Annotated in this window: 53 protein-coding genes (2 of these 53 only partly in view); 36 read left to right on the top strand and 17 right to left on the bottom strand. The window is 66.1% G+C overall.

Annotated features, from left to right (window positions below; all coding sequences use genetic code 11):
* Positions 1-429 carry the 5' portion of a DUF2189 domain-containing protein gene (locus DDT93_RS13115; RefSeq protein WP_109466294.1) on the bottom strand. Its footprint begins 429 nt before the window's first position, so only the first 429 of its 858 coding nucleotides appear in the window; its start codon is at positions 427-429; its stop codon lies beyond the left edge, outside the window.
* Positions 430-672: 243 nt separating this feature from the next.
* On the opposite strand from DDT93_RS13115, the gene DDT93_RS13110 reads away from it, so the two are divergent.
* Positions 673-1,656, top strand: coding sequence for a quinone oxidoreductase family protein (locus DDT93_RS13110; RefSeq protein ID WP_109466293.1), 984 nt, complete (start codon positions 673-675; stop codon positions 1,654-1,656).
* A gap of 142 nt (positions 1,657-1,798) precedes the next feature.
* Entirely contained in the window at positions 1,799-2,473 is a 675-nt protein-coding gene (locus DDT93_RS13105) for a VPLPA-CTERM sorting domain-containing protein (RefSeq protein WP_109466292.1), read from the top strand.
* 112 nt (positions 2,474-2,585) lie between these two features.
* Here the strand turns inward: DDT93_RS13105 and DDT93_RS13100 are convergent, their stop codons facing one another.
* A complete protein-coding gene (locus DDT93_RS13100; RefSeq protein WP_109466291.1) occupies positions 2,586-3,242 on the bottom strand; it encodes a ribonuclease T2 family protein in 657 nt (218 codons plus the stop codon).
* A gap of 132 nt (positions 3,243-3,374) precedes the next feature.
* Between DDT93_RS13100 and DDT93_RS13095 the strand changes: the two genes are divergently transcribed.
* The gene (locus DDT93_RS13095; RefSeq protein WP_109466290.1) at positions 3,375-4,151 is read left to right on the top strand and encodes a DUF1013 domain-containing protein; all 777 of its coding nucleotides are present in this window, start codon (positions 3,375-3,377) and stop codon (positions 4,149-4,151) included.
* Between the two features lie 78 nt (positions 4,152-4,229).
* On the opposite strand, the gene DDT93_RS13090 is transcribed toward DDT93_RS13095, so the two are convergent.
* Positions 4,230-5,330 carry a class I SAM-dependent methyltransferase gene (locus tag DDT93_RS13090; RefSeq protein ID WP_109466289.1) on the bottom strand — a complete coding sequence of 367 codons (1,101 nt, stop codon included), beginning with the start codon at positions 5,328-5,330 and terminating at the stop codon, positions 4,230-4,232.
* 451 nt (positions 5,331-5,781) lie between these two features.
* Here DDT93_RS13090 and DDT93_RS13085 point away from each other — a divergent pair, with 451 nt between their 5' ends.
* Together DDT93_RS13085 and DDT93_RS13080 are read left to right on the top strand one after the other, a co-directional pair.
* On the top strand, positions 5,782-6,966 hold the full coding sequence (locus tag DDT93_RS13085; protein WP_198654839.1) for a type III PLP-dependent enzyme: 1,185 nt from the start codon (positions 5,782-5,784) through the stop codon (positions 6,964-6,966).
* A 165-nt stretch (positions 6,967-7,131) separates the two neighbouring features.
* On the top strand, positions 7,132-7,524 hold the full coding sequence (locus DDT93_RS13080; protein WP_109466287.1) for a GFA family protein: 393 nt from the start codon (positions 7,132-7,134) through the stop codon (positions 7,522-7,524).
* A 132-nt stretch (positions 7,525-7,656) separates the two neighbouring features.
* Here DDT93_RS13080 and DDT93_RS13075 read toward each other — a convergent pair whose 3' ends face one another.
* From DDT93_RS13075 to DDT93_RS13065, 3 genes are read right to left on the bottom strand one after another with little or no spacing between them, the layout of a single operon-like run.
* On the bottom strand, positions 7,657-9,039 hold the full coding sequence (locus DDT93_RS13075) for an aspartate aminotransferase family protein (RefSeq protein ID WP_109466286.1): 1,383 nt from the start codon (positions 9,037-9,039) through the stop codon (positions 7,657-7,659).
* A gap of 16 nt (positions 9,040-9,055) precedes the next feature.
* On the bottom strand, positions 9,056-10,114 hold the full coding sequence (locus tag DDT93_RS13070) for a histone deacetylase family protein (protein WP_109466285.1): 1,059 nt from the start codon (positions 10,112-10,114) through the stop codon (positions 9,056-9,058).
* Positions 10,111-10,827 carry a GntR family transcriptional regulator gene (locus DDT93_RS13065; protein ID WP_109466284.1) on the bottom strand — a complete coding sequence of 239 codons (717 nt, stop codon included), beginning with the start codon at positions 10,825-10,827 and terminating at the stop codon, positions 10,111-10,113. The genes DDT93_RS13070 and DDT93_RS13065 overlap by 4 nt, the downstream gene beginning before the upstream one ends.
* A 401-nt stretch (positions 10,828-11,228) precedes the next feature.
* On the opposite strand from DDT93_RS13065, the gene DDT93_RS13060 reads away from it, so the two are divergent.
* The 6 genes from DDT93_RS13060 to DDT93_RS13035 all read left to right on the top strand — a co-directional run bounded on the left by DDT93_RS13060 (position 11,229) and on the right by DDT93_RS13035 (position 16,673).
* Entirely contained in the window at positions 11,229-12,395 is a 1,167-nt protein-coding gene (locus tag DDT93_RS13060; protein ID WP_109466283.1) for an ABC transporter substrate-binding protein, read from the top strand.
* 81 nt (positions 12,396-12,476) lie between these two features.
* Positions 12,477-13,391, top strand: coding sequence for a branched-chain amino acid ABC transporter permease (locus DDT93_RS13055; RefSeq protein ID WP_109466282.1), 915 nt, complete (start codon positions 12,477-12,479; stop codon positions 13,389-13,391).
* Position 13,392: 1 nt separating this feature from the next.
* Positions 13,393-14,361: a branched-chain amino acid ABC transporter permease gene (locus DDT93_RS13050; protein WP_109466281.1), complete on the top strand. Its 969-nt coding sequence runs from the start codon at positions 13,393-13,395 to the stop codon at positions 14,359-14,361.
* Positions 14,358-15,110: an ABC transporter ATP-binding protein gene (locus tag DDT93_RS13045; RefSeq protein ID WP_109466280.1), complete on the top strand. Its 753-nt coding sequence runs from the start codon at positions 14,358-14,360 to the stop codon at positions 15,108-15,110. Before DDT93_RS13050 ends, DDT93_RS13045 begins: the two co-directional genes overlap by 4 nt.
* Positions 15,110-15,811: an ABC transporter ATP-binding protein gene (locus tag DDT93_RS13040; protein ID WP_109466279.1), complete on the top strand. Its 702-nt coding sequence runs from the start codon at positions 15,110-15,112 to the stop codon at positions 15,809-15,811. The genes DDT93_RS13045 and DDT93_RS13040 overlap by 1 nt, the downstream gene beginning before the upstream one ends.
* Positions 15,798-16,673, top strand: a complete 876-nt coding sequence (locus DDT93_RS13035) for an alpha/beta hydrolase (protein ID WP_109466278.1) — start codon at positions 15,798-15,800, stop codon at positions 16,671-16,673. The genes DDT93_RS13040 and DDT93_RS13035 overlap by 14 nt, the downstream gene beginning before the upstream one ends.
* Before the next feature lie 4 nt (positions 16,674-16,677).
* On the opposite strand, the gene DDT93_RS13030 is transcribed toward DDT93_RS13035, so the two are convergent.
* The gene (locus DDT93_RS13030; RefSeq protein ID WP_109466277.1) at positions 16,678-17,622 is read right to left on the bottom strand and encodes a LysR substrate-binding domain-containing protein; all 945 of its coding nucleotides are present in this window, start codon (positions 17,620-17,622) and stop codon (positions 16,678-16,680) included.
* 161 nt (positions 17,623-17,783) lie between these two features.
* Between DDT93_RS13030 and DDT93_RS13025 the strand changes: the two genes are divergently transcribed.
* The 9 genes from DDT93_RS13025 to DDT93_RS12985 all read left to right on the top strand — a co-directional run bounded on the left by DDT93_RS13025 (position 17,784) and on the right by DDT93_RS12985 (position 27,764).
* Positions 17,784-19,904 (top strand): xanthine dehydrogenase family protein molybdopterin-binding subunit, encoded by a 2,121-nt coding sequence (locus tag DDT93_RS13025; RefSeq protein ID WP_109466276.1) that lies wholly within the window; start codon positions 17,784-17,786, stop codon positions 19,902-19,904.
* A complete protein-coding gene (locus DDT93_RS13020; RefSeq protein WP_109466275.1) occupies positions 19,901-20,854 on the top strand; it encodes a dihydrodipicolinate synthase family protein in 954 nt (317 codons plus the stop codon). The genes DDT93_RS13025 and DDT93_RS13020 overlap by 4 nt, the downstream gene beginning before the upstream one ends.
* 10 nt (positions 20,855-20,864) lie before the next feature.
* Entirely contained in the window at positions 20,865-21,743 is an 879-nt protein-coding gene (locus tag DDT93_RS13015) for an EamA family transporter (RefSeq protein WP_109466274.1), read from the top strand.
* 123 nt (positions 21,744-21,866) lie between these two features.
* A complete protein-coding gene (locus tag DDT93_RS13010; protein ID WP_109466273.1) occupies positions 21,867-22,430 on the top strand; it encodes a 3-hydroxyanthranilate 3,4-dioxygenase in 564 nt (187 codons plus the stop codon).
* A gap of 467 nt (positions 22,431-22,897) precedes the next feature.
* On the top strand, positions 22,898-23,605 hold the full coding sequence (locus DDT93_RS13005; protein ID WP_109466272.1) for a 3-oxoacid CoA-transferase subunit A: 708 nt from the start codon (positions 22,898-22,900) through the stop codon (positions 23,603-23,605).
* Complete coding sequence (locus DDT93_RS13000; protein WP_109466271.1) at positions 23,602-24,285, top strand: 3-oxoacid CoA-transferase subunit B; 684 nt, start codon at positions 23,602-23,604, stop codon at positions 24,283-24,285. The genes DDT93_RS13005 and DDT93_RS13000 overlap by 4 nt, the downstream gene beginning before the upstream one ends.
* A gap of 237 nt (positions 24,286-24,522) precedes the next feature.
* Positions 24,523-25,908 carry a bifunctional enoyl-CoA hydratase/phosphate acetyltransferase gene (locus DDT93_RS12995; protein WP_109466270.1) on the top strand — a complete coding sequence of 462 codons (1,386 nt, stop codon included), beginning with the start codon at positions 24,523-24,525 and terminating at the stop codon, positions 25,906-25,908.
* Positions 25,905-27,059 carry an acetate/propionate family kinase gene (locus tag DDT93_RS12990; RefSeq protein WP_109466269.1) on the top strand — a complete coding sequence of 385 codons (1,155 nt, stop codon included), beginning with the start codon at positions 25,905-25,907 and terminating at the stop codon, positions 27,057-27,059. The genes DDT93_RS12995 and DDT93_RS12990 overlap by 4 nt, the downstream gene beginning before the upstream one ends.
* A 75-nt stretch (positions 27,060-27,134) precedes the next feature.
* Positions 27,135-27,764, top strand: a complete 630-nt coding sequence (locus DDT93_RS12985; protein WP_109466268.1) for a glutathione S-transferase family protein — start codon at positions 27,135-27,137, stop codon at positions 27,762-27,764.
* 12 nt (positions 27,765-27,776) lie between these two features.
* On the opposite strand, the gene DDT93_RS12980 is transcribed toward DDT93_RS12985, so the two are convergent.
* Positions 27,777-28,208 (bottom strand): MarR family winged helix-turn-helix transcriptional regulator, encoded by a 432-nt coding sequence (locus DDT93_RS12980; RefSeq protein WP_109466267.1) that lies wholly within the window; start codon positions 28,206-28,208, stop codon positions 27,777-27,779.
* Between the two features lie 71 nt (positions 28,209-28,279).
* On the opposite strand from DDT93_RS12980, the gene hmgA reads away from it, so the two are divergent.
* The 7 genes from hmgA (at position 28,280) to maiA (ending at position 34,761) form a co-directional block, all read left to right on the top strand.
* Positions 28,280-29,641 (top strand): homogentisate 1,2-dioxygenase, encoded by a 1,362-nt coding sequence (hmgA, locus tag DDT93_RS12975; RefSeq protein WP_109466266.1) that lies wholly within the window; start codon positions 28,280-28,282, stop codon positions 29,639-29,641.
* A gap of 92 nt (positions 29,642-29,733) precedes the next feature.
* A complete protein-coding gene (gene fahA / locus DDT93_RS12970; RefSeq protein WP_109466265.1) occupies positions 29,734-30,990 on the top strand; it encodes a fumarylacetoacetase in 1,257 nt (418 codons plus the stop codon).
* An 81-nt stretch (positions 30,991-31,071) separates the two neighbouring features.
* Complete coding sequence (locus DDT93_RS12965) at positions 31,072-32,022, top strand: MBL fold metallo-hydrolase (RefSeq protein WP_109466264.1); 951 nt, start codon at positions 31,072-31,074, stop codon at positions 32,020-32,022.
* Positions 32,019-32,282, top strand: coding sequence for a hypothetical protein (locus DDT93_RS12960; protein ID WP_157960163.1), 264 nt, complete (start codon positions 32,019-32,021; stop codon positions 32,280-32,282). The genes DDT93_RS12965 and DDT93_RS12960 overlap by 4 nt, the downstream gene beginning before the upstream one ends.
* Positions 32,283-32,304: 22 nt before the next feature.
* Complete coding sequence (locus DDT93_RS12955; protein WP_109466262.1) at positions 32,305-33,936, top strand: FAD-dependent oxidoreductase; 1,632 nt, start codon at positions 32,305-32,307, stop codon at positions 33,934-33,936.
* Positions 33,933-34,130: a DUF2783 domain-containing protein gene (locus tag DDT93_RS12950; protein ID WP_109466261.1), complete on the top strand. Its 198-nt coding sequence runs from the start codon at positions 33,933-33,935 to the stop codon at positions 34,128-34,130. Before DDT93_RS12955 ends, DDT93_RS12950 begins: the two co-directional genes overlap by 4 nt.
* Complete coding sequence (maiA, locus tag DDT93_RS12945) at positions 34,123-34,761, top strand: maleylacetoacetate isomerase (RefSeq protein WP_109466260.1); 639 nt, start codon at positions 34,123-34,125, stop codon at positions 34,759-34,761. The genes DDT93_RS12950 and maiA overlap by 8 nt, the downstream gene beginning before the upstream one ends.
* Before the next feature lie 18 nt (positions 34,762-34,779).
* On the opposite strand, the gene DDT93_RS12940 is transcribed toward maiA, so the two are convergent.
* The gene (locus tag DDT93_RS12940; RefSeq protein WP_157960162.1) at positions 34,780-35,955 is read right to left on the bottom strand and encodes an NAD(P)/FAD-dependent oxidoreductase; all 1,176 of its coding nucleotides are present in this window, start codon (positions 35,953-35,955) and stop codon (positions 34,780-34,782) included.
* Positions 35,956-36,217: 262 nt separating this feature from the next.
* Between DDT93_RS12940 and DDT93_RS12935 the strand changes: the two genes are divergently transcribed.
* On the top strand, positions 36,218-36,946 hold the full coding sequence (locus tag DDT93_RS12935) for a hypothetical protein (RefSeq protein ID WP_157960161.1): 729 nt from the start codon (positions 36,218-36,220) through the stop codon (positions 36,944-36,946).
* Between the two features lie 15 nt (positions 36,947-36,961).
* Here DDT93_RS12935 and ychF read toward each other — a convergent pair whose 3' ends face one another.
* Positions 36,962-38,059 (bottom strand): redox-regulated ATPase YchF, encoded by a 1,098-nt coding sequence (gene ychF / locus DDT93_RS12930; protein ID WP_109466257.1) that lies wholly within the window; start codon positions 38,057-38,059, stop codon positions 36,962-36,964.
* A 179-nt stretch (positions 38,060-38,238) separates the two neighbouring features.
* On the opposite strand from ychF, the gene DDT93_RS12925 reads away from it, so the two are divergent.
* The 4 genes from DDT93_RS12925 to cls all read left to right on the top strand — a co-directional run bounded on the left by DDT93_RS12925 (position 38,239) and on the right by cls (position 41,663).
* Positions 38,239-38,724 carry an acyloxyacyl hydrolase gene (locus tag DDT93_RS12925; RefSeq protein WP_109466256.1) on the top strand — a complete coding sequence of 162 codons (486 nt, stop codon included), beginning with the start codon at positions 38,239-38,241 and terminating at the stop codon, positions 38,722-38,724.
* A 75-nt stretch (positions 38,725-38,799) separates the two neighbouring features.
* On the top strand, positions 38,800-39,591 hold the full coding sequence (gene trpA / locus DDT93_RS12920; protein ID WP_109466255.1) for a tryptophan synthase subunit alpha: 792 nt from the start codon (positions 38,800-38,802) through the stop codon (positions 39,589-39,591).
* A gap of 95 nt (positions 39,592-39,686) precedes the next feature.
* On the top strand, positions 39,687-40,046 hold the full coding sequence (locus DDT93_RS12915; RefSeq protein WP_109466254.1) for a hypothetical protein: 360 nt from the start codon (positions 39,687-39,689) through the stop codon (positions 40,044-40,046).
* 159 nt (positions 40,047-40,205) lie between these two features.
* Positions 40,206-41,663, top strand: coding sequence for a cardiolipin synthase (gene cls, locus DDT93_RS12910; RefSeq protein WP_232825447.1), 1,458 nt, complete (start codon positions 40,206-40,208; stop codon positions 41,661-41,663).
* Positions 41,664-41,669: 6 nt separating this feature from the next.
* On the opposite strand, the gene DDT93_RS12905 is transcribed toward cls, so the two are convergent.
* On the bottom strand, positions 41,670-42,377 hold the full coding sequence (locus DDT93_RS12905; protein WP_198654838.1) for an endonuclease/exonuclease/phosphatase family protein: 708 nt from the start codon (positions 42,375-42,377) through the stop codon (positions 41,670-41,672).
* 225 nt (positions 42,378-42,602) lie between these two features.
* Between DDT93_RS12905 and DDT93_RS12900 the strand changes: the two genes are divergently transcribed.
* Both DDT93_RS12900 and DDT93_RS12895 read left to right on the top strand, forming a co-directional pair.
* A complete protein-coding gene (locus DDT93_RS12900; RefSeq protein ID WP_109466253.1) occupies positions 42,603-43,145 on the top strand; it encodes a glutathione peroxidase in 543 nt (180 codons plus the stop codon).
* A gap of 331 nt (positions 43,146-43,476) precedes the next feature.
* A complete protein-coding gene (locus DDT93_RS12895) occupies positions 43,477-46,350 on the top strand; it encodes a LamG-like jellyroll fold domain-containing protein (protein WP_109466252.1) in 2,874 nt (957 codons plus the stop codon).
* 35 nt (positions 46,351-46,385) lie between these two features.
* Here DDT93_RS12895 and DDT93_RS12890 read toward each other — a convergent pair whose 3' ends face one another.
* The 3 genes from DDT93_RS12890 to trpS all read right to left on the bottom strand — a co-directional run bounded on the left by DDT93_RS12890 (position 46,386) and on the right by trpS (position 49,576).
* Positions 46,386-47,249, bottom strand: coding sequence for a branched-chain amino acid aminotransferase (locus tag DDT93_RS12890; RefSeq protein ID WP_109466251.1), 864 nt, complete (start codon positions 47,247-47,249; stop codon positions 46,386-46,388).
* A 144-nt stretch (positions 47,250-47,393) separates the two neighbouring features.
* Positions 47,394-47,960 (bottom strand): VPLPA-CTERM sorting domain-containing protein, encoded by a 567-nt coding sequence (locus tag DDT93_RS12885; protein WP_157960160.1) that lies wholly within the window; start codon positions 47,958-47,960, stop codon positions 47,394-47,396.
* A gap of 596 nt (positions 47,961-48,556) precedes the next feature.
* The gene (gene trpS, locus DDT93_RS12880) at positions 48,557-49,576 is read right to left on the bottom strand and encodes a tryptophan--tRNA ligase (RefSeq protein WP_109466249.1); all 1,020 of its coding nucleotides are present in this window, start codon (positions 49,574-49,576) and stop codon (positions 48,557-48,559) included.
* 91 nt (positions 49,577-49,667) lie between these two features.
* On the opposite strand from trpS, the gene DDT93_RS12875 reads away from it, so the two are divergent.
* Positions 49,668-50,354, top strand: a complete 687-nt coding sequence (locus DDT93_RS12875) for a rhomboid family intramembrane serine protease (RefSeq protein ID WP_109466248.1) — start codon at positions 49,668-49,670, stop codon at positions 50,352-50,354.
* A gap of 4 nt (positions 50,355-50,358) precedes the next feature.
* Here the strand turns inward: DDT93_RS12875 and murJ are convergent, their stop codons facing one another.
* The 3 genes from murJ to DDT93_RS12860 form a co-directional block, all read right to left on the bottom strand.
* Positions 50,359-51,897: a murein biosynthesis integral membrane protein MurJ gene (gene murJ / locus DDT93_RS12870; protein WP_109466247.1), complete on the bottom strand. Its 1,539-nt coding sequence runs from the start codon at positions 51,895-51,897 to the stop codon at positions 50,359-50,361.
* 117 nt (positions 51,898-52,014) lie between these two features.
* Positions 52,015-54,825: a [protein-PII] uridylyltransferase gene (locus DDT93_RS12865; protein WP_109466246.1), complete on the bottom strand. Its 2,811-nt coding sequence runs from the start codon at positions 54,823-54,825 to the stop codon at positions 52,015-52,017.
* Positions 54,785-55,960 (bottom strand): penicillin-binding protein activator, encoded by a 1,176-nt coding sequence (locus DDT93_RS12860; RefSeq protein WP_109466245.1) that lies wholly within the window; start codon positions 55,958-55,960, stop codon positions 54,785-54,787. The genes DDT93_RS12865 and DDT93_RS12860 overlap by 41 nt, the downstream gene beginning before the upstream one ends.
* Positions 55,961-56,048: 88 nt before the next feature.
* Between DDT93_RS12860 and rsmI the strand changes: the two genes are divergently transcribed.
* Positions 56,049-56,312: the start of a 16S rRNA (cytidine(1402)-2'-O)-methyltransferase gene (rsmI, locus tag DDT93_RS12855; protein WP_109466244.1), read on the top strand. 594 nt of this gene lie beyond the right edge of the window; 264 of the gene's 858 nt are visible here — the first part of the coding sequence; the start codon lies at positions 56,049-56,051; the stop codon falls past the right edge of the window.

The raw sequence follows: 56,312 nt of genomic DNA, 5'->3' as shown, positions 1-56,312 counted from the left end.
GATGATCGAGCCAAGGGCAGGAGAGCTGAGCACGCCGAAGGCGTGGCGCCAACTGGCCGGTTCGCCCATTTCCCGGCGGCGGCTCACCTCGTAGAGGCCGATGGCGGCGACAGGCCCCAGCAGCGCGAACCCCGACAGCAGCGGGAACAGCAGCGGCGCCAGTGACAGCTGCATGCCGACGCCGAACAGGATCAGCCCGATGACCGGGTAGAAAACCGCCGCGAACATGGCGTCCGACCGGTTGGCCTGGAAATCCTCCCAACCCGCGCGGAGGGCGGCCCTTATGTCCGTCGTTGAAAGCCGCCTGACATGAGGCGGGTCGGCGGCGACGTCGCTGCCGATCTCCTCGGTGGCAGACGCGATATGGCGGGACGTGGCGCCGATATTGCGCGCGGTCCAGCTCAGCGGGTTTCCGATAGTCGTGGCCATGGCCTGGCTCCTCCCGAGTGCCTGTGCAGCCGGGCGACCGGAGCGTCGCGGTCTTTGCGGGCGTCCGATCCGGTCGCCTCGACAGGGCTATCCTACCACGTCACAGCGGAAATTTCGCGTCACTCTTTTGCGACGCCGGATTGCGTGGCACGGAAACCATGCGACGAGTGAAACGGCACCCGGTGGACAGTCCTCCGCATTCGGCGTTTAGTCGCGCCAAACCCGACGAGGAGAGGAACCGGCATGACCCGTACAGCGCGCACCGTCATCATCGAGGAACACGGCGGACCGGAGGTCCTCAAGCTGGCCGACCGTCCGGTCGGAGAGCCCGGCCCGGGCGAGATCCGTATCGCCCACAAGGTCTGCGGGCTGAACTTCATCGACTGCTATCAGCGCAGCGGGCTCTACCCGATGAAGCTGCCGCAGGCGCTGGGGATGGAGGCCGCCGGCGTGATCGAAGCGGTCGGCGAAGGCGTGACGCACCTCAAGATCGGCGACCGTGCCGCCTATGCCGCCGTGCCGCCGGGCGCCTATTCCGAGGCGCGGGTGATGCCCGCGGCACAGGTCTGCCCGCTGCCCGACGGGATCGACTTCGAGACCGGCGCGGCAATGATGCTCAAGGGTCTGACGGTGAACTACCTGTTCCGCCGCACCACGCCGATCAAGGCCGGCGACACCGTGCTGTTCCACGCGGCCGCGGGCGGCGTCGGACTCATCGCCTGCCAGTGGGCCCGGTCCGAGGGCATCCGCCTGATCGCCACCGCAGGCTCGGACGAGAAATGCCAACTGGCCCTCGACCACGGGGCCGACCACTGCATCAACTACCGGACCGAGGATTTCACCGCCCGGGTGAAGGAACTGACCGGCGGCAAAGGGGTCGACGTGGTCATGGATTCCGTCGGCAAGGACACCTTCATGGGTTCGCTGGATTCGCTGAAACCGCTGGGCATGATGATCTCCTTCGGCAACGCCTCCGGTCCGGTCGAGAACTTCAACCTCGGCATCCTTGGTCAGAAGGGATCGCTCAAGGTCACGCGCCCGACGCTCTTCACCCACATCGCCGACCACGAGGCCTGCCAGACGATGGCGCGGGAACTTTTCGACAAGGTCCTGTCCGGTGACGTGAAGATCCGGATCGACCAGCGCTTTCCGCTGGCCGAGGTCGCAGCGGCCCACATTGCGCTCGAAGCCCGCAAGACTACCGGCAGCACGGTGCTGGAAATCTGAGGAGCCATACGTCCGGAGACGGTCCGTTTCCAATCCGGCAATTGTGAAATGGGGCGGAAATATGGCACAAGCTGTGCGCATGACGGTCTGGCCAGTGGTTGGCCGGGCCGTGACATGTAACGAGTGATTTGAAAGACCAGTAATGAAAAAGCATTTCCTGGGCCTCGCCCTGTCGATCGCCGCATTCACCGGTGCGGCCTCTGCCTCCAGCATCAACCTCACCTATCAGGACAGCGGCCTCTTCGGCGCGTCGGACCTGCAGCAGACCGTCAAGATCACCACCTCCGGTCCCGGCTACGACGGCAACGTCAAGGCAGGCATGTTCCACATGAAGTCGGATGACGCGCTGGGCAATTTCCTGGCGTTCTGCGTGGACCTGACCCAGTACATCGGCAGCCCGATGACCGCCGAGTACAACAGCAACCTGTTCACCGGCACCACCTACGACAACCTGTCCCGCCTGTTCTCGAGCGTTCTCGGCGGCTCGTCGCTGGCAGAGGTGATCGACACCTCGCTCGAAGCGGCCGCGCTGCAGGTGGCGATCTGGGAAGTCATGCTGGATTCGAGCGGCGCGTATGACCTGAACAGCGGTGCGTTCAAGATGGGCAGCAATGTCGCCGTCAAGACGCAGGCGCAGAGCTATCTCACCAACCTCTGGACCGGCAAGGTCGGCGACTACAAGCTGACCTTCCTCGAAAGCGCCCAGAACCAGGACCTGGTCACGGTCACCCCCGTTCCGCTGCCCGCTGGCGGCGTTCTGATCGGGACCGGCCTGATCGCCCTGTTCGCCGCCGGACGCCGCCGCAAGGCCGCCTGAGCGCGACACGACTGACAAACGATCCCCCGTGACCTGCCCGGTCGCGGGGCTTTCTGTCTCTACCTGCCATTTTCTGAGCGTGGTTTGGCGAAGGCCGGGACCGGCCCCAAACTCACCGGATCGGTTCGAACCGCGCGTCCTTCAGCGTGCAGTCCTTCACCACGTCCTGCCCGCAGGGCACCGGTTTCAGCGCGCGCGACAGGCAGACCCGGGCCTCCTGAATGTAGCCGTCCTTGCAGGTGATGGTCACCGTATCCTTGCTCCACTCCGGGTTGGCTTCAAGGAACGCGGCCTCGATCACCGAGGCCGGCAGGCGCAGGGATCGGTCGATCTTGCGCAGCAGTTCGGGCCGGTTCACCCGGTCATAGGCCGTGCGCGACAGCGCATAGTAGTCACTCGCGCTCAGGCCGGAACAGGTGCCGTGTTTCTTCCATTGATGCCATGCAAGGCCGGAGGTGCCCATGACATCGCCCATCTCGGCAGTCATCGCGCGCGAGGGCGCGCGCTGCGAGGTCTGGCAGTAGGAAGGGTACCCCCGATGGTACTGCGGCCAGAGGCCGTGCAGGATCCATCCGTGATCGTGCCGGGGGTCGCATTGCTCCGACCCCTGCGCGTCGCCGGTGGTCGCGCACCAGTTCGGCGACCAGCTGAGCGACAGGACGTAGTAGTCGAAGTCGCCCGGCTTGCCGCCCGCCCACGCCACTGGAGCCGCGAGAATGGCCGCCAGAAGCGCCAGCGCGGGGATCAGCCGGTTTGAAGGTGCCTGCATTCGCCTCTTTCCTTATGCCTCTCGTCTGACTATATAGGCCGTCAGTTCCCCGACAACGGAAACCGCCCCGGAATGCCCGAGGCAGCCTGCAAAGTCAGGCAAGGGGAGAGAATTGCGTTAAGGAGACGAAGGATGTCGAAACTGCTTCACCCCAAGGCCACCGCCGTCTGGCTGGTGGACAACACGACCATTACCTTCAAACAGATCGCGGATTTCGTCGGGATGCACGAGCTGGAGATCCAGGGCATCGCCGATGGCGACGTCGCGGGCGGGGTCAAGGGGTTTGATCCGGTCGCCAACAACCAGCTCCTCCAGACCGAGATCGACGCTGCCGAAAACAACCCGATGCACAGGCTCAAGCTCAAGATCAACGCCGCCGCCGTCGGTGAAGAGAAACGCCGCGGCCCGCGCTACACCCCGCTGTCCAAGCGGCAGGACCGCCCGGCCTCGATCCTGTGGCTGGTCAAGTTCCACCCCGAACTTTCCGATGGCCAGATCTCCAAGCTGGTCGGCACCACCAAGCCGACGATCCAGGCCATCCGCGAGCGGACCCACTGGAACATCGCCAACATCCAGCCGATCGACCCGGTCGCCCTCGGTCTCTGCAAGCAGTCCGAACTCGACGCCGCTGTTCAGAAGGCCGCCGCCAAGCGTGCTGCCGAAGGCGCGGTGATGAGCGACGACGAACGCCGCAAGCTGGTCTCCACCGAACAGTCGCTGGGCATGGCGCCCGAGCCGAAGATCCCGACCGCCATCGAAGGTCTCGAAACCTTTACGCTCTCGGGCGACAACAACGATGACGACGAGGAAGACGAGCGCCGCGACAACGAATTCGCCGACGCCGACAGCTTCTTCAACCTGCCCGGCGGCAGCGATGACGACGACGAGGACGAAGACGACCGCCGCTGATCGCACCGGTCCGTCCGACCTATACAGAAAAGCGCCACGGATCATTCCGTGGCGCTTTTTCGTTTCGGGTCAGTGCCTTCAGGGCAGGTAACGGCTGACCTCCAGCCCGGATCCGACGGGCAGGGGAACGCTCTGCATTCCCGGAATGGCCCGCAGCGCGGCAATATAGGGCGCCGTGCCGGGGTCGCCCGGGCGGATGTTGTCGGCAACCAGAATGGCCCCCGGGTTGAGCTTGGGCGCCAGCGCCGCGAGGCAGGGCTCGTAGAGGTGGTTCCACAGATCCACGAGAACGAAATCCACCCGCTCGGGCATGGTATTGATCAACTCGACCGCGTCCCCGACGCGGAAGTCCACGTGCTCGGCCAGCCCCGCCTTCTCCGACATCTGCCGCGCCTGTTCGGATTTCTCCGGGCTCAGCTCCATGGTGATCAGGCGGCCGCCAGTGGCACGGGCCGCTTCACCCAGCCAGATGGCGGAGTAGCCGAACGAGGTGCCAAGCTCGAGGATCGTCGGGCTCTCAAGGCTGCGGGCGAGGATATTGATGAACCGCCCGGTCTTTGGCCCGACCGCCAGCAGCCGGTTGTCACGGCTGAACTCCTTCCCGGTCTCGCGGGCTGCCTTGCGCTCTTCCTGCTCGCGTTCGATCCGCTCGTGGTAGACGGCCAGAACCTCGAGGATGTTCCGGTCAAGCCCGTCCTCCCCGGCCTGCCGGTGGCGGTCCCGCGCCTGGCTGCGTTCGCGCAGCGAGCCGAGCCGTTCCACCGCCTCCTTCAGCGCGCCCTCGTTGGCGCTCAGAAAGCTCTGCCCGGCCTCGGTCAGGCGATAGCTCTTCTTGCTGCCCTCGGTAGCCGCAACCTCGGCATAGCCGGTGTCCTCGGACCAGTAGAGCGTCGGGTAGATCGCACCCGGGCTGGGGCTGTAGGCGCCACCGGAGAGTGATTCGATGCCGCGCATCAGCTCATAGCCGTGGCGCGGGTCCTCGGAGAGGAGGGAGAGGACGATCAGGCGCAATTCGCCGTGATCGAGCGGCCGTCCGCCGCCGCGATGCCCTCCGCCGCGGGGGCCTTTCCCATGATGTTTGCCGCCGCCCCGGTGGTGGCGATGCCCACGGCCCTCGGCGTCGTCGCGCTCGGGCCGCTGGTGTCTGCGATCCATGTGATCGTGATGTCGATGTCTCATCTTGCTTCCGTTTTCGTTATTTCGATAATTTAGATATAACGAAATAGGTCGCGCGCAAGTCACGCTTTCGTGTCATCGCGAGCGAGATCGCCCGAAGGTCTGGAATAACTTATTAAAAATTAATGAGTTAACGGATGGCGGCGAATGCTCGCTGCGGCCGCATAACCCGCCGATCTCCCGTCTGACGATGTATCGAAACCTCTTCCAAGCGGCCCGATTCCGCCGATCTGAGGTGACAAAAGCACAGCGGACTGCACCTCCCGGGAATTCGTTGGGCGCGCCACATTTTCCATCTTGAACGAATCCGCAGATGGCTTAAATGCGCCGCCATAGACGCCAACGCACGCGCCTCTGGCCGGGCAGGGCTTACCAGCCCCGTGTTTACGTAGCGACGGTAACGTCTCCCTTGGAACTGAGCGGTCATAGATGGCCGGGTCTATTGGAGATGACCATGAACGCTTACGTAACCGACTTCGTCGGAGCCGTCGCTGACGCGCGCGCTCGCAACATCGACGCCTTCATCGCGGCAAACACCTTCGATCGCCCGACCCTCGTCATCGACTCCGCGCTCGTCGCCGAGCAGTACGATGCACTTGCCCGTGGCCTCGGCACCGACAACGGTGGCGCGCGCATCCACTATGCCGTCAAGGCCAACCCGGCGCGCGAGATCATCGAAGTGCTGGTCGGCAAGGGCAGCCGCTTCGACGCCGCATCGCGTGGCGAGATCGAGCTCTGCCTGAGCCAGGGCGCCGCCCCCGAGCACATCTCCTTCGGCAATACCGTGAAGCGCCCGTCGGACATCGCATTCGCCTTCAACGCCGGGATCGACCTCTTCGCCGCCGATGCCGAGGAAGAGCTGGCCAAGATCGCCGAGCACGCCCCGGGCGCCCGCGTCTACATCCGCGTGATCGTCGAGAACTCCGAAGCCGACTGGCCGCTGTCGCGCAAGTTCGGCTGCGCCACCACCCACGTCCTGTCGCTGCTGGGGTACGCCCGCGACCTCGGCCTGCGCCCGGTCGGCCTGTCGTTCCACGTTGGCTCGCAGACCAAGCGCGCCGCCATGTGGACCGGCACGCTGGACCAGGTCGCGGCCATCTGGCACGCCGCACAGGACGCCGGTTTCGGCCTTACCCTGCTGAACATCGGCGGCGGCTTTCCGGCCTTCTACGGCGAGGAAATCGAGCACCCGACCACCTACGCAGCCGCCGTCATGGAACTGATCCGCGCCCGCTTTGGCGAAGTGCCGGAGATCATGGCCGAGCCCGGCCGTGGCATGGTCGCCGAGACCGGCAAGATCGTGGCCGAAGTGCTGCTGGTGTCCAAGAAGTCGCCCAACGATCTGCACCGCTGGGTCTACCTCGACATCGGCAAGTTCTCGGGCCTCGCCGAAACGATGGACGAAGCGATCCGCTACCAGTTCCAGACCGCCCGCGACCACGAGGAAACCGGCGCCTGCATCCTGGCCGGTCCGTCCTGCGACAGCGCCGACGTGCTCTACGAGCACCGCCCGGTGCAGCTGCCGGTCGGGCTGAAGGCCGGGGACCGCATCGTGATCCGCGCCTGCGGCGCCTACACGTCGTCCTACTCGTCGGTCGGTTTCAATGGTTTCCCCCCGCTGGACGTGGTCGTTCTCTGATCTCGAGGGAAGGCGGGGACAGCAGCGCCCCCAAGTGGCGCGGCCCTGCCGATTCCAGTCACTCACGGAGACCCCGGTGCCCCCTCGGCGCCGGGGTTTTCATTTCGCCTTGCGCTGAACCCCGCCCGGCCTAGCTTTGCGCGGAGCAGGGCGAGGAGAGCGGAGATGAAGACATTCACCGGCGGATGCCAGTGTGGTGCGGTGCGCATCGCGGCCAGCGGCGAGCCCTGGCGGGTCGGGATCTGCCATTGCCTCGACTGCCGCAAGCACCACGGCGCGCTGTTCTACGCGGCCGCCATCTATCCGCGCGAGGCCGTGCAGATCACCGGAGAAACGCGGGATTACCACGGCAGGCACTTCTGCCCCGCCTGCGGGTCCTCGGTCTATGCAGTCTGGGAAGATGAGGTCGAGGTCCACCTCGGGACGCTCGATGCCCCGGACCAGCTGGTCCCGACCTACGAGAACTGGACGATCCGGCGCGAAGCCTGGTTGCCGGAGTTCCCGGTGCGGCATCGCTACGAGCGCAACCGCGAGCGTGACGGGCGGCGCGAGGACTAGCCGGGCGTATCAGTGGAGGGGGCGGGAGCGAGGGGCTCAGCCCCTCGCGCTCCCCGAGATACTTGGACCCCAAAGAAGATGAAGTCCCGGGCCGCGAATGGCCCGGGAGGTTCTTATCCGGCCGTCAGGGCCTCAGAGCAGGCCTTCGGACTTGGCCCAGGCGTGGGTCGCGTCGAGGGCCTTGCCGAGCTTCTCGATCAGCTCGTCCACCTGCGCCTCGGTGATGATCAGCGGCGGGCAGATGCCGATGGTCTCGTAGATGTTGCGCACGATTAGCCCCTCGTCGGCGGCGAACTTGGCCGCCATCGCCGCGATCTTGCCGGCGGGCTCGAAGGACTTCTTGGTCGCCTTGTCCTGCACCAGTTCCACACCGGCGATCAGGCCGACGCCGCGGACCTCGCCCACGATCGGATGATCGGAGAACTTGCGCAGGCCCGACTGGAACTTGTCCTCCAGCCGCGCGGCGTTGCCCATCAGGTCCTCTTCCTCGATGATCTTGAGGTTCTCGAGGCCGACGGCGCAGGCCACCGGGTGACCGCCAGCGGTAAAGCCGTGGCCGAGGGTGCCGAGCTCGGCGGTGTAGTCGGCGATGACCTGATAGACCTCGTCGGACATCAGGATGGCGGCCAGCGGCATGTAGCTGGAGGTCAGCTGCTTCGAGGTCACCAGGATGTCGGGCTTGAAGCCGTAGGTCTGGCAGCCGAAGGGCTTGCCGGTGCGGCCGAACCCGTTGATCACCTCGTCCGAGACCAGCAGGATGTCGTACTTGCGGCAGATCGCCTCGATACCCGGCCAGTAGCCCTCGGGCGGGGTCATCACGCCACCGGCGCCCATGACCGGCTCGCCGATGAAGGCGGCGATGGTCTCGGGGCCTTCGGCCAGGATGGTGTCCTCGGCCTCTTTCAGCAGGCGCGCGGTGAACTCGGCCTCGCTCTCGCCCTCGTTAGCCCAGCGGTAGTAGTGCGGGCAGGTCAGGTGGGTGACCGGGATAGCCGGCAGGTCGAAGCCGCGCTGGTTGCCCGGCAGACCGGTCAGCGAGCCGGAGGCGACGGTGATGCCGTGGTAGGCCTTGTTGCGCGCGAGGAACTTCTTCTTCTCCGGGCGGCCCAGCATGTTGTTCATGAACCAGACGAACTTGACGACGGTGTCGTTCGCCTCGGAGCCCGAGTTGGTATAAAACACCTTGGTCAGGTGCTCGGGGGTCATCTGGACCAGCTTCTCGGCCATCAGGATGCCCGGCGCATGGGCCTTGTGCGCGAAGTTCTGGATGTAGGGCAGTTCGGCCATCTGCTTGGCCGCGGCCTCGACAAGGCGCGGCTGGGAGAAGCCGACGGCGACAGACCAGAGACCGGCGAGGCCCTCGAGGTACTTCTTGCCCTCGCTGTCGTAGACGTAGACGCCTTCGCCCTTGGTGATGATCATCGGGCCCTGCTTCTCGTGCACCCGCGCGTTGGTATAGGGGTGCACCTGATAGGCGATGTCGGTTTCGTGCAGCGAGTTGGAACGGGTGTTCATCAAAAGCTCCGGGTTGTCAGATGGCGGGTTGCGCCGGGGGCGTCAGTTCAATGTCCTGGCCGGTGTATCCGGCAAGGAAGGCGGTGAGCGAGGTGGTCAGGTCGGGCGAGAGATAGCCCCCCTCCTGTACCAGAACGGTCGGCAGGCCGGCCGCGGCGATCATCCGACCGGCCCGAAGGAAGCCGTCGAACGTCACCTTCAGCCCTTCTAGCGGATCGTTTTCGTGCGCGTCGAGTCCCAGGCTGAGGACCAGGGCGCCGGGTTTGTACTCGGCGATCCGGGCGAGGCCGGCCTCAATGGCGGTGCACCAGCCATCGTCCGAGGTCGAGCGGGGCAGGGGCAGGTTGAGGTTGAAGCCCTCACCCTTGCCGCGCCCGGTCTCGGACTCGTAGCCGGTGAAGAAGGGGTAGTAGGACTCGGGCGTGGCATGTACCGAGACCATCAGCACGTCGTCGCGGTCGTAGAAGATGTCCTGCGTTCCGTTGCCGTGGTGCACGTCGATGTCGAGCACGGCGACGCGCTCGTGCGACTCGCGCAGCACCTCTGCCGCGATCGCCGCGTTGTTCAGCAGGCAGTGGCCCGCCGCGACCTCGGCCGAGGTGTGGTGCCCCGGCGGACGGCACAGGGCATAGGCCGAGTCATCGCCCGCCAGCACCGCCCGGGCGGCGTCATGCGCGGCGGCGGCGGCGCCGAGGGAGGCGACCCAGCTGTTCCTGCCGATGGGCGCCGAGGTGTCGCCGAGGTGCCAGCCCGCCCTGCCGAGGATGTGCTGCGGATAGGTGGCGACCGAGTTCAGCGGGTGCACGTTGGGCACCACCTCCGGTCCGGCGTTGGGCAGCTTCTGCCAGTCTTCCCAGCAGGTTTCGAGGAAGGACAGGAACCGCTCGGGGTGCACTCGGGTCAGCACCTCGCGCGCGACCGGGCCGGGTTCGCTGGTTGCGAGCCCGAGCCGGTCGAGCCCCGCCAGCAGCAGGTGGGCGCGCTCGGCCTGTTCCGCGTTGCGGGCGATCACCCCCGCGGACAGGCGGAATTTCGGATCGTGCGCCTCGGTCGCGGATGCGTAGAAGCATTTCATCTGTGCGTGCCTTCCTGGTTCGAGTCAAAGAGCTTGGCGACCTGATCGCGGGCATAGCCGATATGGTGCGCGATGGCCGCCACGGCGGCTTCGGCGTCGCGGGCCTCGATGGCGCGCACGATCGGTTCGTGGGTCTCGGCCAGCACGGACTGGTCGTCGTAGAGGCGGCCGATCACGAGGATGCCGAGCCGGGTCTCGTTCGCGATCTGGTCGAAGACCTGCAGAAACCGCGGGTTGCCCGAGGCGGCGCAGATCATCCGGTGAAACTCCATGTCGGCGCTGACATGGGTGGCCATGTCGGCCCCGACCTCGGCGAGCCGGCGCAACTCGCCGAGCTGCGCCTGCAGGCCCGGCAGGGCGGCCCCGGCATTGGTGCGGACCAGCCGGGCCACCGCCGCCGTCTCGATCACGATCCGCAGCTCGTAGAGATTGGCGAGCGACTCGCCGGTGATCGCGTGGACGAAGAAGCCGCGGTTGGTCTTGTAGTCCACCAGCCCCGAGCTCTCGAGCCGCCGCAGCGCCTCGCGCACCGGTGCGCGGCTCAGGTCCATCTGCCGCGCGATGGTAGATTCTGCGATCCGGTCCCCCGGCGCCATGCGGCCCGCAAGGATGGCCTCGGCCAGCGAATCGGCCACCCTGTCCACCAGCCCGTCGCGGGTGACCGGCAGGAAGGGCGGAGTGCGCGTTTTGAGGCTGTTGTCGGTGGTGGCCATCCCGGGTCCGTCGCATCGTGTTCGGGCCCGTGACTAGCCGAGGATTTGTCGATTGTCGACTATTTCCGAAACGCTCTCCCGAACCGGCGGAAAACAGGGGATTCCGCCCTCCGGCGCGCCTGGTTCGACCCGTCCGGGGCCCGCTTTCCCGGCTGGCCATACCAAAATGAGATATCGACATGCCGCAACATCAATTTGCTTGCGTTGTCGGGGGTGACATTATTTTAATGTTAAAACAACTCGGCGAAGCCGTGTGCAATTCGAGACGTTCCCGGCCCTCGTCCGGCGTGCCGTCGGCCCCCTCGCGGAAGGCCGGTTGCCGCGGGAGGGGTTTCCCGGCCACAATCGGACAGGCCACGCAAGAAGAGCCGTGAACGAACAAAGCAACAAGGGAGTCACCTATGTTCCTCAACCGTATTGCCGCTGCGACCGCTGCGGCCCTGACCCTCGCCGCCCCGGCCCTTGCCGAGGATGCCGTCAAGATCGGCGTGATCACCACGCTCTCCGGTCCTGCGGGCTACCTCGGGCAGGATGCCCGCGACGGCCTGATGCTCGCCGCCGAGATGGAAGGCGGCAAGCTGGGCGGCGTCCCGGTCGAATTCCTCGTCGAGGATGACGGTCTGAAGCCGGGCAACGGCCGCCAGATCGCCGAGAAGTTCATGTACGACGAAGACGTCAAGCTGATGACCGGCATCATCTTCTCCAACGTCGCCGGTGCCACGGTGCCCGATGTCGTCGCCAACGACGTGATCTACATCAGCCCCAACGCCGCACCCTCGACGCTGGCGGGCGAAGGCTGCAACCCGAACTACTTCGTGGTCGCATGGCAGAACGACGCCCTGCACGAGGCCGCAGGCGCTGCCGCCAAGAAGCTCGGCTACAAGAACGCCTTCGTGCTGGCCCCGAACTACCAGGCCGGCAAGGATGCCATCGCGGGCTTCAAGCGCACCTTCGGCGGTGAGATCGCGGGCGAGCTCTACACCCAGCTCGACCAGACCGACTACTCCGCCGAGATGGCCCAGATCCGCGCCGCCAACCCCGAGGTGGTGTTCCAGTTCCACCCGGGCGGCCTCGGGATCGCTTTCATGCGTCAGTACCAGCAGGCCGGCCTTCTGGGGCAGATCCCGATGGTCCTGTCCGAGCCGTCGACCGATGCCGTCGTGCTGAACGCCGTGGGTGACGCGGCCGTGGGCGTGGTTGCCACCGCGCACTGGAACCGCGACTTCGACAACGAGGCCAACAAGGAATTCGTGGCCGCCTGGGAAGAAAAGTACGGCGATCGTCCGATCACCTACTACGCCTCGCAGGGCTACGACACCGGCAAGCTGATCGCCTCCGGCCTGGCCAAGACCGGTGGTGTCGATGACCTCGACGCCCTGCGCGCCGCTCTGAAAGAGGCCGACTTTGCCTCGGTCCGCGGCGACTTCAAGTTCGGCGCCAACCAGCACCCGATCCACAACTGGTACATCCTCGACGTGGTCAAGGACGACTCCGGCGTCCACACCAAGACCCGCGAAGTGCTGCTGGAGAACTACGGCGACAGCTACGCCGAACAGTGCAAGATGTAATCCGGCTGTAACGTCAAACGGGGGTGGGCGCCGCGCGCGCCCGCCCCTTCTTGCATCACGCGCACGCGTGACGGGAAGCTCATGATACTTGTCATCGAACAACTGCTGAACGGGCTGCAATACGGCGTCATGCTGTTTCTGATGGCAGCCGGTCTGACCCTGATCTTCGGGATCATGGGGGTGATCAACCTCGCCCACGGCGCGCTCTACATGGTCGGCGCCTTCGTCGGCACCTGGGTCGCAACCGAGACCGGCTCCTTCTGGCTGGGCCTGCCGGCCGCGCTGGTCGCCGCGATGGTCACCGGTGTCGTCGTCGAGGCGCTGGTGGTCCGCCGCCTCTATGCCCGCGATCACCTCGACCAGGTCCTTGCCACCTTTGCCCTGATCCTCATCTTCAACCAGCTCGTGGTGCTGATCTTCGGCCGTCAGCCGGTCTTTACCCCGATGCCCGAGCTGTTCTCCGGGTCGCTCGAGATCCTGCCGGGTCTGTTCTACCCGATGTACCGGCTGCTGATCATCGCGACAGGTCTGGTGGTCGCCATCGGGCTCTACCTGCTGATCAACCGGACCCGTGTGGGGATGCTGGTGCGCGCTGGCGCCACCAACCGCGACATGGTGCGCGCGCTGGGTGTCGACATCCGCCTGCTCTACACTCTCGTTTTCGGCCTCGGCGCCTTGCTGGCCGGTCTCGCGGGCTACATGACCGGCCCGATCCTCTCGGTTCAGGTCGGCATGGGCGAGCAGATCCTCCTCGCGACCTTCGTCGTGGTAGTGATCGGCGGGCTTGGCTCCGTCAAGGGCGCACTCGTCGCCGGGCTGGGCCTCGGCATCGTCGACACCATGCTCCGCGCCTTCCTCCCCACCCTGCTGCTGCACTTCATGGAGCCTTCGGACGCACAGGCCGTCGGTGTCGGCGTCTCGGCGATGGGAATCTACCTGCTGATGGCAATCGTTCTTCTGTTCCGGCCCAAGGGCCTGTTCCCGGCGGAGGGTTGAGATGAAACATCTTCTTTCCGCCGCCATCCTGCTGGCGCTGTTCATCGCCCTGCCGTTCATCGCCGATGCCGTCGGGCAATCTTCTCTGATGATCCTCGGCGCGCGGATGCTGGCTTATGCCATCGCCGCGGCGAGCCTCAACCTGATCCTCGGCTATGGCGGCATGGTGTCCTTCGGGCATGCCGCCTTCTTCGGGGTCGGCGCCTACGTGGTCGGCATCCTTGCCTACCACGCCGGGGGCGACCCGCTGCTGGGCTTCATCCCGGGCACCAACCAGATGCTGATCACCCTGCCGGTCGCCATGATCGTCTCGGGGCTGGTCGCCCTCGTGATCGGCGCGCTGTCGCTGCGCACCGGCGGTGTCCAGTTCATCATGATCACGCTGGCCTTCGCGCAGATGCTGTTCTTCTTCTTCGTCTCGCTGACCGCCTATGGCGGCGATGACGGCCTGATCATCAGCCGCACCAACGCGCTCTTCGGTCTGAACATGCGAAACCGGATGACCCTCTACTTCGTCACCCTTGTCATCGCCGTGCTGTTCTTCCTCGTGCTCTGGCGCATCGTCCACTCGTCCTTCGGCGGCATCCTCGCGGGCCTGCGCCAGAACGAGCGGCGGATGTCGGCCATGGGCATCCCGGCCTACCGCTACAAGCTGGTCGCCTTTGTCCTCTCGGGCATGGGCGTCGGCCTCGCGGGCGCGCTCGAGGCGAACCTGCTGCGCTTTGCAAGCCCGGACATGATGCACTGGATCAAGTCCGGCGACCTGATCATCATGATCATCCTTGGCGGGGTCGGCACCTTCTTCGGCCCGATTATCGGCGCGGCGGCATTCATGCTGCTGGAATTCTACCTCGCTGGCTGGACCGAACACTGGCCGCTGATCCTCGGGGCCATCCTGCTGGTCGTCGTCCTCGGCACCAAGGGCGGCATCGGCGGGCTGATCTCGCGGCTGACAGGAGGCCGAACATGAGCGCGATCCTCCAGATCGAAGGACTGGTCAAACGCTTCGGCGGGCTGACCGCGACCGACCATGTCACTCTCGACGTGCGCGAAGGCGAGATCCACGCGCTCATCGGGCCGAACGGGGCGGGCAAGTCCACCCTCATCAACCAGCTATGCGGCGAACTGGTGTCCGACGAGGGCACCATCCGGCTGGCCGGAACAGACGTGACCCAGCGCCCCGAGACCGACCGCATCGGCATGGGTCTGGGGCGCACCTTCCAGATCGCGAGCCTGCTGCAGGAATCGACCGTGCGCGAGAACGTGGGGCTGGCAGTGCAGGCGCACGTTGGCCACAACATGCGGCTGTTCGACCGCCGCATGGCCCGGCGCGACGTCTGGACCGAGGCTGACGCGATGATCGCGGAAAGCGGTCTGCACGGTCGCGGCGACACGCTGGTCTCTGACCTGTCGCACGGCGAGAAGAAACAGCTCGAACTGATCATGGCGCTGGCGGGCAATCCGCGCCTGCTGCTGCTGGACGAACCGATGGCGGGCCTCGGCCAGTTCGAGAGCCAGCGGATGATCGAACAACTCGGCGCCCTGCGCGGCAAGTTCTCGATGCTGCTGGTCGAGCACGACATGGACGCCGTCTATGCCCTTGCCGACCGCATTTCCGTGCTGGTCTACGGTCGCGTCATCATGACCGGAACGGCCGAGGAAATCAGGGAGAGCGCCGAGGTGCGCGAAGCCTACCTTGGCGCCGAGGAGGACGTCTGATGCTGGTTGTCGATCAACTCAAGTCCGGCTACGGCGCCAGCCAGGTGCTGTTCGATGTGTCCTTCGAAGTGAAGGAAGGCGAACTCGTCACGTTGATGGGCCGCAACGGCATGGGCAAGACCACGACCGTTCGCACCATCATGGGCCTGCTGGGCGCCAAGGGCGGTCAGGTGACCTTCGACGGCACCCAGATCGCGGGCGCCTCGCCCGAACGGGTGGCGCGTCTGGGCGCCGGGCTGGTGCCGGAGGGGCGGCAGATCTTCTCGACGCTCAGCGTGCGCGAGAACCTTGTCGCGACAGCGGGCAACCGCCTCAAGCGCAGCAACCCCTGGACGCTCGAACGGGTCTACGACCTGTTCCCGCGGATGAAGGAACGCGCCGGTCAGAAGGCCGGAACGCTCTCGGGCGGCGAACAGCAGATGCTGGCCATCGGCAGGGCCCTGATGACAAACCCCCGGCTGATGATCCTCGACGAGGCGACCGAGGGGCTGGCCCCCGTGATCCGTGCCGAGATCTGGGATATCATCGGCAAGCTCAAGGCCGAGGGGCAGTCGATCCTGCTGATCGACAAGAACCTCGCCGCGCTCAAGCGGCTGGCCGACCGTCACTATGTGCTTGAGAAAGGCGTGGTAGTATGGTCTGGCGGCAACTCCGATCTTGAGCGCGACAGGGAGAAGATACACGGATATGTCGGTGTCTGAAGGGTTCGATAGCCATCTCGACAAGGACCAGATCGATCAGGACTACAACGCGCGCGCGACGGTGACCCCGGCCGAGTTCGACCGGATCATGGACGACTACCTCAACGCTTCGCGCAATCTCGGCCTGCGTCACATGAAGCAGGAGGGCGTGGTCTATGACACCAAGTCCGGCGAGAAGTTCGATTTCCTCGGTCCACGCGGATACAAGACGCCGGTGGTGGTCTTCATCCACGGCGGCTACTGGCGCGCGCTGTCGCGTCAGCACATGCTGTTCCCCGCCGACCTGATGACACGCCACGGCATCTCCTCCATCGTGCCGGACTACACGCTGGCGCCCGACGCCTCGCTGTCCGAGATCGTGCGGCAGATGCGGGCCGTGCTGACCTACATCTGGCGCAACGCGGGCAAGATGAACATCGACCGCAAGCGCATCTACGTCACCGGCAGCTCGGCTGGCGGTCACCTCGCGGCAGCCCTCGCGGCGGACGGGTGGCACCGGGAAGCCGGTCTGCCGTCCTCGATCCTCGCCGGGGCGATGCCGGTCAGCGGGCTGTTCGACCTCGCGCCGATCCAGCGCAGCTTTGCGCAGGAATGGCTCTCCCTCGGCGACACCGAGGTCGAGGCGCTGAGCCCGCTGCGGCACGTGCCCGAGAACGGCTGCAAGATGACCGTCGCCATGGCCGAACACGAGGCCGCGGGCTTTACCCGCCAGTCAGGCAGCTTTGCCTCGGCCTGGGGCGCGACCGGTGCGCCGACCGACCTTCAGGTGGTCGGCGGGCGCAACCACTTCGACGTGATCCTCGACTGGTGCGAGGAAACCAGCGTGCTCTCGCAGGCCCTGTTGGCGCTGGTCCGGGACTGATCGCTCAGATCCGGGCCGCAACCTCTTTCAGGGCCTCGATGAATTCGGCGCAGGCGGGCGAGGGACGTTCCTTGATCCGCCGCGAAATGCCGACCGGGCCGGTGCCGAACGGCACGTCCCAGTCGAGCCGCCCGAGCAGTCCGCTGGCAATGTCCTGCGCCACCACGTGCGAGGGCAGCAACCCGATCAGGTCGCGCCGCTGCATCAGGGTGCGGTTGGTCAGGTAGGATACCGACTCGATGGTGACCGGCGGGATGTACTGGCCGTTGTTGACGAAGAAGTGGTCGATCTGCCGCCGCAGCGTGGTTTCCAGCGGGGGCAGGATCCAGCCGAACGGCTTGAAGGCGTCGAAGCTGTCGACGCTCTTGCCCAGCAGGGGGTGATCCGCCCCGGCCACCGCGACGATCCTTTCGTCGAACAGCGCGATCTGCTCGATCTCCTGCCGGTGCCGGTGCGTCGACAGGCGCCCCACAACAAGGTCGATCTCGCCCGAGCGCAGGGCGGGCATGAGGATCTCGTTGGTGCCCTCCACCACCTTCACGGCGACGTTGGGCCGGTCGGCGATCAGCTTTTCAATGGCCATCGGAAGCAGGTGTGACGAGGCCGCCAGCAGGGTGCCGACAACCACGCGCCCCTTGTTGCCCTCGTTCAGGTCATCGAGTTCCTGCGCCGCATTCGAGATCTGGGCGAAGATCAGCTTGCCGTGCCGGATCAGCGCCTCGCCATGCGGGGTCGGCACCACGCCCCGGTTGGTGCGTTCGAACAGCTGCACCTCGAAGTCCAGTTCAAGGTCCTTGATCATCTTGGTGGCGGCCGGTTGCGAGACGTTGAGTTCGCGCGCGGCGTTCTGGATCGAATGGTGCTGGCCCACGGCGACAAGCAGCCTCAGCTGCTTGAGCTTCAAGCGGGTCAGGACCCGTTCGACAATGCGGGTGTGGCTGGTGGCCAAGATCGAACCTCCGGCTGGAACGATGCGACACTGCTCTTAATCATTCGTTGGTTCAAGCGGCTTGCCTATCCGTCGTGGTTATAGCTGGTTGCTTTCTTTCTATTTGGCTTCAAGCCTGACCTTTGATGGTATCCCGGCGAAGTCAGGAGATGCGAACAGCGATGCGAGGCGATGGCGCGCCATATGTCGGCCAAGGGCTAAGGCGCCGGGAAGACCCGGTACTGATCCGTGGCGCGGGCACCTTCACCGGTGATCTGCCGCTCGATGCGCCGCTGCACCTCGCTTTCGTGCGCTCACCGGTCGCGCGCGGCAGGCTGGTCTCGGTCGACCGCGACGATGCCGCCGAGATGCCGGGCGTCCTGGCCATCCACCTGCGCGACGATCTGGGCGAGATCGGGCAGCTTGCGGTGAACCCGGTGATCCCGCTCCACGACCTGCCCGACTTTCCGGTCCTCGCAGGGGGCGAGGTCTTCTCGGTCGGTCAGCCCGTCGCGGCAGTGCTGGCCGAAACCCTGGCCGAGGCGCAGGACGCCGCCGAAGCCGTCTTTCCCGAGATCGAGGATCTCGCCATCGACGCCCCGCGCGAGGTCGCGCGGCAAAGCTGGCAGTCGGGCGACGTGGCCGCCGCCTTCGCCAAGGCCGATCGCGTGGTCTCGGTCCGCCTGCAACACCCCCGGCTCGCGCCCGCCCCGATGGAGCCCCGGGCCATCGCGGTTGCCTATGACGCGGCCACCGACGGCGTGACGGTCTGGCAGTCCAGCCAGACTCCTCACCGGACCCGCAACGCCCTGTCCGACATCCTCGGGGTCGAGCGGGCGCGCATCCGGGTGATCGCCCCGCATGTCGGCGGCGCCTTCGGGATGAAGGCTTCGCTCTACCCCGAGGAGGTCTTCGCCGTCTGGGCCGCACTGCACCACCGGCGCGACGTGAAGTGGTCCTCGACCCGGTCCGAGGATTTCCTCGCCGCAACCCACGGCAGGGGCGTCACCAGTTCCGGCGAACTCGCCCTCGACGCCGCTGGCACCTTCCTCGCCCTGCGGGCCGAAGCGGTCGGCCCGGTCGGCCACTGGCTCCCAGAGAGCGGCCTCGTCACTTCGTGGAATGCCGCCCGCGTCCTGCCCTCGGGCTATCGGGTAGAGGCGCTGGACGTCACCGCGCGGGCAGAACTGCACAACACCGGGCTGACCGGCATCTACCGCGGGGCAGGGCGCCCCGAGGCGAATTGCCTGATGGAGCGCCTGATCGACAAGGCGGCCGCCGAGCTCTCGGTGGACCCGCTGGACCTGCGCAGGCGCAACCTGCTGCGGCCCTCCGATCTGCCGCACGAAACCGGCACCGGCAACCTGCTCGATTCCGGCGACTACGCCGCCGCGCTCGATCAACTGGAACGGGCCGTCGACCGGCCCGCCCTGATCGCCGACCGCGACCGCCGCCGCGGCGAGGGTGAACTGGTCGGCGTCGGCATCGGCTTCTACGTCGAACCCTCGGGCAGCGGCTGGGAAAGCGCGCGGGTCACGCTTGGCACGGACGGCACCGCGACCGTCGAGAGCGGCAGTTCCTCGCAGGGACACGGGCGCGAGACCGCCTTTGCCCAGATCGCCGCCGACGCGCTCGGGCTGCACCCGGACGAGATCGCGGTTACCTGCGGCGATACCGCGACCTGCCCCGAAGGCATCGGCGCGCTGGCCAGCCGCAGCACGCCCATCGGAGGCAGCGCGGTCCTCAGGGCCTGCGAAGAGGTCATGGCCCGCCAACGCGCGGGCGAGGCGCTGCCCATCACCGCCGAACTGCGCTACGAGAACGAGGGCATGGCCTGGGGCTATGGTGCCTTCCTCGCCGTCATGTCCGTCGACCGCGACACCGGCAGCCCGACGCTCGAGCGCGCGGTCTGCGTCGATGACACCGGGCGGGTGATCAATCCCGTCTCGGTCGCGGGCCAAATCACCGGCGGCTTTGCCCAGGCCGTGGGCGAGGCGATGATGGAGCGCGTGGTCTACGACGAGGACGGCCAGCTGCTGACCGGATCGTTCATGGACTACGCCATGCCCCGCGCCACCGACATTCCACCGCTCGACCTGTTCAAGACCGAAACGCCAAGCCCCCTGAACGCGCTGGGCGCCAAGGGCGTGGGCGAGGCCGGAACCATCGGGGCCCCGGCCGCCATACTCAACGCGGCCATCGACGCGCTGCGCCCCCTTGGCGTGAGCGACCTCGACATGCCATTGACTCCTGAAACCCTGTGGCGCGCGATCCGCGCCGCGCAAGACGAGACCACGCCATGAAATATTCCAAGCTCGACGCCAAGGACTATGCCCGCGAGAACATGAAGGGCATCTGGGCCGCCGCCCTGAACCCGTTCAAGCCCGATGGCGCCTTCGACGAGGCGGGCCTGCGCCAGAACATCCGCCACTGGGTCGACGACCTCGACATCAACGGTCTGTTCATCGCCGGTAAGCAGGGCGAGTTCTTTTCCATGTCGCTGGACGAGCGCAAGACCAACTTCGAGATCGCGGTCGAGGAATGCAACGGCAAGGCCGCGACGATCATGTCCGCCTCCGACCAGAACTTCGACACCGTGGTCGAACTGGCCAAACACGCGCAGGACTGCGGCGCCGACTACGTCGTGGTGCACGCGCCCATCCTCCACTTCGTCCACGATCAGGACGACACGGTCTTCAACTACTACAAGCAGCTCTGCGACAAGGTCGACATCGGCATCGCCATGTGGAGCCACCCGGACAGCGGCTACCTGATGAGCCCCGAGCTCTGCGCCCGCGTGGCCGAGCTGCCGAACATCGTGGCGATCAAGTACTCGGTCCCGCGCGAGATGTATGTGCGCCTGACCCAGATGGTCGGCGACAAGATCCAGGTCTCGACCGCCTCCGAGGAGGAATGGCTCGACAACATCGAAGAACTGGATTGGAAGCTCTACCTCTGCTCGGCCCCGCCGTATCTGCTGCAGACGAAGAACGACAAGCGCATGAAGGAATACACCGACCTCGCCTTCGCCGGAAAGTTCGACGAGGCGCGCAAGGTCCGCGACAGCCTCGACCCGGTGCGGCAGGCGATCAAGAGCACGCGGCCCGGCGGCAAGCCGCAGGCGCACAGCAAGTACTGGCAGGAACTGCTGGGCCAGGTTGGAGGTCCGGTGCGGTCTCCGCTGCTGCAACTGACCGAGGAAGAGAAGGAGCGGACCAAAGCCGCCTTCGACTCCTGCGGCCTAAAACTGTGACGGGCCGGGATTGACCGGAGAACTCTTCGCGATCCTCTCGGCGGCGAGCTACGGCATCGGCGGCTACTGCGTCGCCGAAGGGGCCCGCACCGCGCGCGGCGACAATGGCATGTACCTCTCGGTGCTGATGACCTGCGCCGTGACGCTGGTGTTGTGGCTGTCCTTCGGGTCGGCGGGGCTGCCGGACGTGCTCTCCCCCGGCGGCCACTGGGCGATGCTGCTCTTCGTGCTCGCGGGTGTCTTCTCGATGGTGGTCGGGCGGCTGCTCAACTACCGCGCCACGGCCCTGATCGGCGCGGTCTCCACCAGCCTCTACCGCCGTCTGGTGCCGGTTTTGGCGGTCCCGGTCGCCTTCCTGATGCTCAGCGAGGTGCCCGAGGTTCAGGTCCTCGCGGGCGGCGCGCTGATCTTGATGGCGGTCCTGCTGGGCGTCTCCCGCAAGGGGGGCGCGGCGGGCGCACTGGGCGGTCACGGCCTCGCCATCGGTTCGGCGGCGGGTTACGCGCTCGCGCTTGGGTTCCGGCGGCTCGGCCTGATGGACCTGCCCGATCCGATGCTCGGCACCTTCGTCGGGGCGATCACCGGGCTGCTCTGGTTCACCGCCGCCGCCGCGCTTCGCCGCGACCGGGCCGATGCGCTCTCCCGACTGTTCCGCGATCTCGGCCCCTGGCAGTTCGCCGGGGCCGCTGCGCTGACCGCCGGCCAGACGCTTCAGTTTTTCGCCCTGCGCGATGCCGAGGTGACCCTTGTCGCCGTGCTTGCCGCGCTCGACGTCTTCTTTACCGCCGGGCTGGTGGCGCTTGCCCCGCGCGGTCGCAGCCGTCCGGCTTTGAGGGTCTGGCTGGGGGCGGTGCTGGCCCTCGCCGGAACGGCCATCGTCCTGACCTGAGCGCGTCGGCTATTCGCATTTTGGATAGCCACATGCGCCGATATTCTTCCATGAGGGGCCCAAGCCTTGCTAGGCTCGCGCCAGATCGCAGCAACAAGCGAAACCGCAACAGAGAGGCCAGAAATGACCCCGCACCCGAAACTCCAGGCGTTCAATTTCAAGAAATGGGTCGAGGACCATGCGGACAAGCTGAAGCCGCCGGTGGGCAACCAGCTTCTCCACAAGGAAGGCGATATGATCGTCATGGTCGTGGGCGGCCCGAACACGCGGATGGATTTCCATGACGACCCGGTCGAGGAATGGTTCTTCCAGCAGAAGGGCGACATGGTCCTCAAGATCGCCGATGGCGGCGAAATCTACGACGTGCCCGTGCGCGAGGGCGAAGTCTTCATGCTGCCCGCCCACACCCGCCACGCGCCCCAGCGCCCGCAGGAAGGCTCCATCGGCATCGTGGTCGAGGCGCCCCGCCAGCCCGGCATGAGCGAGGGGTTCGAGTGGTACTGCTTCAACTGCAAGAGCCTCGTGCACCGCGCCGAGGTGTCGCTGGACGGCCCCGAGGGCATCGTCTCGCAGCTGCCCAAGATCTACGAGGCATTCCACGCCGACATGGAGGCCCGGACCTGCCCGAGCTGCGGCGAGGTCCACCCCGGCAAGGGCAAGCCGCCCGAGGGCTGGGTCACCCTCTGACGCTCAGGCCGATTTGCCTGCACCAGCGCGCCGCCCTGTGCGGCGCGTTTTCGTTTGTCCGGGATAACAAAAAACCGACGCATGGGCGCCGGTTTCGGTGGAATTGCCTGGCTAGGTGGATAGGTCTGCCTAGCTTGGGTCTGGATCGCTTGCTGGCTTTGTCGCTGGCTTGCTGTCTTGAGAATCATATAGCCCCGGGTTCCGGCGGGTGCAAGAGAAAATCGTTAAAAATCAAGTAGTTGACTGGAATTGTCAGGTAAGAATACCCTGCCGTTTTTGTCGGATTTCAGGTCCGGGCGCGCACCCCGCGCCCCCCTTGATCGGCGAACGTCCTGAAAGCCTTGCATATTCCGGGAGCGGCCGGCCGCGACGGTCGTCAGGCACAGCGACTGTGCATTCACCTTGCCCCGACGATAAGCTAAGGGAACCTGTGCAGCGGCCCCTGGCCGCGTCGAAGAGGAAGACAGATGGACAAGAGACTTGGGTCCCTGGCCGAGGCCGTCAGCCCGATCGGGGACGGTGCAACGGTCATGATCGGGGGGTTCGGTGGCTCCGGCGCGCCGATCGAGCTGATTCACGCGCTGATCGACAAGGGGCCGAAGAACCTCACGGTGATCAACAACAACGCGGGCAACGGGCATGTCGGCATCGCCGCCATGATCGAACAGGGCCTCGTTGCCAAGATGATCTGTTCCTTCCCGCGCTCCAGCGATCCGCGCGTCTTCAACGAAAAGTACCTCGCGGGCGAGATCGAGCTGGAACTGGTCCCGCAGGGCACGCTGGCCGAGCGCATCCGCGCCGGTGGCGCCGGCATCCCCGCCTTCTACACGCCGACCGCCTATGGCACCGAGCTCGCCGAGGGCAAGCCGACCGCCGAGTTCGACGGCAAGCACTACGTTCAGGAGCGCTGGCTCAAGGCCGACTTCGCGCTGATCAAGGCCGAGCTGGGTGACCAGATGGGCAACCTGACCTACCGAATGGCCGCACGCAACTTCAACCCGATCATGGCCATGGCCGGGGCGCACACGGTGGCGCAGGTCGGCACGCTGGTCCCGCTGGGCGGGATCGAGCCCGAGCAGGTCATCACCCCCGGCATCTTCGTCGACGCGGTGGTCGAGGTAAGCGATGCGAAACAGGAAGAAGTGCTGAACCGCGAGGGGGCGGTCTACCCATGAGCGAGACACTGGAAAAGCACAAGCTGAGCAACGCCCAGATCGCATGGCGCGCGGCGCAGGACATCGAGGATGGCGCCTATGTGAACCTCGGAATCGGCTTCCCCGAGATGGTCGCCAAGTTCCAGCCCGAGAACCGTCAGGCGGTGTTCCACACCGAGAACGGCGTGCTGGGCTTCGGCAAGGCGCCGAAGGAAGGCGAAGAGGACTGGGACCTGATCAACGCCGGCAAGAAGGCGATCACCCTGAACCCGGGCGCGGCCTTCTTCCACCATGCCGACAGCTTCTCGATGATCCGCGGCGGCCACCTCGACGTGGCGATCCTCGGCGCCTTCCAGGTTGCCCAGAACGGTGACCTCGCCAACTGGTCCACCGGCAAGGGCGTGCCTGCCGTGGGCGGCGCGATGGACCTCGTCAACGGGGCCAAGCGGGTCTGCGTGCTGACCGATCACGTGACCAAGAACGGCGAACCCAAGCTGGTCGACCGCTGCACCATGCCGCTGACCGGGGTGGGCTGCGTCACACGCGTCTACTCGTCGCTGGCGGTGATCGACGTCGAGGGCGGCCGCTTCGTCCTGCGCGAGAAGGTCGCCGGGCTCTCGGTCGACGATCTGCGCGCGGTGACCGGCGGCGAGCTGGCGACCGATGGCGAGGTGATCGACATCGCGGTGCCCGATCTCTAGGCGCGGCACGTTTCGGACAAGACGGCAGGGCGGCACGGGAAAGACCGGGGCCGCCCTGTTTGCATTCCGGGCGCCCGACCGTGGGGCGTTGCGCAATCGTCATGAACGCTTGTCACCCTGCGACGGCGAGTCATGGGGGCAAATCCCCGACAATACTGGACTTTGCGGACAAAACTGCCGACACCTTGGGGCATTGCGCGGGTGCGGACAGCAAACGCGACCCAAGGGATTGGCAGGATGAACAGACCTATTCACAACATCCCCTTCGCCCAGCTGGCGGTCGGCATGGAGGCCGAGCAGACCCGGACGCTGGTCGCCGACGATCTCTACGTCTTCGCCAACTCCTCCGGCAACGTGAACCCGATGCACCTCCCCCGCGAGGATGGCGATGGTGATGGCGTCGAGGAGGCCATTGCGCCGGGCATGTGGATCGCCTCGCTGATCTCCGCCGTTCTGGGGTGCGACCTGCCCGGGCCGGGGACGCTCTATCGCAGCCAGACGCTCCAGTTCCGGGGGCAGGCGCACGCGGGCGACACGCTGACCGTCCGGGTCCGGCTGACCGCAAAAGGGGACGACCGGCTGGTCACCTTTGCCACCTCGGTCACCACGTCCGACGGCCGCCCCATCGTCGAGGGAGAGGCCGTCGTCGTCGCGCCCGAGCGCCCGCTGAGCTTTGACAGCTCCGAGATCCCGGGCCTGATGCTGCAGAGCCACAAGCATTTCGAACGGCTGCTGGAACAGGCCGAACCGCTGCCGCCGATGCCCACCGCCGTCGTCGCGCCAGAGGAGGAGGACTCGCTCGGCGGCGCCATCCTCGCGGCGCAGCACACGCTCATCGACCCGATCCTGATCGGCGATGCTGCGAAGATCGAGGGCGCGGCCAAGACGGCGGGCCTCGATATCTCCGGCTATCGCATCATCGACATCGCCAGCCACGCGGCCGCCGCCGAACATGCAGTCAAGCTGGTGCACGAGGGCGAGGCCGCGGCCCTGATGAAGGGGCACCTGCACACCGACGTCTTCCTTGGCGCGGTGGTCCGGCGCGAGACCGGCCTGCGCATCGGTCGCCGCCTGAGCCATGTCTTCGTGATGGACGTGCCGGGGCTCGATCACCTGCTGTTCGTCTCCGATGCGGCGATCAACATCGCCCCCGATCTCCAGACCAAGGCCGACATCATCCAGAACGCGATCTACCTTGCCCATTCGCTCGGCATCCCCGAACCCAAGGTCGGCGTGCTGTCGGCGGTGGAAACGGTGAACCCGGCGATCCCCTCGACCCTCGACGCCGCGATCCTCTCCAAGATGGCCGAGCGCGGTCAGATTCTGGGCGGGCTGGTGGACGGCCCGCTGGCAATGGACAACGCGGTGAACCTCGGCGCCGCGCAGACCAAGGGCATCCGCTCTCTCGTCGCGGGTCATGCCGAGATCCTCGTGGTACCGAACATGGAGGCGGGCAACATGCTGGCCAAGGAACTGAGTTACCTCGCCCACGCCCGGTCAGCCGGGATCGTGATGGGGGCGAAATGCCCGATCATCCTCACCTCGCGCGCCGATGACGAACAGTCGCGGCTGGCCTCCTGCGCGGTGGCGGCGCTGAACGCGGCCCGGAGTGGCGCGGCATGAGCGCGATCCTGACGCTGAACGCCGGGTCCTCCTCGCTCAAGTTCGGGCTCTACGAGTCGGCCGATGGCGAACCCCGCCTGCTGCGTACGGGCCAGGTCGAGAACATCGGCGCCCACGCCCGTCTCGAGATCAGCGGCGGAGCAACCAGCGAGATCGGGCAGGCCGACCACAACGGCGCCGTCATCGCCATCCTGACCTCGCTCGGCCCCATCCTCGAAGGGCGCGCCGTCCTCGGGGTCGGGCACCGCATCGTGCACGGTGGCGCCGACCTGCGCGCGCCGGTGGTGCTGACGCCCGAGATCATCGCCAAGCTGCGCGAGATCATCCCGCTGGTCCCGCTGCACCAGCCGCACAACCTCGCCGCCGTCGCCGCCGCGCAGGCGGCCTTCCCCCGCGCGATCCAGGTCGGCTGTTTCGACACCGCCTTCCACCAGGGGCATCCCTTCGTCTGCGACACCTACGGGCTGCCGCGCCAGTATTACGACGAGGGCATCCGCCGCTATGGCTTCCACGGCCTGTCCTACGACTATGTTTCGGGCGTCCTCCGCCGCGATTACCCCGCGCTGGCCGCCGGCAAGACGGTGATCGCCCACCTCGGCAACGGCGCCTCCCTCTGCGCTTTGAAGGATGGCCGGAGCTTCTCCACCACCATGGGCTTCTCCGCACTCGACGGGATCGCGATGGGCACCCGGCCCGGCCAGATCGACCCGGGCGTGCTGCTCTACCTGATGAACCGGGGCATGGGATACGATGACCTGACCCACCTTCTCTACAAGGAGAGCGGGCTCAAGGGCATGTCCGGCATCAGCCACGACATGCGCACCCTTCTCGCCGCCGACGATCCCCGCGCGGCCGAGGCGCTGGACTACTACGTCCACCGCATCCGCCGCGAGATCGCCGCGCTGGCGGGCGAGATGGGCGGGATCGACGGCGTGGTCTTCACTGGCGGCGTCGGCGAACATTCGACCGAGATCCGCCGCCGCATCATCGAGGGGCTGGGCTTCCTCGGCCTCGACCTCGACGCGCAGGCGAACGCCGCCGCAGGGCCGCGCATCGGCACCGGCCGGGCCGAGGTGCTGGTGATCCCCACCGACGAGGAACAGGTCATCGCCAGGGCGGTCGCCGCGCAGCTGAAGGACAGCGCCGGCTGACGCAGCGTCGGCGCGGTCTCCCCTTGTCACGCCCCGCGTTCACCGGGAAGCTGCGCGGCAAGGAGGAGACCCGACATGCTGTTTTACGACTGTTCCACCGCGCCCAACCCGCGGCGCGCCCGGATGTTCATCGCCGAGAAGGGGCTGACCATCGAGACCCGCGACGTCTCGATCGCCAAGGCCGAGCAACTGCGCCCCGAGTTCCTCGCGGTCAACCCGCGCGCGACGATCCCGGTGCTGGTGACGGACGAGGGCGAGGTGCTGACCGAGAACCTCGGCATCGCCGCCTATCTCGAAGCCAGGTTTCCCAACCCCCCGCTGATGGGCGTGACCCCGGTCGAAAAGGGCCTGATCGCGACCTGGACCGCCATCGCCGAACATCAGGGCGGCCTGCCGATCGCCGAGGCCCTGCGCAACGGCAACCCTCACATGAAGGACCGCGCGGTGACCGGCGTGGTGAACCACGCCCAGATCCCCGAGCTCGCCGAACGCGGACGCACCCGCGCCCGGGCCTTCTTCGACATGCTGGAGGACCGGCTGCAGCAGAGCCCCTACGTGGCGACCGATACCTTCACGCTGGCCGACATCACCACCTACGTCTTTGTCGACTTCGCCCGGGTGATCAAGCAGCGCATCCCCGAAGGACACACCGCGACGCAGGCCTGGTTCGACGGGATCAAGGCGCGCCCCAGCGGCACCGCATGAGGCAGGGGCGGCCTACTTGGCGAGCCGCACCAGCAACCGTTTCAGCATCTCCGATTCCTCGGCGCTGAACTCGGACATCAGGGCGCGGTCGTAATCCTGCGCCACCTGGCTCAGCTCGCGATAGGCCGTCTGGCCTGTCGCGGTCAGCTCCAGCCGTTCCGACCGGCGGTCGACCGCGATCCGCTCGCGGGTCAGAAAGCGCCGGTCTTCCAGCCGCTGCACCGCGCGGCTGACCTTGGTCTTGTGGATGCGCGCCCGCTCGCCGATGTCGGTCGCGGTCATGGCGCCATAGCGCCCGAGGTGAAACAGCACCCGCCACTCGGTGCGCAGCATCCCGTAGCGGCTCTTGTAGACCTTCTGAAAGGCAATGCTGGCCTCCTCCGCCGCCTGGTTCAGCAGGTAAGGCAGGAAATACTGCAGATCGAAGTCATCTTTCCCGGTCATGTGAACACCTTTCCTGTTGTTAGTTACAAAATCAACTATTACATCCGCAACCAGCAAATGGAGGAGCCACGATGAATCGTCCGACCAATCCCCATAAGATGGTACAGGCCGCGAGCCCGACCGGTACGACCGAGGGCTACATGCCCGGCTTCGGCAACGACTTCGAGACCGAGGCCCTGCCCGGCGCGCTGCCGCAGGGCATGAACTCGCCACAGAAATGCAACTACGGCCTCTATGGCGAACAGCTCTCCGGCACCGCCTTCACCGCGCCGAGCCACCAGAACGAACGCACCTGGTGCTATCGCATCCGGCCCTCGGTGAAACACTCGCACCGCTACGAGCGGATCGAGCTGCCCTACTGGAAATCCGCGCCCCACGTCGTCGACGACGTGACCAGCCTCGGCCAGTACCGCTGGGATCCGGTGCCGCATTCCGACCAGCCGCTGACCTGGCTCACCGGCATGCGCACCATGACCACCGCCGGTGACGTGAATACCCAGGTCGGCATGGCCAGCCACATCTATCTCGTCACCGAGTCGATGGTCGACAGCTACTTCTACTCCGCCGACAGCGAGCTGCTGGTGGTGCCGCAGGAGGGCCGCCTGCGGTTCTGCACCGAACTCGGGATCATCGACCTCGAGCCCAAGGAAATCGCCATCCTGCCGCGCGGCCTGCTCTACCGGGTCGAGGTGCTGGAAGGCCCCTGCCGCGGCTTCGTCTGCGAGAACTACGGCCAGAAGTTCGACCTGCCGGGCCGTGGCCCGATCGGCGCCAACTGCATGGCCAACCGCCGCGACTTCAAGACGCCGGTCGCCGCCTACGAGGACCGCGAGACGCCCTCGACCGTCACCATCAAGTGGTGCGGCCAGTTCCACGAGACCAGGATCGGCCACAGCCCGCTCGACGTGGTGGCCTGGCACGGCAACTACGCCCCGGTAAAGTACGACCTGCGCACCTACTGCCCGGTCGGCGCGATCCTCTTCGATCACCCCGATCCGTCGATCTTCACCGTGCTCACCGCGCCCTCCGGCGTCGAAGGCACCGCCAACATCGATTTCGTTCTGTTCCGCGAGCGCTGGATGGTGGCCGAGAACACCTTCCGCCCGCCGTGGTACCACAAGAACGTCATGTCCGAATTGATGGGCAACATCTACGGCCAGTACGACGCCAAGCCCAAGGGCTTCGTGCCCGGCGGCATGAGCCTGCACAACATGATGCTGCCGCACGGACCCGACAAGAACGCCTTCGAAGGCGCGTCGAACGCCGATCTCAAGGCCGAGAAGCTCGACAACACCATGTCGTTCATGTTCGAGACCCGCTTCCCCCAGCACCTCACCGAGTTCGCCGGGAAGGAAGCGCCGCTGCAGGACGACTACATCGACTGCTGGTCGGACATCGAGAAGAAGTTCGACGGCACCCCGGGGATCAAGTAACGAAGAGGGGGCCGCAAGGCCCCCGACTCGTCACCCGAAGGGTGCGCGCTCCGGCGCGCACCATGCCCGCAAGGCTCAAAAAAGGACGAAAAATGCCCCTCAAGACAAGCTGGGTCGCCACGGCCAATAGCGCCGAGACCCCGTTTCCGCTGAACAACCTGCCCTATGGCGTGTTCTCCACCGACGGCACCGAAGCGCGATGCGGAGTCGCCATCGGCGACATGATCCTCGACATGGCCGCCGCCGAGGAAAGCGGGCTGATCGCGCTCGCGGACGACCCGCTCTTCGACGTGCCCTACTGGAACGACCTGATGGCGCAGGGCCCGGCGGTCTGGGCCGCGCTGCGCGAGCGCCTGACCGCGCTGCTGGAGGAAGGCTCGGAGGCGCGCGAGACGGTCGAGCCGCTGCTCGTTCCGATGGCGCAGGCCACCCTGCACATGCCCTTCATGGTCTCCGAGTACACCGACTTCTACGCCGGGCGCCATCACGCCACCAACATCGGCACCATGTTCCGCGGCGCAGAGAACGCGCTGCCGCCCAACTGGCTGCACATCCCGATCGGCTACAACGGCCGCGCCTCCTCGGTGGTGGTCTCCGACACCCCCGTGCGCCGCCCCTGGGGCCAGCTCAAGGGCCCGAACGACGACAAGCCGCGCTTCGCCCCCTGCGCCCGCTTCGATCTCGAACTGGAAATGGGCGCCATCGTCGGCGTCGACAGCGACGGCCCGATCACCGTGCAGGAAGCCGACAACAACATCTTCGGCTACGTCCTGCTGAACGACTGGTCGGCGCGCGACATCCAGGCCTGGGAATACCAGCCGCTGGGCCCGTTCCAGGCCAAGGCGACCGCGACCACGATCAGCCCCTGGATCGTGACCAAACCCGCGCTCGACCCCTTCCGCGTCGATGCGCCCGCGCGCGAGTTCGAACTGCTCGACCACCTCAAGGACGTGGGGCCGATGCTCTACGACATCGACCTCGAGGTCACCCTCGCCCCCGACGGCAAGCCCGCGACCACCATCGCGCGGACCAACTACAAGGAGATGTACTACTCCTCCGCCCAGCAGCTGGCGCATCACACCACCGCCGGCAGCCCGATGAACGTCGGCGACCTGCTCGGCTCGGGCACCATCTCCGGCCCCGAGAAGACGCAGCGCGGCTCGCTGATCGAACTGTCCTGGGGCGGCAAGGAGCCGGTCCAGCTCGACACCGGCGAGACCCGCAACTTCCTCGAGGACGGCGACACGCTGACCCTCCACGGCAGCGCGCGCGGCGACGGCTACACCATCGGCTTCGGCCCCTGCGCGGGCAAGATCCTGCCGGCGCTGGACGACCCGTACAAACGTTGACCCCTTCTTTGGGTTGATAAGTATCCCCGCCGGAGGCTCCCGCACCCGCCTCCGGCGCGACAGAGGAAAGAAAGGCACCACATGGCCAAGGCATTCGCGTCGCAAGGCGACATGACGGAAAAGAAAATCTCCTTCACCGAGGTGGGCGAGGGGCTCTACGCCTTCACCGCCGAAGGCGATCCCAACTCGGGCGTGATCATCGGGGACGACTCGGTGATGATCGTCGAGGCGCAGGCCACCCCGCGTCTCGCCAACAAGGTGATCGAATGCGTCCGCACCGTCACCGACAAGCCGATCAGCCACGTGGTGCTGACCCACTACCACGCCGTCCGCGTGCTCGGGGCCTCGGCCTTCGGCGCCCAGCAGGTCATCATGTCCGAAACCACGCGCGGCCAGGTGGTCGAGCGCGGGCAGGAGGACTGGGACAGCGAGTTCCAGCGCTTCCCGCGTCTCTTTGAGGGGCACGAGAGCATCCCTGGCCTGACCTGGCCGACCACCACCTTCAACGGCCGCATGTCGGTCTTCCTCGGCAAGCGCCGCGTGGACCTGATGCAGCTGGGCCGCGCCCACACCGCGGGCGATATCGTGATCCACGTCCCCGACGAGAACGTCATGTTCACCGGCGACATCGTCGAATACCACTCGGCCTGCTACTGCGGCGACGGCCACCTCAAGGACTGGTCCCGCACGCTCGACAACATCAAGTCCTATGACGTCGCCGCCATCGCGCCGGGCCGGGGCGATGCCCTCGTCGGCTCCGAGATGGTGAACGCCGCCATCGAGAACACCCGCGATTTCGTCTCGTCCACCTATGCGCCCGCGGCCAAGGTCGCGGCCAAGGGCGGCACGCTCAAGGATGCCTGGGATGCCGTGCGCGCCGAGTGCGACCCCAAGTTCGCCGACTACGCGATCTACGAGCACTGCCTGCCCTTCAACGTCGCCCGTGCCTACGACGAGGCGCGCGGGATCGACACGCCGCGCATCTGGACCGCGCAGCGCGACCTCGAGATGTGGGAGCAGCTGCAGGGATGAGCGCAGAGCGGATCGTCATGCTGGCCATCGGGGCGGTGATCTTCACCGCCTGGGCCGCGCTGATGTTCCGCATGCTGTTCCTGCTGCGCAAGCGCGCCGAGGAGGAGAGCGGCAAACCCTTTCCCGGCCCCGGGGAAACGATGAATCACTGGGGCCGGTTCTTTCGCGGCGAGAGGGACCGCAAGCTGCGCCAATGGCTGACGGGTCTCACCATGGCGCTGTTCGTCTGGATGATCGGTCTGGCGCTGTTGACGGCCTGACCGGTCGAGGGAGGAGATTTCGATGGGATATGACTACAAACCCTTTGCCTACGTGGCGCCGCCGGGCCTGACCGCGCCCGAACCGCGCCACCGGGTGGCCATCGTCGGCGCCGGGCCCATCGGGCTCGCCATGGCGATCGACCTCGCGCAGCAGGGCATTCCCTCGGTGGTGCTGGACGACAACAACGTGGTCTCGGTCGGGTCGCGCGCGATCTGCTGGTCCAAGCGGACGCTCGAGATCTTCGACCGCCTCGACGTGGGCGAGCGGATGCTGGAAAAGGGCGTGACCTGGAAGGTCGGCCGCAACTTCCACGGCGCCGAAGAGGTCTACAGCTTCGACCTGCTGCCCGAGGCCGGTCACAAGTACCCCGCCTTCATCAATCTCCAGCAGTATTACGTCGAGGAATACCTCGTCGACCGCGCCCGCGCGTTTCCCGACCTGATCGACCTGCGGTTCAAGAACAAGGTCACCGGCCACCGCGACAACGGCGATTTCGTGGTGCTCACGGTCGAGACGCCCGATGGCGACTACAGCATCGAGGCCGAGTACTACATCGCCTGCGACGGGGCCGGGTCGCCGACCCGCACCCGCATGGGGCTCGATTTCACCGGCCAGACCTTCCAGGAACAGTTCCTGATCGCCGATATCGAGATGCAGGACAGCCCCTTCGGCGATTCCGACGTCCCCGAGCGCTGGTTCTGGTTCGACCCGCCGTTCCATCCCGGCAAGTCCGCGCTGCTGCACATGCAGCCCGACAACATCTACCGCATCGACCTCCAGCTCGACGTCGACGCCGACGGCAAGGCCGAGGCGGCGGAGGAGAAGGTGATCCCCCGCATCAAGGCCATCGTGGGCGAGAAGCCGTTCAAGCTCGACTGGGTCAGCGTCTACAAGTTCCGCTGCATCAAGCTCGACCGCTTCGTGCACAACCGGGTGATCTTCGTCGGCGACAGCGCCCACGTGGTCAGCCCCTTCGGCGCGCGCGGCGGCAATGGCGGCATCCAGGACGTCGACAACCTCGGCTGGAAGCTCGCGGCGGTGCTGAAGGGCAATGCGCCCGAGGCCCTTATCGAGACCTACCACGAGGAACGCAGCCACGGCTCGGCCGAGAACATCCTGAACTCCAGCCGCGCCACCAACTTCATGACTCCCAAGACCCCGGTCGAAGCCCTGTTCCGGGCCGAGACCCTGCGGCTCGCGCACAAGTACAGCTTTGCCCGCCGCCTGCTGAACTCCGGCCGCCTGTCGCAACCCTGTTCGCTCGAAGGCATGGCGCTCCAGACCCCGGGCATCGCTCCGCTGGAGCCGGGCTTTGCCATGCTCGACGCTCCGCTGCGAAGTGCAGCAGGGGGCGAGACCTGGCTGCTGAGCGAGGTGCAGGGCCAGTTCACGCTGGTCGGCTTCGGCGAGGTGCAGATGCCCGTTGTCGACGGCCTGCGCCGCATCGGGATCAACCAGCTCGAAACCGCGGACTTTCCGCACTTCACCACCGTCGATGGCCACGGAACCCGGCGCTATGGCTCCGAGCGGGCCTACCTGTTCCGCCCCGACGGTCACGTCTGCGCCACCTTCGTCGCGCCCACGGCGCATGACGTGCAGGCGGCGATGGCGCGCGCGCTCGGCGCGCAACTGCGGCAGGAGATTGCGGCATGAACTACTCCGACGACAAGCTGAGCCCGAAGCAGGACGACTTCTACAACGCGCTGATGGATGCCCACAGCGGACTGCCCGAGGCCGAGAGCCACGCGCTCAACGCCCGACTGGTGCTCCTGATGGCCAACCAGATCGGCGACCTCGAAACCTTGAAGCAACTGCTGGCCGCAGCCCGGGACTATGTGAATGACTGACGTGACCCTCTTCGACTTCTGGCGGTCCTCCGCCAGCTACCGCCTGCGCATCGCGCTGCACCTCGCAGGGATCGAGTACGACTCGGTCGCGGTCGACCTGCCGACCCGCCAGCACAAGACGCCCGAGCACCTCGCCCGGAACCCGCAGGGTTTTGTCCCGGTTCTGGATATCGACGGGCACCGCTTCACCCAGTCGCTGGCGATGCTGGAGTACCTCGACACTACCCGCAACCTCGGCCTGCTCCCAAAGGATCCGGTGGAGCGCGCCCGCCAACAGGCGCTGGCCCACGCAATCGCGGTCGACATCCACCCGGTCTGCAACCTGCAGGTGGCCGCCTACGCGGTCGAGATCACCGGGCGCGAAGAGGTCCGGCAGGAGTGGATGCAGCGCTTCATCCGTCCCGGCATGGTGGCGTTCGAGGAAATGCTCGGTGCCTTCGAACAGTCGCCCTTCTGCTGCGGCGACGCGCCGGGTCTCGCCGACATCTGCCTGATGCCGCAGCTCTACAACGCCGAACGCTGGGGCGCGCAGACCGACGATCTGCCGCGCGTCACCGCCGTCGCCGCTGCCTGCGCCGCGCACCCGGCCTTTGCCGCGTCCCATCCGGACAAGTGGAAACCGGCAGGCTGATCGCCTGCCGAGACCCGCTCAGCGAAAGTCGCTCTCGTAGAGGTCGGCGGGCAGGGGCTCGCCGCAGGCGGCCAGTGCCCCCAGCCGGCCGATCTCGTCCGAACTCTTGGCAGCTGCGCCGCAACCGGCGGCCAGCGCCGTGATCCGGTCCGTCTGGTTGAAGATCAGCGGCTTGCCCGAGGGCGAAAAGCTGGTGACGCAGGCGCCATAGGTCAGGGCGGTGTGCCCCAGCCCCGGCATCAGCCGCAGCAGCACATCGGCCTGCGCGTCCCCGACATCCCGGTTGCCGCCGCTGCGGAACCAGTCCTTCATGTCCTGCACCGTCTCCAGCACCACGTCGACCGGATCGCCGCCGATCTTGATGTAATGCCGTCCGTCGGGGTAGCGCACGGGTGGCAGGATGTAGGGCTCGATGCCATCCTCGAGCGGGCGGTAAAGCACCGAGGGCATCTGCTTCAGCCGCGTGGCCTCGGCCTCGGGAAGCTCGAAGAAGGCGATGGTACGGGCAAAGACGGTCAGCGGCAGCGGCTCGGGCAGCAGCCCGTCGGCATTGCAGAAGGCACCACAGGCCACGATCACCTTCTGCGCCCCGTACTGCGTGCCGTCGGCACAATGAACCACCACCCCGCCGGCGGTTTCCTCGATGCGCAGCGCCTCGGTCGGGTAGAGATCGGCTCCGCCTGCGGCCGCCGCCGCCATCTGCGCCGCCACCAGTTCGCGCGGGTTGATGTGCCCGGCACCCCGTGCCTCGTGCATCGCAATGATGCCCTCGGGAAAGTCGAAGTAGGGAAACCGGACCGCGAGTTCCGGCCCGCTGAGCGCCTCGAAGGCCACCCGGTTGCGCAGCGCCACCCGCATGTTGTCGTCGATAAAGCTGCTGCGCGGCCCGCGCTCGGGGCCGGCCATCAGCACGCCGACGGGGTGATGAAAGGTCCGCTGCCCCTCGGTGGCGATATCCGCGTAGCGGTCCATCGACTCGATCGCCAGCCGGGACCAGTCGGCGTTCGCGTCGAGCGCGCGGGTGATGCGGGCCGCATCGTAGTGGCTGGCGAAGACACCGGTGTGGCTGGCGGGCGCCGCCGGTTCACCGGGTCCGATCAGGGCGACCTTGCGGCCCATCCGGGTCAGATGCCGGGCAGCTGCGCTGCCCATCATGCCTGCCCCGACAACGATCACCTCGTACTCTGTGCCCATGCCGCCCCTGTCTGCCGTGAAAGTGGATGCAAGATGGCTAGCCCCGCGCCGGGGCCCGCGCAATGGCTTCCGCTGCAAGGCTGGTTTGCGTTCAGGGACGGTCCTGCGCCGGGCGGGACCCGTTCGGGGGAAGGCTGCGGCAGAATTGCCGCAGCGCCGCGGGCAAGGTCGGCAACCGGACCCGGTCAGGTTGAATCCCCCGGTGGGCTGCGAAACAACTGCGCGCGTGGGGGGGGCAGATCGCCCAGCAGCGGAGCGAAACATGATCGTCGCCGAATCCATCGGTTTTGCGGGAACGCACAGCATCTGCGATATTCTCACCGGCATTCCCGGGGTCGAGGCCTCGCACGGCACCCAGAACTTCGAAACGAGGGGGCCCATCGGCACGCCCGCCCAGACCCCGGAGGCCTTCGTCGACAGCATGTTGCGCGCGCGCGACGCGGGCAGCCACCCGGTGGCCCTGCACACCAATTTCCCCCCGGTCGCGATGAAGGGCGCCTGCGACACGCGCGGCGTCCGCTACGAACTGCTGGTCCGCGCGCCCGAGCGCCAGATCGACAGCTGCTATGCCTGGGCCATGAAAAAGGTGCTCGATGGCGATGCCGCCGTGCTGCTCACCGCGTTCAAGATGGCGGTACAGCCCGCCGCCGAACTGCGGCTCGAGGCCAACCTGCCGAACCTTGTCTACATCTTCGCCGCACGCCACGTCTGCACCTTCAACCTGACCGCGCTCGCGCTCGGGGCGCCGATCGTGCAGATGGAGGACGTGCTCAACCACGAGTCCGCGTTCCGTTCCGCCTTCGACCTCGCCGAGGCCGGGCCGATCGCGCATTTCGAGGGCGAGGCGATCCATCGCGCGTCGCACCGCGCCGATTCAGGGCTTCAGGCCGTCGCCGAGCCCGACCGTGAGGCGATCCGCGCCGCGCTGCCCATCGTCGTGGGCGCGCACCGCGTCAGCATCGAGGAGATGGGCAAGCTGCTGGGTTACTGACCCGGCAGCCCCGCCTCAGTTGTTGAAGAGGAAGTGCAGGACGTCGCCGTCCTTGACGGTATAGCTCTTGCCTTCCGCCCGCATCTTGCCGGCTTCCTTGGCACCCTGTTCCCCGTTGCAGGCGACATAGTCGTCGTAGGCAATGGTTTCGGCGCGGATAAAGCCCTTCTCAAAGTCGCCGTGGATCACACCGGCGGCCTGCGGGGCCATCGTGCCCTGACGGATGGTCCAGGCGCGGGCCTCCTTCGGGCCCACGGTGAAATAGGTCTCGAGGTGCAGCAGCTGGTAGCCCGCGCGGATCAGGCGGTCGAGCCCCGGCTCGTCCAGACCCATCTCGCCAAGGAACATCTCGGCTTCCTCGTCTTCAAGCTGGCTGATCTCTTCCTCGATCCGGGCAGAGATGATGACATGCGCATTGCCCTGCGCTGCGGCCATCTCGGCGACGGCCTCGGAATGGGCGTTGCCCGCTGCCGCTTCTTCCTCCGAGACGTTGCAGACGTAGAGCACCGGCTTGGTGGTCAGCAGCTGCAGCATCCGCCACGCCTTGGCGTCCTCGGCATCAACCTCGACCACGCGGGCGGGCTTGCCGTCCTCGATGGCGGCCTGGGCCGCGGCCAGCAGGCGATCCTGCTGCTGCGCTTCCTTATCGTTGCCCTTGAGCTTGCGCACGAGGTTGGCGCGACGCTTCTCGATGCTCTCGAGGTCGGCCAGCATCAGCTCGGTCTCGATGGTCTCGGCGTCGGCGACCGGGTCCACCCGGCCCTCGACGTGGGTCACGTCCCCGTCCTCGAAACAGCGCAGCACGTGCGCGATGGCGTCGACCTCGCGGATGTTGGCAAGGAACTGGTTGCCAAGGCCCTCGCCCTTCGAGGCGCCCTTCACCAGCCCGGCGATGTCGACGAAGGTCATCCGCGTGGGGATGATCTGCTTGGAGGTCGCGATGGCCGCCAGCTTGTCCAGCCGGGCATCGGGAACCGCCACCTCGCCCACGTTGGGCTCGATGGTGCAGAACGGAAAGTTGGCCGCCTGCGCCGCGGCGGTTCTGGTCAGCGCGTTGAACAGCGTGGACTTGCCGACATTCGGCAGCCCGACGATCCCCATCTTGAAGCCCATCGGCCAAATCTCCGAGATTTTTGCTGGGCTGCTTCTAGCAGGCTTGCCTGTAGGCGCAAGCACGACGCCCGGTTCCGCGAACAAATGAATGCACACCATGCCTCTGGTACATGCGCGGATCAAGTTTACATAGGGGGAAGTGACGGATAATACAAAGCTTTCAGACCGCCGAGGCCAAGATGAAGAAACTGCTGATCGCCGCTGCCCTATCCCTGACCGCCGCAGCGGCCCACGCACAATCCGTCACCTTCGGTGCCGGATACGCGGATTTCAGCGACGACCAGTCCAAGGACGCCGCGCGGATCGCACTGGAATACCACTTTGCACCGTTCCATCAGGGTGCGATCTCGAGCTTTGCGCTGGGCACCATGGCAAGCGTGGACAGCGAGAAGGACTATTTCATCGGTTTCGGCGTGGTCGGGACATGGACCCTCAAGAACGACTGGTTCATCGAGGCGAGCGTGATGCCGGGCTACTACAACGAGTACGACCCGCTGAACCGCATCGGTGGCAAGTTCCACTTCCGCTCGCTCTTCGGTGTAGGCCGGACGCTGGCTTCGGGCGACAAGGTGTCGGTCGGCCTGACCCACATGTCCAACGCATCGACGGAAACACCCAACCCCGGCGTCAACGCCCTGATGCTGCGCTATACCTTCGGGTTCTGAGCCGGACGGAAAAGCCGCATTGATTTCCCCCGGCAGTTTTGGCATGGCAGGCGGGATCAGGAAGGACATCCGCCCATGACCCGCATCGACGCCAAATTCGCTGACCTGAAGGCCAAGGGCAAGAAGGCCTTCGTTGCCTACGTCATGGCCGGGGACCCGGATTACGACACCTCGCTCGAGATCGTCAAAGGTCTCCCCGCGGCGGGCGTCGACATCATCGAACTGGGCATGCCCTTCACCGATCCGATGGCCGACGGCCCCACGATCCAGCTGGCCGGTCAGCGCGCCCTTGAAGCAGGGCAGACGCTGGACAAGACGCTGGCGATGGCGCGCATCTTCCGCGAGACGGACGACACCACCCCGATCGTGATGATGGGCTACTACAACCCGATCTACAGCCGCGGCGTCGACACCTTCCTGTCGCAGGCCAAGGAGGCCGGGATCGACGGCCTGATCGTCGTCGACCTGCCCCCGGAGGAAGACAGCGAACTCTGCCTGCCCGCGCAGGCCGCCGGGCTGAACTTCATCCGGCTCGCAACGCCGACAACCGATGACGAGCGCCTGCCGCGCGTGCTGCAGAACACCTCGGGCTTCGTCTACTACGTCTCGATCACCGGCATCACCGGCTCGGCCGAGGCACAGGCCACCGATGTCGGCCCCGAGGTCGCGCGGATCAAGGCGGGCACCGATCTGCCCGTGGTCGTGGGCTTCGGCATCAAGACCCCGGAACAGGCCCGCTCCATCGGCAGCGTCGCCGATGGCGCCGTGGTCGGTTCTGCCATCGTCTCGCAGATCGCCGCCGGAAAACCGGTCGCCGAGGTACTGGATTTTGTGGCGGCACTGGCCCAGGGCGCCCACTCCGCCTGAATCTTGCCCTGAAATGACCTGCTTGAGGTCAACGGTCGGCCATGTCGACCGGGCATTGTCTGAAAATCGTCAACGGTTTCAGGACATCCCCCGGCATGTCTCGACTGAAATGGATACCGCTTCTCTGCGCGCTGATCGGCACGCTCTCGACCCCCCTGCAGGCCGATAACGCCACGCGCGTCTACAGTGGCCTCGAAGCGCAGGCGTTGCGCTGCGCCGCCTACTTCACCTACTCCACCTACGTTCTCGAACAGCGCGGCCTGCTGACCTGGGAAAACCGCGAGGAGGGCGCCAAGCACGCGACCGAGATCCTCGGCCGCTACGTGGGCGGCACCTACGAACAGAAGTTCCAGGCGTTTCAGACCATGCTGCGCCGGATGCCTGCGGAAGACGCCGCATTGATCGACGAGTCCCTGCGCCACCTCGGCTGGTGCAGCGAGCGCTTTCTCGGCTGAAGCCGGGCCCCTGAAAATACACTCCGAACGCGCTTTACCGTGCTTCTGCAAGGACTAAGTCCCTAGGGGCAGCGGCGCCGCGCCGCTTGCCACGGGCCGACCCGCCGTGCGACGACTCGGGCAGGGCAGGCCGTTTTGCGGCAAGTGGGAGCGGATCGAGTGCTGGACGGAGGGATCGAGCAGGACGCGCTGCATATCTGGACGGTGGTCGTTCCGGTCATCGCCCTGCTGCTGCAGATCGTCGGGGCCATCGCTGCCCTTCTCTCGCTCAAGACCGCGCGCACGCCGCAGGGCGCGGTGGTCTGGGTCCTGTTCCTTCTGGTGCTGCCGCTGATCGCGATCCCGATCTACGTGGTGCTGGGGCATTCCCGCTATCCCGGCTACGTCTCGGCCCGCCGCTCCTCCAAGACGATGATGCGCTCCCTGACCGAGCTGCGGAACGAGAACCCGCCGGATTACGAGGCGACGGGCACCCGGCTCAAACCCTACATGCGGGGCTTCGAAACCATGACCGGCCTGCCGCTGACCTCGGGCAACGCGGTGCGCCTGCTGATCGACGGCGAGGCCGCCTTCGACGCGATCTTCGCCGCCATCGACGCGGCCGAGCACTACATTCTCGTGCAATACTACCTCGTCCTGCACGACCGCATCGGCACCGAGTTCCAGCAGCGCCTGATCCGCAAGGCCGAGAGCGGCTGCAAGGTCCGTTTTCTCTATGACTCGCTGGGCAGCCACGGGCTCGATTCAGGCTATCTGCAGGCGCTGCGCAACGCGGGCGTGCTGGTCGAGAACTTCCACTCGATCCGCCGCGCCAGCAACCGGCTCCAGATCAACTTCCGCAATCACCGCAAGATCGTCGTCGTCGATGGCACCATCGGTTTTATCGGCGGGCTGAACGTGGGCGACGAGTACCTCGGGCGCAGCACCTTCTTCGGGCCGTGGCGCGACACCCACGCCGAGCTGAAGGGGCCGGTGGTCTCGGAACTCCAGCAGGTCTTTTCCGAGGACTGGTCATGGGCCACCGACGAAAAGCCCGAGCTGAACTGGAACGCGGGGGGGCAGCCGGAAAACCTGAACGCCATGATCGTGGCACCCGGTCCGGCGGACGAACTCGAAACCGGCAGCATGTACTTCTGCAACGCGATCAACGCCGCCCACAGCCGGGTCTGGATCGCCACGCCCTATTTCGTGCCGGACACCGACGTCCAGACCGCTCTCTGCGTGGCCGCGCAGCGCGGGGTCGAGGTGCGCCTGCTGGTCCCCCAGAGGCGCGATCACTGGCTGGTCTGGCTCGCGGCCTACGCCTACTTCGACCGGATGCTCGACGCGGGGGTGAGTCTGTTCCACTACCAGGAAGGGTTCATGCACCAGAAGGTGATCCTCGTGGACGACTGCCTTGCCTCGGTCGGCAGCATCAACCTCGACAACCGGTCGTGCCAGCTGAACTTCGAGGCGACCGCGGTGGTGCTCGACAAGGGATTCGCCGAAAAGGTCGAAGAGATGCTGCTGGCCGATTTCGCCCGCGCCGCACCCTACGTGATCCGTCTCGACGACATGCCGAGCCTGTTCAAGCGCTACGGCGCGCGGGTCGCGCGGCTCTTTGCGCCCATCCTCTGACCGGCCTCAGCCCTTGTCCGGGTGCACCGTCATGTCGAACCAGATCGGCAGGTGATCCGACCCGCGGCGCGCCAGCTTGGACTGCGCCACCCCCACCGCCACCGGCTCGATCCGCGCACCGTGGGCGATCCGGTCAAGCTGTCCGCGGGGCAGGCTGGAATGAAACGTGCGCCCCGGCGAGACAACCGTAAACTCGTCCGACAGCGGTTCGAACCCGCGCTGCACCGACCATTCGTTGAAATCGCCCGCGACCACGGTGTTCTCCGTCTCCTCCCGGCTCAGGTGGTTGCGGATCGCCGCCAACTGCCGCCTGCGCCATTGCCGCAGCAGCGCGAGGTGCGCGCCGATCACCGTCACCGACTGGCCCTTGCCGGTCCCTATCCTGGTCAGGACGGCGCCGCGCGGCTCAAGGCTCGGCAATTCGATCCGGTCGGTATCGAGAACCTTCAGCCCCTTGCGAAAGAGGATCGCGTTGCCGTGCCACCCGATGCTGACGTCGTTGATAGCAAGGTCCGCGATCCGCAGGTCCGTCTCCGCCTCGATCAGCTGGCGGGGCAGGGCGGCGGGGCGCGGCCCCAGCCTGCGGTCGGCCTCCTGCAGGACCACGATGTCGGGCTCGAGCTCGTTCAGGATGTCGAGGATGCGGTGTGGGTTCCAGCGCTGGTCCAGTCCTACCGCCTTGCGGATGTTATAACTGACGAGTCGTATCGGCATGGTCGCGTGTACTGGCCTTCCTGCTTACATGACCTGACGCGAAACATACCGCGTCGGTTCCCCGCTGACAGGCAATTTGTGCAGGATCGGCCAATTCTTGAAGACCCCGGGGCCAATTCTGCCCTGCCTGCGACAAGATGGGTTCGCATTGCCGGGCGGCAGCGCTAAGACTCGCCTGCGCCACCACGCGCGCCCGTCTCCACGACGCGCCGGAAAGGAAATTCCATGACTTCGATCACCACCATCCCGCTCACGCACAACGACGGCACCCCCGGCACCCTCGGCGATTACGCCGGGCAGGTCCTGCTTGTCGTGAACGTCGCCTCCAAGTGCGGCCTGACCCCGCAGTACGAGGCGCTGGAAGCGCTCTACCGCGAGAAGGCAGAGCAGGGCTTCACCATCCTCGCCTTCCCCGCCAACAACTTCAAAGGGCAGGAACCGGGCACCGACGAGGAGATCGCCAGCTTCTGCTCGCTGACCTACGACGTGACCTTCCCGCTGTTCTCCAAGATCAGCGTCAAGGGCGACGACGCTCACCCGCTCTACCGCGAACTCGTGCAGATCCAGCCCGCCGCCACCGGCGAAGGCCCGATGCGCGAGCGGCTGGCAGGTTTCGGCGTGGACACCGGGGCACCCGAGGAGGTGCTGTGGAACTTCGAGAAGTTCCTCGTCGGCCGTGACGGCAAGGTCATCGCCCGCTTCTCTCCGGACGTGGCCCCGACCGACGAACGCCTCGTCGCAGCCATCGAAGAGGCCCTCGCGGCCTGACCCGACCCACGACACCGACCGGCGCCCGAAGGCGCCGGTCAACACTCGGACGGCGCGCGCGACAGGCGGCACCCTGATCCGGGCCGAAACATGGCATCCCTGTGGCCCCACCCGGCGATCGCCGCCGCAACCGGGCAACAGTGCGCCGGCCCCGCTTCGGCAGGCACAGGTTCTTTCCCTTTAGGTTCAGACGCTTTCGCGGCGGTCGGCGGATAACCTCCTAGCCGGTTTCGCACGCGTGGCAGGGGGAGGAGGGGTCACAGAATCTCCCCTTTTCCCACCTATCCAGTTTGCGCCGAGTTTTCTGCCCATTGCCCCAAGAGGATACCTGATGGCTGCCACCTATTCCGTTGAAGATCTGACAGCATCCGCAATCTACGCCAACGACCGGACGCGCGCCTACACGGGCAGTTCGGGCGATTACCTGAGCATCGACCACAAGGCCAAGTTTGCCCAGTCGCAGCTGACCATCTCGCTAAGTTTCTCGACCGACTGGCTGCCCGGCGACCGTGCGCTGATCTCCAAGGATGGTGCGGGCAACTCTGCCGGGGACTTCACGCTCTGGGTCAAGGACGGTGCGCTTGTCCTCAGTCAGGAGAACGGAGAAACAACCCAGTGGCTGCGCGTGCCCGACTTCGTCCTCGAAACGCACACCACCTATCAGCTTGCCCTCACCCTCGGTGAAAGCGGTCTCCAGATCTGGGTCAACGGAGAGATGGTCGCGGCAGAGCCGTCCTTCATTCAGGGCCTCGAGAGCAACCGGAACCCCCTCGTGATCGGCGGGACGCATTACAGCGCGATGGGCGACGACGCCCACTCGCTCTTCCGGGGAACGATCGGCAACGTCCAGATCTTCGATGAACAGCTTGGCTCCGAAGACATGGTCACGCTCGCCGGGCTGGTCGATCCGGCGCTCGCCATGACCGCCGAGATGTCAGAGGAGATGGCGGCGCTGTCCCCCCTGTTCGAGCAGGTGCACCACGGCAGCGACACGCTCAAGGAGATCCTCGCAGGCTTTGGCATCAACGAACACGGCCACATGCACGGCATGATCGACATGACCACGCGCGGCGGCAAGGACAACACCGTCAGCGGCACCGCGATGGCGGACGGCATCAACGGTGGCGGCGGCAACGACATGCTGAACGGCCTAGGCGGCAACGACATCCTGCAGGGGGGCTACGGCAACGACACCCTCAAGGGCGGCGCCGGCCGCGATATCCTCGACGGGGGCGATGGCGAGGACAGGCTTTACGGCGGAGCAGGGAACGACCTGCTGATCTCCCGCGCCGACGGCCGCGAGGGCGCGATCTACTACGATCCCGACCGCGACGAGGGCGACCCGCTCAACGAGCTGACCAATGGCAAGCTGTATCCCGACCAGCCTGTTCCGGCAGACGACGTGCTGACCGGCGGCAAGGGGGCGGACATCTTCTACTTCCAGACCCTGATCAACGCCAAGGAGCGCTACATACGCAAACACACCAACGACGACGGCACCATCAACTGGCACGGCGTTGCGGGCGAGAACGACAAGCTTCACGACCACTGGGTCGATACCATGGGCAACGACGTGGTGACCGACTACAGCCGCGCCGAGGGCGACCGGCTCGTGATCGAGGGGCACACGACCAAGATCCTTTCGATCACCTACGGCGACAAGAACGGCGACGGGGTGATGGATCACTCGGTCATCACGCTCTACTCCGATCAGGGGAACAACGGCGGGGCGCACAATGACGACCGTCTGGGCACCATCACCGTCTACGGGGATCTGGTGAAGCGCTCGGATATCGAAACGACCTCCGCGCCCGCCTATGGCATCGTCTCCACCATCGCCGACCTCGACGAGGCGCTCGCGCCGGCCGAGACGGCGGAAGACGGCGGCAAGATCAGGATCGGAAACCGCCTGCTGGTGAACATGGACGACCTCGATACCGGCACGGGCCGCGCGCCGGTGCTTGCCTTCGCGGGCAGCCATGACTTCTCGCCCGACGATCCGGCCCCGCTGGTCTTCGATCACCGCGACGCCCTCGGGATCAGGAAGGGGACCATCGCCTTCTCGTTCATGGCCAACGATACCGGCGATTTTCAGGCCCTGTTCTCCAAGGATGCCTCCGGCGACGGCAAGGGCCACATCGCGGCCTATATCAACGAACTCGGCTCGCTGGTCGTGCGCATTCAGGATGGCGAAGGCAGCCACTACCTGTCGGCGGACTATGCCGTCGAGGTCGGCGAGAGCTATGACTTCGCGCTCTCCTTCGGGCCCGCCGGGCTGGAGCTCTACCTGAACGGCGCGCGGGTGGCCTACGAGGAGGACCTGACCATCAACCTCGCCTCGAACACCGAGGCGCTGGTGGTTGGCGCAACAGGGTGGAGCAGCACCCCGGGCACAACCAGCATGATCCACAGCTACTTCGACGGGACCATCTCGGACTTCGCGATCTACGACCGCCAGATCGCCGGCGAGCAAATCTTCGGCGACGACCCGCGCGACGACTACGCCTACTTCGACAAGGTGATCTCCCGCTACGACTTCGCCCGCAACGATGGAGACCTGGTGCTCAAGCTCGGCACCGAAAAGACCGTGATCGGCGACGATGTGGCCTTCATCTCCTTCCGCGACACCGTTCTGCGGCCCGATGAGGTCCAGTTCGGCTCGCGCAAGGCCGACACGCTCTACGGGCGCGACGGCGTCGACGTCATCCTCGCCAAGGACGGCGACGACGACGTCTACGGCGGGCGCAACGATGACCTCCTGCGCGGGGGCGAGGGCAACGATGACCTCTTCGGGGGCAGCGGAGCGGACAAGCTGGAAGGCGAAGCGGGCGACGATCGCCTGTACGGGGGGACCGGCAACGACCTCCTGCGCGGCGGTGACGGGGCCGACCAGCTCTACGGCGAGGACGGCAACGACAATCTCTACGGCGGGCTGGGGGATGACCGGATCTACGGCGGCAAGTGGAACGATGCGGGGACCGCGAAGAACGACAGGGTCTACTTCGACGGCAACTTCGAGGATTTCACCTTCTCCTCCACCAGCTGGAGTGACAGCTACCGCGATGGAGAGACCGTGGTGCAGCTGACCGTGACCGATACGGCCAGCGGCGGGCGGGACGGCTACTACGAAGGCAGCGACAAGCTGATCGACATCGACTGGCTCGTCTTCGCGGACCAGACCGTCGCCTTCACCGACCTGATCTGAGGCAGGGCAGGGCGGGCCGCGGCCCGCCCGGGCTGTCAGGCGGCCGAGGCAGCCCAGTCCCAGTACATCTCGCGCACCTTCCGCGTCACCGGCCCGACCTGGTACTGCCGGTCGTCAAAGGCGGTGACCGGAGTCACCTTGCTCATGTTGCCGGAGAGAAAGACTTCGTCGGCGCTCTCGAAATCGTCAAAGCTCAGGACGGTTTCATGCACCTTCATCCCATCGGCGCGCATGTTCGACATATGGCGCGCCCGGGTGATACCGGCCAGGAAGGTTCCGTTGGCGATCGGCGTAAACACCTCGCCGTCCTTGACCATGAAGATATTCGCCGTCGCGGTCTCGGCCACGTTGCCCATCGCATCCGCCACCAGCGCGTTGCCGAACCCCTTCGACCGCGCCTCGGCCAGCATCCGGGCGTTGTTCGGGTAGAGGCAGCCCGCCTTGGCATTCACCACCGCATCCTCCAGCACCGGGCGGCGGAACCGGGTGCGGGTCAGGGTCGTCGCTGCGCTGGGCGGCGCCATCGGGATTTCCTCGAGGCAGACGGCAAAGCCGGTCTTGTCCGGCTGCGGGATGATCGCGGTCGGGTCCCCGTCGATCCCCCAGTACATCGGGCGGATATAGATCGCCTGGCTCTTGTCATAGGCCGAGAGCCCCTCGCGGACGATCTCCACCATGTCCTCGGCCGAGACGGTCGGCGTCAGCATCAGCGCCTTGGCCGAGCGGTTGACGCGTGCGCAGTGGGCATCGAGGTCGGGCGAAAGGCCCTCGAACCAGCGGGCGCCGTCGAAAACGCCCGAGCCCAGCCACGCGCCGTGATCCGCCGCGCTGATGATCGGGGTGTCGCCGTCGTGCCAGGTGCCGTTGAAATAGGTGCGGATATGGGTGCCGGTTGCCATCGGGGTTCTCCTTCGTCTGGCGTCAGACTAGGACCGGCGCAGGGCGAAGGCCAGACACGGAAGCCCCGCTGAACGATACCCCGAAAAGAAAAAAGAGCCCCGAAGGGCTCTTTTCCAACTCTGCAAAGGTCGTCGGCGTACCGATCAGGCTGCCTTGCGGCGGCGGCGCAGTGCGGCCAGACCGCCCAGACCAGTCACCAGCATCAGGCCAGCGGCCGGAACCGGAACCGGGGTGGTGCCCGAAGAGAAGGTCACGCGCAGGACCTTGGTGCCATTCTCATACTGAGTGGAGAACAGCATGGTAGCATTGGTTGCATCGTCGCCGGCCTTGGTGATGTAACCATCAGCCGAGAAACCTGCGAAGGTGTAGTCAGAGCCACCAACAGTCATGGTGTTCTCATAGAAGTCGGTATAGGCGGTCACGGTGAACTCGTAGTCGCCGACGCTCCAGACAGTTGCCGGGGTCACGTCGAAGTCGAGCAGGCTCATCGTCACCGTGTCGTTGATTGCGAGGTCCGAGAACGTGCCGGTTGCTTCGGTCACGTAAGCGTTCGTCACATTGACGCTGCCGGTTTCGTCGAACACTGCCGAAGCCAGTTCGATGTTGCCGGTGATGCCGAGGTACCCATTGATCTGGGCAGCCATGGCGCCAACAGGTGCAGCCAGCGTAATCGCTGCAGCAAGTGCGAGGACTTTCACTTTGTTAAACATCATACATATCCATATTACCGTTTTCACCCGACTTGCAGCATTACGCTACAATGTCGATCCCACGACCAAACTAACCTGAATGTACTGCGGGACAAAGAAATTCCGCCATATTTGGCCCCAATTCCGTCACAATGAGGCAATCGTGCCATCTTCTTGCCGAATTTCTCTCCCTTGGGTTGTGTGGATTCGGCGCCACTCATCGGAACTAGCAGATCTGATGCGAATTTGTCGCTCTGCTTCCGGATGATTCGGAGGTAGGGGCCCCACACCGCCCACGGGTTGCGAATCAACCCCTTACGCCCGCGAAACGCCGCTGAGACTCCCCCGACAAATACGCCATGCCACGGCAAATATTGACGATTCTCGGGCCTGATCTCCCTAGATATTGTTTATGTTAATGTGTGCGGTAATTGAACGGAATCCGACATTGCAGGATCCCCGCGCAACCTCAGGCAATATGCTTGCCGGGGTGCGAAAGTCCGCGTTTCAGCTTTTCCGGGAGAGGCGCAAGAGGCGCGTTTCTCCGGCGGCGAAGGGATGGCGAACCACGCCCGACCGGCGCCGGAGACAGGTGTTCGGGGGCTGATCGCGGGCGATCAGCCGATCATTCCGACGATCTCGTAGGTCTTCTTGAGGATCGGCGCGGTGATCTCGCGGGCCTGCTCGGCACCGCGCGCAAGGATGCGGTCGATCTCGGCCGGGTCGGCCACCAGCCGGGCCATCTCGCTCGAAATCGGCGTCAGCTTGGCAACCGCGAGGTCCGCCAGCATCGGTTTGAAGGTGCCGAACTGCATCCCGCCGACCTCGGCCAGAACCTGGTCCACCGTCTGCTCGGACAGCGCGGAGTAGATGTTGACGAGGTTGCGCGCCTCGGGGCGGTCTTCCAGCCCCTTGGCGTCCGACGGCAGCGGCTCGGGGTCGGTCTTGGCCTTGCGGATCTTCTTCGAGATCGCGTCGGCGTCGTCCGTCAGGTTGATCCGGCTGGCGTCGGACGGGTCCGACTTGCTCATCTTCTTGGTGCCGTCCCGCAGGCTCATCACCCGCGTGGCCGCGCCCTCGATCACCGGCTCGGTGATCGGGAAGAAGTCGACGCCATAGTCATGGTTGAACTTCATCGCGATGTCGCGGGTCAGCTCGATGTGCTGCTTCTGGTCTTCGCCCACCGGCACGTGGGTGGCGTGGTAGATCAGGATGTCGGCGGCCATCAGCGCCGGGTAGGCGAACAGCCCCAGCGAGGCCGCCTCGGCGTTCTTGCCCGCGGTCTTGTCCTTCCACTGGGTCATCCGACCCATCCAGCCCATCCGCGCCACGCAGTTGAAAACCCACGCCAACTGGGCGTGCTCGGGCACCTGGCTCTGGTTGATCAGGATCGACTTCTCGGGGTCGATGCCGCTGGCAATGAACCCGGCACACAGCTCGCGCGTGTTGTTCCTCAGGTCCTCGGGATTTTGCCAGACCGTGATCGCGTGCAGATCGACCATGCAATAGATCGTCTGAATCCCCTGGTTCTGGGCGTCGGCGAAACGCTTCAACGCGCCCAGATAGTTGCCCAGCGTCAGTCCTCCCGACGGCTGGATCCCGGAGAAAACCCGCGGTGTAAACGTGGTTTCACTCATTTCTGGTGCAACTCCCGGCTGGCAAAATCGACCTGCCTCGCTTACCCATGAGGGCAGGTGGCGTCAAGCTGCCGGGCAAGAGAGGCAAGCGATGACGAGTACCCAGCCGAAAGGTCCGGTCAATCCCCTGCCGCCCGTCGTGGCGGCCATGTTCCTGATCCTCGTCGGGATCGAAGTGGTGTTCCAACTGGGCGCCCACGGGCTCGCCGGCGGGCCGGAGGCGATCGGCTGGCGGCAGGAGGCCGCGAACCGCTACTCGCTCTCGACCGAGATGGTCCGCTGGATGTGGGAGACGCGCCAGACCCCTCCCGAGCTGCTGGTCCGCCTTGTCAGCTATCCCTTCGTGAACATGACCTTCACGCAGACGCTGATCGCCGGGGTCATGCTGCTGGCCATGGGCAAGCTGGTGACCGAGACCTGCGGCACGCTGGCTTTCCTCGCCGTCTTCTTCGTTTCGACCATTGTCGGGGCGCTGGCCTTCGGTCTGGTGATCAGCCAGCAGGCCTGGCTGTTCGGGGCCTTCCCGCCGGTCTACGGCCTGATCGGCACCTTCACCTACCTCCTGTGGCAGCGCCTCGCCGCCGTCGGCGCGCATCAGGCGCGGGCGTTCAGCCTGATCGGCATGCTGATGGCGATCCGCCTGCTCTTCGGTCTGCTCTTCGGGCTCGACTACGACTGGGTCGCAGACCTCGCCGCCTTCACCACCGGGTTCCTGCTGTCCTTCGTGGTCGCGCCGGGCGCCTGGGCCCGCCTCGTCTCCCGCATCCGGCAGGAATAGGTGGTCAGCCCTTCAGCGGGCGGCGGAACTCCGAGAGTTTCACCGCGCCGATGACCTGGCCAAGGCCGAAGTAGACGACGATACCGGCCACCACGAGCAGCGCCAGCGCCGGGTAGCGCCAGTAGGCGGTCCGCAGCGGCTCTTCGAGCGCAAGCGCCCCCAGCCACAGCACGGCGCCCATCACTGCCGAGACAAGGCAGATGCGCCACAGCCGCGACCAGAACCGCGCGTCGAACCGGGCGACGTCTCCCAGCGGCCGGGCCCCGCGCATCAGCTGCACGACCATGACCCAGCCCGCCAGCGTGGTGGCAAGCGCCGGGGCGGTCCAGCCCATCAGCGGCGCCAGCCCCAGCGCGGCCACCGCGTTCACCACCATCGACACCACCGCGAAGCGGAATGGCGAGCGCGTATCCTCGCGCGCGAAATAGACCGGCTGCAGGATCTTTTGCAGGACAAAGGCGGGCAGGCCCAGCCCGTAGATCGCCACCGCCATCGAGATGGCCGCGGTATCCGCAGCAGTCGTCTGGCCCCGCTCGAACAACACCGAGACCAGCGGTTGCGGGATTACCACCAGCGCCACCGCCGAGGGGATGGTCAGCGCGAGCGAGACCTCGCCCGCACGGCTGAAGGCATAGCGGCCGCCGATGTCGTCATTGGCCGCAAGGCGGCGTGACAGGTCCGGCAGCAGGACAACGCCCACGGCAATGCCCACCACGCCCAGCGGCAGCTGGTACAGGCGGTCGGCGGCATAAAGCCAGCCCACCGCGCGGTCGAAATAGCTCGCAACCTGCTGGCCGACCAGCAGGTTCACCTGCACCACGCCCCCGGCCAGCATGGCGGGAACCGCGACGCGCAGCAGGTTGCGCAGCTCCGGCGTCAGGCGCGGACGGCGCAGCGCCAGCGGAAAGCCCGCGTTGCGCGCCGCGAACCACAGCATGACCAGCTGGGCCAGCCCGGCAACCGGGATCGACCAGATCAGCCAGGGCGCGATATCGCCCCCGGCCCAGGCGCCAAGGATCATCGCCGCCACCAGCACGACGTTCAGCAGGACCGGCGCGGCGGCGGCGGCGGCAAAGCGGCCCGTGGCGTTCAGCACGCCCGAAAGCAGCGCGGCAAGAGACACGAACAGGATGTAGGGGAACGAGATGCGCCCGAACTCGACCGCCAGCGTGAACTCCTCCTGTCCGGCAAAGCCGCTGGCAAGTGCATAGATCAGCCAGGGCATCGTCGCCATGGCCAGCGCGGTCAGCACCACCAGCACCGAGGTCAGCCCCGACATCGCATCCTCGGCAAACCGGCGTGCGTCGTCGCTGGTTTCAAGCCGCTTCGAGAACATCGGCACGAAGGCGACGTTAAAGGCGCCTTCGGCAAAGAACCGGCGGAACATGTTGGGCAGGCGGAAGGCCACGACATAGGCCTCGTAGACCGGCCCGGTGCCGAGATAGGCCAGGATCATGGCGTCGCGGACAAAGCCCAGTACGCGGCTGAGCATGGTCCAGACACCAACGGTCAGGAACCCGGACATGAGACGGATCGGTTTCATCTTGATGACTGCCTGCGGTGGCCGCGTTCACGGCGCGTGTATCGTGCTCTTGGCGACAGGATTAGCCGTTTCCCGCGGCTGAGGAAAGATCCCCGCCCGGGATCGGCAGGCCGGCTCTCAGCGGTCGGCCCGCTCGGCACCCTCCTCGATGGCACGGCGCAACTTGGCTTCCAGCGAACGCTGCTTGGATTCCGAGTAGTACTTCAGGCCGAACATGTCCTTCACGTAGAAGGTGTCGACCACCTGCTCGCCAAAGGTCGCGATCACCGCGTTGGCGATGTAGACGTTGTTGGCCGACAGCGTCCGCGCAAGGTCGTAAAGCAGCCCGGGCCGGTCGCGCGTATCCACTTCGATGATCGTGTAGATATCGGAGCCTTCGTTGTCGAAGGTGATATGCGTCGGAACGTCAAAGGCCTTTTCGCGCTTCTTGATCTTGTCACGCGACTTCAGTGCGTCGCGCGCCACCACCTCGCCCCGCAGCGTCTTCTCGATCATCTGCGCAAGGCGCGGCAGGCGGGCGGCCTCGTAGGGTTTCCCCTCGGCGTCCTGCAGCCAGTAGGCGTCGGTCACGTAGCCGTCCTTGGTGGTGTAGCTGCGCGCGTCGACGACGTTGGCCCCGACCAGCGCCAGCGCCCCGGCAAGCCGCGCGAAGATACCCGGATGATCGTGCATGACGATGCAGGCCCGGGTCGCGTCGCGGTCCACGTCGGGGAACAGGCGGATGATGATCTTGTTCGGATCGTTCGCCTCGTCCATCTCGCGCAGCATGCCCGCGAAATCCACGTGGGCGGTGACATGCAGGCCCTGCCAGTAGGGCGGGTAGTGCCGACCCGTCTCGGTCTTGAGGACCGAGCGGGGCCAGTCGGGCAGCGCATCGCGCAGCGCCTTCTTGGCCTCCGTCCCGCGGTTCTCGCGGTTCAGGTCCTCCATGCCGTTCTCCATCGCCCGACGGGTCTGGCGATAGAGGCCGCGCAGCAGGGCGGCCTTCCAGTTGTTCCAGACGTTGGGGCCGACGCCACGGATGTCGCAAACCGTCAGCACCGTCAGCAGATCCAGCCGCTTGACCGTCTGCACCGCCTTGGCAAAATCCCTCACGGTGCGCGGGTCGGCGATGTCGCGTTTCTGCGCCATGTCCGACATCAGCAGGTGATAGCGCACCAGCCATTCCACCGTCTCGCTGTCTGCCTTGTTCAGGCCCAGTCGCGGCGCGACCTTGCGGGCGATCTGGGCCCCGAGGATCGAATGATCCTCCGGTCGGCCCTTGGCGATGTCATGCAGCAGCAGCGCGACGTAGAGGACCTTGCGGTTCACCCCCTTCTTGAGGATGCCCGAGGCCACCGGCAGGCTCTCGACAAGGTCGCCCTTTTCGAGTTCGGCGAGGTTGCGGATGCACTGGATGATGTGCTCGTCCACCGTGTAGCTGTGATACATGTTGAACTGCATCATGGCGACGATGGGTTCGAACTCGGGGATGAAGGACGACAGGACCCCCAGTTCGTTCATCCGCCTCAAGGCGCGCTCCGGGTTGCCGTGGCGCAGCAGCAGGCCCATGAAGATCTGCTGGGCCTCCTTGTTGTTGCGCATCTCGTCGTCGATCAGGTCGAGATTGGCGGCTACCAGCCGCATCGCGTCCGGGTGGATGAGCATGCCCGTCCGCAGCCCTTCCTCGAAGAGCCGAAGGATGTTCAGCTTGTCATTCAGAAAGGTCTCGGGATCCACCACGCCCAGGCGGTTGTTGATCACCATGTATTCCGGCTTCACCTTGCGCTTGCGGCGGAAGATGCGCTCCAGCAGCGGCTCCGGCTTGACGTGCATCGCCTCCAGCTTGCTGAGGAAGATGCGGGTCAGGTCGCCCACCGCGGTGGCGTGGCGGAAATACTCCTGCATGAAGATTTCGACCGCCCGGCGCCCGGCACGGTCCTCGTAGCCCATCCGGCTCGCCACATCGACCTGCAGGTCGAAGGTCAGCTGTTCGGTCGCCCGGTTGGTGACCAGATGCATGTGCGCGCGCACCGCCCAGAGGAATTCCTCGGCGCGGATAAAGCGCTCGTACTCGTTGGGGCGGAACACCCCGACCTTCACCAGATCGGCGGTATCCTCGACCTGATGCACGTATTTCGCGATCCAGAACAGCGACTGCAGGTCGCGCAGCCCGCCCTTGCCCTCCTTGACGTTGGGCTCGACCATATAGCGCTGGCCCTGCTTCAGGTGGCGCTTCTCGCGCTCCTCCAGCTTGGCCTGCACGAACTCCCGCGTACCTTGCGAGAACAGGTCGTTCTGCAGGCGGCGATGCAGGTTCTGGGCAAGCGGCTCGTCCCCCGCAAGATAGCGGTGCTCCAGCAGCGCGGTGCGGATGGTAAAGTCAGAGGTGCCAAGCCGGATGCAGTCGCGGATGGTGCGGCTCGAATGGCCGACCTTCAGCTTCAGATCCCAGAGGATGTAGAGCATCGACTCGATGACGCTCTCGGCCCAGGCGGTGATCTTGTAGGGCGTCAGGAACAGCAGGTCGACGTCCGAGAAGGGCGCCATCTCGCCCCGGCCGTAACCGCCGACGGCGATGACCGAGATACGTTCGCCCGAGGTGGGGTTCGCCAGCGGATGCAGATGGGTCATCGCCACGTGCAGCGCGGTGGTGACCAGCCCGTCGGTCAGGTAGCTGTAGGAGCGGGTCAGCGGCCGCGCGGCGAAGGGCGCCGCCGCAAAGGCTTCGGCGATGGCCTCGCGACCTAAGGCATTGGCCTCGCGCAGCAGCCGGACGACCTCGTTCCTCAGCTTGCCCGGGTCGCGGATCTCCACCGCCCGCGCGTCGATGCGCGCGCGCAGGCCGTCTCTGTCGAAGATGCGGTCGGCGTCGCAGATCAGATCGACTGCGGGCGCCGCCGCGCTATCAGAAACCGGCGCCTGCAAAGCTTGTCGGGGCAGGGTCAATCACAACCACCTGTCTGTTCTGAACCGAGGCCACGGCGAGGCCGCGCTCGCTGGTGCCATCGGGAAGGAAGCGGAAGATGCCGCCGACACCCTGGAAACCGGCGCCCTGCGTCAGGGCCGAGCCGCTGAGCGCATTGCTGTTGCCGGACCCGACCAGCGCACCGATGGCGGCGATCCCGTCATAGGCCAGACCGGCGATGGTATGCGGAGAGCTGGCATAGGCCGCCTGGTAGCGGCTGGCGAAGGCCGCCGCCTTGTTCGGATCGGGCAGCGCGAACCAGCCGCCCTGCACGCCCGGCAGATCCAGCGTCTGCGGGGGAATGTCCCAGCGGGTCAGGCCGATGTACTGGACCGACTGCGGCGAAACCCCGGCCTCGGGCAGCAGCTGGGTCAGCAGCGGCAGCGCGCCGGCGCTGTTGGCGGTCAGGAAGATGGCGTCGGCACCGGAGCTGGAGACAGTGTCGCGGATGCTCGGCACGGCGTTGATCACGCCCTGCTGGGATTGCTCGTAGGGCGCGGTGGCGGCGGTCTGGATCCCGGCGCGCGACAGCGCGGTACGGATCGCGGCGCTGCCGGTCTGGCCCGACAGGTCGTTGCCGCTCACGATCACCACGTTGCGCTTGCCCTGGCGTGCCGCATAGGAGGCCAGCCGGTTCGCGGTATTGGCGTAGGTCGCGCCCAGGATGAAGACGTTGCCGCCCGCAATGGTCTGGTTGTTGGAGAAACTCAGGACGTTCACGTTGCGGTTGCGCACGGCAAGCCCGACCGCGTTGGCGGATTCGGCATAGACCGGCCCGAGGATGATCTTGGCCCCGTCGTCGACTGCCTGGTTGGCGACATTCGCCGCGGTGGCCGCGTTGCCTGCGGTGTCGTAGACGCGCAGGTCGATCTGCACGCCCTGCAGGTCGCCCATCGCCATCCGCGCCGCGTTCTCGAGGCTCTGCGCGATGATCGCATCGCCCGACTGGGACGAGCCGCGCGGCACCAGCAGCGCCACCGGAACCGGCTTGGAGGTGTCGATCGAGGGGCCGCCGTTGCCCACCGGCACGGCGTCGCAGGAGGCGAGGAACAGGACGGCGAAGAGCCCCAAGAGCACATGGGCCGCCTTGCGGGCCCGGGCGAAACCGGCAAACATGGTCACTGTTTTTCCCTCTTGTCCTGCGGAATGGTTCCGCGTGGCAGTCGGTCTGGGATAATAGACTTCAATCAGGGCGGGTCCAGCGTTGAATTATCAGAAGGTCAAACTGGGGCCGGGTCTCCACTTTGTCGGAACCCCGATCGGCACCGCGCGCGACATCACCCTGCGCGCGCTCGACGTGCTGGCCTCGGCAGACCTGATCGCGGCGGAGGATACCCGCAGCCTGCGTCACCTGATGGACATCCACGGCATCCCCCTCGGCGGTCGGCAGGTGATCGCCTATCACGACCACAGCGGCCCCGGCGTGCGGGCGAAACTGGTCGAGGCGATGGCCGCCGGTCAGTCCGTC

This window comes from Albibacillus kandeliae (genome assembly GCF_003116585.1).
Taxonomy (GTDB): Bacteria; Pseudomonadota; Alphaproteobacteria; order Rhodobacterales; family Rhodobacteraceae; genus Albibacillus; species Albibacillus kandeliae.
This window is presented reverse-complemented; position numbering and strand designations above follow the sequence as displayed.

Coding starts and splice junctions, on each gene's coding strand:
- DDT93_RS13080 (WP_109466287.1), top strand. CDS start 7,132: ATGAAGACATTCACCGGCGGATGCCAGTGTGGTGCGGTGCGCATCGCG.
- DDT93_RS12950 (WP_109466261.1), top strand. CDS start 33,933: ATGAACTACTCCGACGACAAGCTGAGCCCGAAGCAGGACGACTTCTAC.
- DDT93_RS12885 (WP_157960160.1), bottom strand. CDS start 47,960: ATGTTTAACAAAGTGAAAGTCCTCGCACTTGCTGCAGCGATTACGCTG.
- DDT93_RS13020 (WP_109466275.1), top strand. CDS start 19,901: ATGAAATATTCCAAGCTCGACGCCAAGGACTATGCCCGCGAGAACATG.
- DDT93_RS12900 (WP_109466253.1), top strand. CDS start 42,603: ATGACTTCGATCACCACCATCCCGCTCACGCACAACGACGGCACCCCC.
- DDT93_RS12935 (WP_157960161.1), top strand. CDS start 36,218: ATGATCGTCGCCGAATCCATCGGTTTTGCGGGAACGCACAGCATCTGC.
- DDT93_RS12915 (WP_109466254.1), top strand. CDS start 39,687: ATGTCTCGACTGAAATGGATACCGCTTCTCTGCGCGCTGATCGGCACG.
- DDT93_RS12955 (WP_109466262.1), top strand. CDS start 32,305: ATGGGATATGACTACAAACCCTTTGCCTACGTGGCGCCGCCGGGCCTG.
- DDT93_RS12985 (WP_109466268.1), top strand. CDS start 27,135: ATGCTGTTTTACGACTGTTCCACCGCGCCCAACCCGCGGCGCGCCCGG.
- DDT93_RS12965 (WP_109466264.1), top strand. CDS start 31,072: ATGGCCAAGGCATTCGCGTCGCAAGGCGACATGACGGAAAAGAAAATC.
- DDT93_RS12860 (WP_109466245.1), bottom strand. CDS start 55,960: ATGTTTGCCGGTTTCGCCCGGGCCCGCAAGGCGGCCCATGTGCTCTTG.
- DDT93_RS13070 (WP_109466285.1), bottom strand. CDS start 10,114: ATGAAATGCTTCTACGCATCCGCGACCGAGGCGCACGATCCGAAATTC.
- DDT93_RS13025 (WP_109466276.1), top strand. CDS start 17,784: ATGCGAGGCGATGGCGCGCCATATGTCGGCCAAGGGCTAAGGCGCCGG.
- trpS (WP_109466249.1), bottom strand. CDS start 49,576: ATGAGTGAAACCACGTTTACACCGCGGGTTTTCTCCGGGATCCAGCCG.
- DDT93_RS12990 (WP_109466269.1), top strand. CDS start 25,905: ATGAGCGCGATCCTGACGCTGAACGCCGGGTCCTCCTCGCTCAAGTTC.
- trpA (WP_109466255.1), top strand. CDS start 38,800: ATGACCCGCATCGACGCCAAATTCGCTGACCTGAAGGCCAAGGGCAAG.
- DDT93_RS12995 (WP_109466270.1), top strand. CDS start 24,523: ATGAACAGACCTATTCACAACATCCCCTTCGCCCAGCTGGCGGTCGGC.
- DDT93_RS13010 (WP_109466273.1), top strand. CDS start 21,867: ATGACCCCGCACCCGAAACTCCAGGCGTTCAATTTCAAGAAATGGGTC.
- DDT93_RS13050 (WP_109466281.1), top strand. CDS start 13,393: ATGAAACATCTTCTTTCCGCCGCCATCCTGCTGGCGCTGTTCATCGCC.
- DDT93_RS13100 (WP_109466291.1), bottom strand. CDS start 3,242: ATGCAGGCACCTTCAAACCGGCTGATCCCCGCGCTGGCGCTTCTGGCG.
- DDT93_RS12905 (WP_198654838.1), bottom strand. CDS start 42,377: ATGCCGATACGACTCGTCAGTTATAACATCCGCAAGGCGGTAGGACTG.
- DDT93_RS12940 (WP_157960162.1), bottom strand. CDS start 35,955: ATGGGCACAGAGTACGAGGTGATCGTTGTCGGGGCAGGCATGATGGGC.
- DDT93_RS12980 (WP_109466267.1), bottom strand. CDS start 28,208: ATGACCGGGAAAGATGACTTCGATCTGCAGTATTTCCTGCCTTACCTG.
- DDT93_RS13005 (WP_109466272.1), top strand. CDS start 22,898: ATGGACAAGAGACTTGGGTCCCTGGCCGAGGCCGTCAGCCCGATCGGG.
- fahA (WP_109466265.1), top strand. CDS start 29,734: ATGCCCCTCAAGACAAGCTGGGTCGCCACGGCCAATAGCGCCGAGACC.
- DDT93_RS12960 (WP_157960163.1), top strand. CDS start 32,019: ATGAGCGCAGAGCGGATCGTCATGCTGGCCATCGGGGCGGTGATCTTC.
- DDT93_RS13075 (WP_109466286.1), bottom strand. CDS start 9,039: ATGAACACCCGTTCCAACTCGCTGCACGAAACCGACATCGCCTATCAG.
- DDT93_RS13060 (WP_109466283.1), top strand. CDS start 11,229: ATGTTCCTCAACCGTATTGCCGCTGCGACCGCTGCGGCCCTGACCCTC.
- DDT93_RS12890 (WP_109466251.1), bottom strand. CDS start 47,249: ATGGCAACCGGCACCCATATCCGCACCTATTTCAACGGCACCTGGCAC.
- maiA (WP_109466260.1), top strand. CDS start 34,123: ATGACTGACGTGACCCTCTTCGACTTCTGGCGGTCCTCCGCCAGCTAC.
- DDT93_RS13095 (WP_109466290.1), top strand. CDS start 3,375: ATGTCGAAACTGCTTCACCCCAAGGCCACCGCCGTCTGGCTGGTGGAC.
- murJ (WP_109466247.1), bottom strand. CDS start 51,897: ATGAAACCGATCCGTCTCATGTCCGGGTTCCTGACCGTTGGTGTCTGG.
- DDT93_RS13045 (WP_109466280.1), top strand. CDS start 14,358: ATGAGCGCGATCCTCCAGATCGAAGGACTGGTCAAACGCTTCGGCGGG.
- hmgA (WP_109466266.1), top strand. CDS start 28,280: ATGAATCGTCCGACCAATCCCCATAAGATGGTACAGGCCGCGAGCCCG.
- DDT93_RS13055 (WP_109466282.1), top strand. CDS start 12,477: ATGATACTTGTCATCGAACAACTGCTGAACGGGCTGCAATACGGCGTC.
- ychF (WP_109466257.1), bottom strand. CDS start 38,059: ATGGGCTTCAAGATGGGGATCGTCGGGCTGCCGAATGTCGGCAAGTCC.
- DDT93_RS13000 (WP_109466271.1), top strand. CDS start 23,602: ATGAGCGAGACACTGGAAAAGCACAAGCTGAGCAACGCCCAGATCGCA.
- DDT93_RS13035 (WP_109466278.1), top strand. CDS start 15,798: ATGTCGGTGTCTGAAGGGTTCGATAGCCATCTCGACAAGGACCAGATC.
- DDT93_RS13105 (WP_109466292.1), top strand. CDS start 1,799: ATGAAAAAGCATTTCCTGGGCCTCGCCCTGTCGATCGCCGCATTCACC.
- DDT93_RS12895 (WP_109466252.1), top strand. CDS start 43,477: ATGGCTGCCACCTATTCCGTTGAAGATCTGACAGCATCCGCAATCTAC.
- DDT93_RS13065 (WP_109466284.1), bottom strand. CDS start 10,827: ATGGCCACCACCGACAACAGCCTCAAAACGCGCACTCCGCCCTTCCTG.
- DDT93_RS13085 (WP_198654839.1), top strand. CDS start 5,782: ATGAACGCTTACGTAACCGACTTCGTCGGAGCCGTCGCTGACGCGCGC.
- DDT93_RS12925 (WP_109466256.1), top strand. CDS start 38,239: ATGAAGAAACTGCTGATCGCCGCTGCCCTATCCCTGACCGCCGCAGCG.
- DDT93_RS13090 (WP_109466289.1), bottom strand. CDS start 5,330: ATGAGACATCGACATCACGATCACATGGATCGCAGACACCAGCGGCCC.
- DDT93_RS13040 (WP_109466279.1), top strand. CDS start 15,110: ATGCTGGTTGTCGATCAACTCAAGTCCGGCTACGGCGCCAGCCAGGTG.
- DDT93_RS13110 (WP_109466293.1), top strand. CDS start 673: ATGACCCGTACAGCGCGCACCGTCATCATCGAGGAACACGGCGGACCG.
- DDT93_RS12875 (WP_109466248.1), top strand. CDS start 49,668: ATGACGAGTACCCAGCCGAAAGGTCCGGTCAATCCCCTGCCGCCCGTC.